At 40.6% G+C, this 41228-nt stretch carries 38 protein-coding genes and 2 pseudogenes; 14 read left to right on the top strand and 26 right to left on the bottom strand.

What is annotated here, in order from left to right; translation table 11 throughout:
- Positions 1–43: 43 nt before the first annotated feature.
- Positions 44–2425 (bottom strand): NACHT domain-containing NTPase, encoded by a 2382-nt coding sequence (locus RM368_RS30115; protein ID WP_322697449.1) that lies wholly within the window; start codon positions 2423–2425, stop codon positions 44–46.
- A gap of 162 nt (positions 2426–2587) precedes the next feature.
- On the opposite strand from RM368_RS30115, the gene RM368_RS30110 reads away from it, so the two are divergent.
- Both RM368_RS30110 and RM368_RS30105 read left to right on the top strand, forming a co-directional pair.
- Entirely contained in the window at positions 2588–2782 is a 195-nt protein-coding gene (locus tag RM368_RS30110) for a hypothetical protein (RefSeq protein WP_094350888.1), read from the top strand.
- A gap of 380 nt (positions 2783–3162) precedes the next feature.
- Positions 3163–6189, top strand: a complete 3027-nt coding sequence (locus RM368_RS30105; RefSeq protein WP_322697448.1) for an SMC family ATPase — start codon at positions 3163–3165, stop codon at positions 6187–6189.
- A 129-nt stretch (positions 6190–6318) separates the two neighbouring features.
- On the opposite strand, the gene RM368_RS30100 is transcribed toward RM368_RS30105, so the two are convergent.
- The 11 genes from RM368_RS30100 to RM368_RS30050 all read right to left on the bottom strand — a co-directional run bounded on the left by RM368_RS30100 (position 6319) and on the right by RM368_RS30050 (position 15612).
- Positions 6319–7740, bottom strand: coding sequence for a peptidoglycan-binding protein (locus tag RM368_RS30100; protein ID WP_322697447.1), 1422 nt, complete (start codon positions 7738–7740; stop codon positions 6319–6321).
- A 233-nt stretch (positions 7741–7973) separates the two neighbouring features.
- Positions 7974–8483 carry an SH3 domain-containing protein gene (locus RM368_RS30095; RefSeq protein WP_322697446.1) on the bottom strand — a complete coding sequence of 170 codons (510 nt, stop codon included), beginning with the start codon at positions 8481–8483 and terminating at the stop codon, positions 7974–7976.
- 441 nt (positions 8484–8924) lie between these two features.
- Positions 8925–10436 (bottom strand): AAA family ATPase, encoded by a 1512-nt coding sequence (locus RM368_RS30090; RefSeq protein ID WP_322697445.1) that lies wholly within the window; start codon positions 10434–10436, stop codon positions 8925–8927.
- Positions 10437–10713: 277 nt separating this feature from the next.
- On the bottom strand, positions 10714–11400 hold the full coding sequence (locus tag RM368_RS30085; RefSeq protein ID WP_322697444.1) for a hypothetical protein: 687 nt from the start codon (positions 11398–11400) through the stop codon (positions 10714–10716).
- Between the two features lie 83 nt (positions 11401–11483).
- Positions 11484–12011: a DUF177 domain-containing protein gene (locus RM368_RS30080; RefSeq protein WP_322697443.1), complete on the bottom strand. Its 528-nt coding sequence runs from the start codon at positions 12009–12011 to the stop codon at positions 11484–11486.
- A gap of 172 nt (positions 12012–12183) precedes the next feature.
- Complete coding sequence (locus RM368_RS30075; RefSeq protein WP_289798073.1) at positions 12184–12711, bottom strand: protein jag; 528 nt, start codon at positions 12709–12711, stop codon at positions 12184–12186.
- Positions 12708–13859: a membrane protein insertase YidC gene (yidC, locus tag RM368_RS30070; RefSeq protein WP_322697442.1), complete on the bottom strand. Its 1152-nt coding sequence runs from the start codon at positions 13857–13859 to the stop codon at positions 12708–12710. The genes RM368_RS30075 and yidC overlap by 4 nt, the downstream gene beginning before the upstream one ends.
- A gap of 171 nt (positions 13860–14030) precedes the next feature.
- The gene (locus RM368_RS30065; RefSeq protein WP_322688581.1) at positions 14031–14423 is read right to left on the bottom strand and encodes a PH domain-containing protein; all 393 of its coding nucleotides are present in this window, start codon (positions 14421–14423) and stop codon (positions 14031–14033) included.
- Positions 14410–14832, bottom strand: coding sequence for a ribonuclease P protein component (rnpA, locus tag RM368_RS30060; RefSeq protein ID WP_322697441.1), 423 nt, complete (start codon positions 14830–14832; stop codon positions 14410–14412). The genes RM368_RS30065 and rnpA overlap by 14 nt, the downstream gene beginning before the upstream one ends.
- Before the next feature lie 26 nt (positions 14833–14858).
- Positions 14859–14993: a 50S ribosomal protein L34 gene (gene rpmH / locus RM368_RS30055; RefSeq protein ID WP_099102484.1), complete on the bottom strand. Its 135-nt coding sequence runs from the start codon at positions 14991–14993 to the stop codon at positions 14859–14861.
- Positions 14994–15099: 106 nt separating this feature from the next.
- Positions 15100–15612: a DUF2808 domain-containing protein gene (locus tag RM368_RS30050; protein ID WP_322697440.1), complete on the bottom strand. Its 513-nt coding sequence runs from the start codon at positions 15610–15612 to the stop codon at positions 15100–15102.
- Between the two features lie 816 nt (positions 15613–16428).
- On the opposite strand from RM368_RS30050, the gene RM368_RS30045 reads away from it, so the two are divergent.
- The 3 genes from RM368_RS30045 (at position 16429) to RM368_RS30035 (ending at position 19414) form a co-directional block, all read left to right on the top strand.
- Positions 16429–17604 (top strand): Re/Si-specific NAD(P)(+) transhydrogenase subunit alpha, encoded by a 1176-nt coding sequence (locus RM368_RS30045; protein WP_322683004.1) that lies wholly within the window; start codon positions 16429–16431, stop codon positions 17602–17604.
- 113 nt (positions 17605–17717) lie between these two features.
- Positions 17718–18011, top strand: coding sequence for an NAD(P) transhydrogenase subunit alpha (locus tag RM368_RS30040; RefSeq protein ID WP_138499926.1), 294 nt, complete (start codon positions 17718–17720; stop codon positions 18009–18011).
- Positions 18008–19414, top strand: a complete 1407-nt coding sequence (locus tag RM368_RS30035) for an NAD(P)(+) transhydrogenase (Re/Si-specific) subunit beta (RefSeq protein ID WP_322697439.1) — start codon at positions 18008–18010, stop codon at positions 19412–19414. The genes RM368_RS30040 and RM368_RS30035 overlap by 4 nt, the downstream gene beginning before the upstream one ends.
- Before the next feature lie 179 nt (positions 19415–19593).
- Here the strand turns inward: RM368_RS30035 and RM368_RS30030 are convergent.
- A pseudogene (locus RM368_RS30030) lies at positions 19594–19695 on the bottom strand (IS5/IS1182 family transposase); the annotation flags it as partial.
- 89 nt (positions 19696–19784) lie between these two features.
- On the opposite strand from RM368_RS30030, the gene RM368_RS30025 reads away from it, so the two are divergent.
- Entirely contained in the window at positions 19785–20780 is a 996-nt protein-coding gene (locus RM368_RS30025) for a site-specific DNA-methyltransferase (RefSeq protein WP_322697438.1), read from the top strand.
- 36 nt (positions 20781–20816) lie between these two features.
- On the opposite strand, the gene RM368_RS30020 is transcribed toward RM368_RS30025, so the two are convergent.
- From RM368_RS30020 to petN, 7 genes are all read right to left on the bottom strand, one after another.
- Complete coding sequence (locus tag RM368_RS30020) at positions 20817–21626, bottom strand: helix-turn-helix domain-containing protein (RefSeq protein ID WP_322697437.1); 810 nt, start codon at positions 21624–21626, stop codon at positions 20817–20819.
- Between the two features lie 77 nt (positions 21627–21703).
- A complete protein-coding gene (locus RM368_RS30015) occupies positions 21704–21826 on the bottom strand; it encodes a hypothetical protein (RefSeq protein WP_322697436.1) in 123 nt (40 codons plus the stop codon).
- Positions 21811–22260, bottom strand: a complete 450-nt coding sequence (locus RM368_RS30010) for a nucleic acid-binding protein (protein WP_322697435.1) — start codon at positions 22258–22260, stop codon at positions 21811–21813. Before RM368_RS30010 ends, RM368_RS30015 begins: the two co-directional genes overlap by 16 nt.
- Positions 22261–22266: 6 nt before the next feature.
- A complete protein-coding gene (locus RM368_RS30005; RefSeq protein WP_322697434.1) occupies positions 22267–22593 on the bottom strand; it encodes a hypothetical protein in 327 nt (108 codons plus the stop codon).
- Between the two features lie 308 nt (positions 22594–22901).
- Positions 22902–26069: a GAF domain-containing protein gene (locus RM368_RS30000; RefSeq protein WP_322697433.1), complete on the bottom strand. Its 3168-nt coding sequence runs from the start codon at positions 26067–26069 to the stop codon at positions 22902–22904.
- Positions 26070–26221: 152 nt separating this feature from the next.
- Positions 26222–26383 (bottom strand): hypothetical protein, encoded by a 162-nt coding sequence (locus tag RM368_RS29995; protein ID WP_094350864.1) that lies wholly within the window; start codon positions 26381–26383, stop codon positions 26222–26224.
- 7 nt (positions 26384–26390) lie between these two features.
- Positions 26391–26480, bottom strand: a complete 90-nt coding sequence (petN, locus tag RM368_RS29990; RefSeq protein WP_017322509.1) for a cytochrome b6-f complex subunit PetN — start codon at positions 26478–26480, stop codon at positions 26391–26393.
- Between the two features lie 278 nt (positions 26481–26758).
- On the opposite strand from petN, the gene RM368_RS29985 reads away from it, so the two are divergent.
- The 4 genes from RM368_RS29985 to RM368_RS29970 all read left to right on the top strand — a co-directional run bounded on the left by RM368_RS29985 (position 26759) and on the right by RM368_RS29970 (position 31371).
- Positions 26759–28669: an ATP-binding protein gene (locus RM368_RS29985; RefSeq protein ID WP_322697432.1), complete on the top strand. Its 1911-nt coding sequence runs from the start codon at positions 26759–26761 to the stop codon at positions 28667–28669.
- Between the two features lie 133 nt (positions 28670–28802).
- Entirely contained in the window at positions 28803–30065 is a 1263-nt protein-coding gene (locus RM368_RS29980) for a sensor histidine kinase (RefSeq protein ID WP_322697431.1), read from the top strand.
- A 125-nt stretch (positions 30066–30190) separates the two neighbouring features.
- Positions 30191–30625 carry a hypothetical protein gene (locus RM368_RS29975; protein ID WP_322697451.1) on the top strand — a complete coding sequence of 145 codons (435 nt, stop codon included), beginning with the start codon at positions 30191–30193 and terminating at the stop codon, positions 30623–30625.
- 185 nt (positions 30626–30810) lie between these two features.
- Entirely contained in the window at positions 30811–31371 is a 561-nt protein-coding gene (locus tag RM368_RS29970; RefSeq protein ID WP_416212265.1) for an exonuclease domain-containing protein, read from the top strand.
- A 30-nt stretch (positions 31372–31401) separates the two neighbouring features.
- On the opposite strand, the pseudogene RM368_RS29965 reads toward RM368_RS29970, so the two are convergent.
- From RM368_RS29965 to RM368_RS29945, 5 genes and pseudogenes are all read right to left on the bottom strand, one after another.
- Positions 31402–31635, bottom strand: a pseudogene (locus RM368_RS29965) (hypothetical protein); the annotation flags it as partial.
- A gap of 67 nt (positions 31636–31702) precedes the next feature.
- Positions 31703–33079 (bottom strand): hypothetical protein, encoded by a 1377-nt coding sequence (locus RM368_RS29960; protein ID WP_322697430.1) that lies wholly within the window; start codon positions 33077–33079, stop codon positions 31703–31705.
- Positions 33080–33397: 318 nt separating this feature from the next.
- On the bottom strand, positions 33398–34096 hold the full coding sequence (locus tag RM368_RS29955; protein ID WP_322697429.1) for a hypothetical protein: 699 nt from the start codon (positions 34094–34096) through the stop codon (positions 33398–33400).
- 1169 nt (positions 34097–35265) lie between these two features.
- On the bottom strand, positions 35266–35538 hold the full coding sequence (locus RM368_RS29950) for a GlsB/YeaQ/YmgE family stress response membrane protein (protein ID WP_104909288.1): 273 nt from the start codon (positions 35536–35538) through the stop codon (positions 35266–35268).
- A 608-nt stretch (positions 35539–36146) separates the two neighbouring features.
- The gene (locus RM368_RS29945) at positions 36147–36647 is read right to left on the bottom strand and encodes a DUF4174 domain-containing protein (protein WP_322697428.1); all 501 of its coding nucleotides are present in this window, start codon (positions 36645–36647) and stop codon (positions 36147–36149) included.
- A gap of 31 nt (positions 36648–36678) precedes the next feature.
- Here RM368_RS29945 and RM368_RS29940 point away from each other — a divergent pair, with 31 nt between their 5' ends.
- Positions 36679–36876 carry a hypothetical protein gene (locus tag RM368_RS29940; RefSeq protein ID WP_322697427.1) on the top strand — a complete coding sequence of 66 codons (198 nt, stop codon included), beginning with the start codon at positions 36679–36681 and terminating at the stop codon, positions 36874–36876.
- 167 nt (positions 36877–37043) lie between these two features.
- Here the strand turns inward: RM368_RS29940 and RM368_RS29935 are convergent, their stop codons facing one another.
- A complete protein-coding gene (locus tag RM368_RS29935; RefSeq protein WP_322697426.1) occupies positions 37044–38024 on the bottom strand; it encodes an aldo/keto reductase in 981 nt (326 codons plus the stop codon).
- A 527-nt stretch (positions 38025–38551) separates the two neighbouring features.
- Between RM368_RS29935 and RM368_RS29930 the strand changes: the two genes are divergently transcribed.
- The 3 genes from RM368_RS29930 (at position 38552) to RM368_RS29920 (ending at position 40957) form a co-directional block, all read left to right on the top strand.
- Complete coding sequence (locus RM368_RS29930) at positions 38552–38713, top strand: hypothetical protein (protein ID WP_322697425.1); 162 nt, start codon at positions 38552–38554, stop codon at positions 38711–38713.
- A 249-nt stretch (positions 38714–38962) separates the two neighbouring features.
- Complete coding sequence (locus RM368_RS29925; RefSeq protein WP_322697424.1) at positions 38963–39085, top strand: hypothetical protein; 123 nt, start codon at positions 38963–38965, stop codon at positions 39083–39085.
- A gap of 588 nt (positions 39086–39673) precedes the next feature.
- Entirely contained in the window at positions 39674–40957 is a 1284-nt protein-coding gene (locus RM368_RS29920) for an MFS transporter (RefSeq protein ID WP_322697423.1), read from the top strand.
- Positions 40958–41228: the final 271 nt, after the last annotated feature.

Raw genomic sequence — 41228 nt, 5'->3', positions numbered from 1 at the left:
CTTATAACTTTATTTTAGAAGCTCTTTTCTATGCAGCTTCATATTAAATTGGTATGACATAACAATCACTATTTAGGCAATCTACCAGTAATTTATTGGCATCATAATACTGCTGAAGCAATTCTTTTTGCTCGTTACTGAACTGCCAATCATGACCGATATTACGATATTTAATCATTACTTCTCTTAATTCTTCATACCAAGCCTTCCCATTAGCTAACCACCATTGCTGGGATCTTTGCCAATCTTTTTTGTTTGGTAGTTGTTCTTGAAATTTTCTCAATGATTGCGTTAGTTTTGGGTCTAGAGTACGCTTAAGAACGTTTTCAATGTCGAGATCAGGTATTAAACCATCTTGGTATTGGTGGGTACGAAAGATGGCAAAATCAAGAGCGCGTAAGAGGGTCTTGACCAGGGTATGATCAAGGGCAAAGTCAGGGTTAAATTTAAGGGCAAAGTCAGGGTTAAATTTAATGTCAAAGGTAGGATCTAATGCGCGAACAAGGCTAATACCAACAGGATTGTTCATATTCAAGTCGATATAGCTGCGGGTGTAATCAAAGTACCAAGCTCTTACAGTAGATGGTTTACAAGGACAATCCACTGAAATCGATTTCTCTTTTAGCCACACCAAAAACTTCTGCAACTTTTTATCAGTAACAACTAGCCCATCAATATGCTTTTTCATCAATAACAATAGATGATCTGCACTTGGTGACATTCCAAGTGCTAAAAACAAAACTTCTCGCCAACGTTTATCATTAAGATGGATAACTAGATTTTGCAACCTCTCTTCTAACGAGTGTGTCCCAAAAACAATTTCTCTAGCAGCAAAATACTCATGAAATGTCAGATGGGAAAACGAGTAAATGCCTTTAGCTCGTTCTACTAGTAAACCATGTTGGGCTTCAATTGACTTCAACAATCTTTCACTATCCAGTTGCAATGCTTCATCGTCAGTATTAGCATTGGGTAAATTACGGATGTAATCTATAATGTATTGTTCTGCTGTTTTTTGCTTGAAGAAATAGTCACCTCGCTCAAAGGTGATCAGAGCCATTTTACTGAGTAAATCTTCTTTGCGTTGGACTGATAGCTTTTTGTAAATCTGGTCACGTTGAATTCCCCGCTTTGCATCCCATTTTTTCAATAACGCATCCAGCCCTTCTTTATATAACTCAGAACGATTTGCAGGAAAATCTCCTGACTCTTCAAATGCTAAACAAAGTAACGTCAGCAGCAACGGACTTGCAGCAAGTTGTTTGATGCGGTTATTTTCTTCGAGACGTTTGATAAAAGTCTCTGGTTTTACAGCTTTATCCTTAAACCAGTTATTGGCAAAGTTGGAAATTTGGTCATTGTCAAAATCAGCAACTTCTACCTCTATGAACTTCTCAAAAGTATATTCATTTGCTGCAATACGGCAAGTGGTTACAAAATAGTTTGTATAAAACTTTTGAGGAAATTTTTTACATAGCCATTTTAGTAATCCGCCAGCAAACAGATACTTATCTGAATCTTTTTTGAACTCTTGAGAGTATTTTAGAGAGTCTTTTTTAAATTCTTCAGATAGATAAAAATTGTCAGAAGCTTCTCGAATCTGATGTATAACTTCGCTGCTGTCCTCTTCTCTTATTTCATCTAGTCCATCAAGCAAAAGCAAGACTCTACCATGCTTGAATAAATCAGCTACTTGAGTAGTCATTATTTTGCAACTAGAGAAAAGCTGACTGATATATTCTAGTAATCCTGGTTTATTTGCAGCTTCAGCAAAATCTTTGAGTGTGATAAAAATTGGCACACGATTACCCTGAAACTCTCCCTCAATACACTGAATTGCTAAATACTTCAAAAATGTGGTTTTACCTGCCCCTGGTTTTCCTAAAATCATCAGCTTAAAATATTTCTCAACCGCTTCCAGTCCTGGTACTCGTTTTGTAGCGATTGTGTTTAGTCCAAAGCGGTCAAAATCCTCGTTTGTACACTCTTGTAATAATTCATTAATTCCTAACCGCTGCTGTCCAGTGATTTTTTCCAGAATATTGACGCTGGTGTAGATGTCATTTAAGCCAATGGGTTGAGTCATATCCAGCACTCGCATTGTGCCGCAACGTTCTTGAATGAGGGGTTTTATCTTTTCGCGTACTGCTTGCACGATCGCATCAATATCAATGCTGTTATCCTGATTTACCTCTGGTTCACTCGCTGGTTCAGCAACTATTTCTTCCCACTCTAGGTCTAGCCTGTCGCAAATCTGGACAAAGAGATTGCGGTCAACAGGTCTACCTGTAAAGAACTTCCCGATCGGCTGGCGAGTTACTTCTAACTCTTGAGCTAATGCTTTTTGAGTTAAAGAATAACGAATTAAAGCTTTTTTTGCTTTTTGGATACCTTCTGGAGAACAGGAAAGCGATCGCCCAAACATAAGCTAACCATCACACTTTTGCTGATTCTAACTACCAATTTGGCAATTCATCCTGATCGCATACACAAGTCACTCATATCTCAAACCTGTATTTAAGCCTAGAACAAACACTCACCTGTCAAAGTATAGATGTAGTGATTCAAACAATTTAGGAGGGAGTCAATGTTATCCAAGAAATTTCCTTCAAGAGATGAAGTGCTGGCTGTTGTAACGCTGATTATGGTGATTGGTTCTCTCACTCTGGCAGTTATCGATGAGAAGAGTCGCCCTCCATTTCTAGATTTAACCAAATTTGCTGTCGGTACATACATTGGATTGTTGATACCTCGGTCAAGGTCAAGCGATCGCGATGTCTAAGACGGGCTACGCCTACGTAATTAGCCAATGACAAATTCTCTCTTGGCGACTATTACAATCCTAAATAATTCCTCAGAGACAAAATCCCTGACAACTTTTAAGAAGTCAGGGATTTATAACTTTCAATTCTCACAAATCAAATAGAAACGTTTTCTTCTCAGTCAACTGAAAAAAATAACGAAAAGCCTCCAGGAAAGTTTCATTTTTCTCCGAAGACAGCAAAACTTTTTCATGCGATAAGAAAAATTAACTCAGATAATTGTAAATTTTTGTAAAATTGATGTCTTCAAGACTAGAAACCTGATATCTAGATAGCTAAACTAACAAACAGTGCATCTGTACTGTTAATTATTAAAAGTAGATGTGGCGCTATAGCCTGAATGATCCCAGTACAACTTATCCTCAAAAATTTCCTTAGTTACCGTAATGCAACTTTAGATTTTGGCGGTTTGCATACGGCTTGTATTTCGGGTTCCAATGGTGCGGGTAAATCTTCTCTTTTAGAAGCAATCACTTGGGCAATTTGGGGTGAAAGCCGCGCCACTGCCGAAGATGATGTCATCTATTCTGGTGCGAAAGAAGTTCGGGTTGATTTTACTTTCAAAAGTAACCAGCAAAAATATCGGGTGATTCGTACCCGAATTCGGGGAGGTACTAGTGTCCTCGAATTTCAAATAGAAATACCATCGGGGTTTCGCTCACTCACTTGCAAAGGGGTAAGAGCAACCCAAGATTTGATTCTAGAACACATCAAGCTCGATTACGATACATTTATTAATTCTGCTTACTTACGTCAAGGTCGCGCAGATGAATTTATGCTCAAGCGTCCCACAGAACGCAAAGAAATTTTAGCGGAGTTATTGAAACTCAATCAGTATGATGATTTGGAAGAACGGGCAAAGGAATCTTCTCGTCAGTTCAAAGCCCAGGCAGTAGAGTTAGAGCGTTCTTTGGAGTCGATTAAAATTCAGCTGCAACAACGCCAGATTACCCAAGCGCAAAGGGTGGAGTTAGAAGCCGAACTCAACCAACTGCAACAGGTGCAAGCTTTTGATAATATTCAATTACAAAGTTTGCAAGTTGTCCAGCACCAGCGCCAAAATTGGGAACAACAACTTAGCTTTATAAAGCAGCAATACCAAAATCTTACCCAAGATTGCGATCGCCTCCAACAAGAACAATCAGCTATTGGCTCTCAGCTAGCAGATTTAGAAAAAATATTACACCAAGAAGCTGAAATTAAAGCTGGATACGCCCAATATCAAAGTCTCCAATCTCAAGAAGAAGCTTTTGCTGTCAAATTTGAAGAACATACCCGCGCCCAACAAAATCGCCAACAAAAGCAACAACAGCTTACCAAAGAAATTCACGAAATCGAACGGCAACTGCAACAAGCCCAAGCGCAGCTAGAAGCTTTGCAGCAACAAGAGCGAGATATTCAACAAACTTTAACTAAATCGGGTGAAGTAGAAGCCGCTTTATCACAACTAGCCGCAGCTCGTCACCATGTTACTCGTTTAGATGAATTGCAAATGCAAGTGACTCCCTTGTTGCAACAACGAGCAACTTTACAAAGCCAACTCGATCGCACTCATGCTGGTTTAGTAGCGCGACTCGAACAACTGCAAAGTACTGAAAACCAATTACAACGCCAGCACAGTCGTCAACCGCAACTGCAACAAGCGGTGATGGATGTGGCAATTCAGATTGAGGAACTGGAGAAAAAGCGGGTTTATCTGCAACGAGTCCAAGAAAAGGGGCAAGAAAGGCGGCACTTTATCGAACGTCTGCAAGCTCATCAACGGGATTATGAAAAACTGTTGGGAGAATTAGAGCAGAAATTGCAAATGCTGCAAAACCCGGAAGCACTTTGTCCATTATGCGAGCGTCCACTGGATGAACATCACTGGAGTCGAGTAGTTGAAAAAACCCAAAGTGAGTTAGAGGATACTCAAGGACAGTTTTGGGTAGTGCGGGAACAATTGGCTGTGTCTGACAAAGAAATTCAGACACTCCGGCAGGAATATCGCGATATATCCCAACAGTTGACGGGCTATGATGGTTTACGCGAACAGCGGGGACAGTTAGCAGCACAGTTAGAAGCGACAACTGATGTCCAACAACAGTTACAACAAATTGCTGCTGAAAAACAACATTTAGAGCGATCGCTCCAAGCTGGTGATTACGCTCCTGATAAACAAGCTGAACTCCGCCAGCTAGACCAATATCTGCAACAAGTTAATTATAATGAACAAGACCACGCCCTAGCTCGGAGTGAAGTTGAACGGTGGCGATGGGCAGAAATTAAACAAGGGCAAATTAAAGATGCAACTAAGCGACAAGCGCAACTATTAGCCCGAAAACCAGAATTACAATCCCAAATTGCCCAATTACAAGTTAAAATCCAGCAAGATCGGATTGATTCTGAATGTGCTAAACAAATCGCGGCTCTTGAGCGTCACATTACTGAAATTGGCTACAGTTCCGAACAGCACAACAATCTGCGTCTGGCTGCAAAGAAAGCTCAATCTTGGCATTTGCGGTATCAACACCTGCTATCAGCCCAGCAGCAGTATCCGCAACTCCAGACGAGATTGCAAGAGTTAGAGGAGTCTAGAAACGCCAGAGTAACGGAGCGCCAAAAACTCGGTAGCCAAATCGAAAGTATTATCCAGCAACTACAAGCAACAGCTAATCCATCTGCCCAAATTCAAGCTTTAGAGCAGCAGCTAGCAATCCGCAGACGGCAACTCGACGAGCAAATAGCCAAGTTGGGGCGTTTAGAACAGTTGGCGCATCAACTGGAAATGCTGCAAATTCAATATGAAGAACAGCAGCAGCAATTACAATCTTGCAAGCAGGAATATCGTGTTTATCAGGAATTAGCGCAAGCTTTTGGTAAAAATGGTATCCAAGCACTGATGATTGAGAATGTGTTGCCGCAACTGGAAGCCGAGACAAATCAACTACTTTCGCGATTGAGTGGCAATCAGTTTCATGTACAATTTATTACTCAAAAAGCTGGACGCAGTGCTAAATCTACCAAAAAAAATGCCAAGCTAATAGACACCTTAGATATTTTAATCGCCGATTCTAGAGGAACGCGAGCTTATGAAACTTACTCAGGTGGAGAAGCCTTTAGAATTAACTTTGCCATCCGTTTGGCTTTGGCAAAACTATTAGCGCAACGGGCGGGGGCGGCGTTGCAACTGTTGATTGTGGATGAAGGTTTTGGTACACAAGATGCCGAAGGATGCGATCGCTTGATTGCTGCGATTAATGCGATCGCTTCCGATTTTGCCTGCATCCTCACTGTCACCCACATGCCCCACCTCAAAGAAGCCTTCCAAGCTAGGATTGAAGTGAATAAAACTCAAGAAGGTTCGCAGTTGAGTTTGTCAATTTAACAGGAAGAATTCAGGAGTCAGGAGCCAGAATTCAGAATGAATTCTTTGTGACTGGCGGATAAATGGGCTGAATTCCCTCCTAATTGATTCAGAATTCTGAATTCTGAATTCTGAATTCTGTATTCTTCTTCAATTGTATTTTACCCGCGCATCCAGACCTAACGAGCGGAGCTTTTTCGTTAGCGTTTCTGCTTGGGCGCGATCGCTAAATGCTCCAGCATTCACATAATCTCCTAAATTGGATTGCTCCGCGACAGCATTGGGTATATATTGTTGCACTTTACTCAGAGTATCATTACTGGAAATGGGAATTATTACTCTGTAAGGATTATTAGCAACTAATGTGTTGCCATTAGTAACAGGTACTACATAATCATTGGCAGGAGGTAATACATAGCGATTAGTGTCAGCTAATACATAATCATTATTTTGAGTATAACTGCCCCCAGTTGAACCATTTAACCCCAATGCTTCCCAAGTTTGCCAATCTACATTTCCACTCGAATTAATTCGAGAATATTGCTGGAATGCAATCACAGATTGTCTAGTGTAATCGTTGAAAACTCCATTAGGATTAGTATTAGAGAAACCCAACTGTGCCAAACGCTCTTGAACTAATCTGACATTTTCTCCGCGATCGCCTACAGTGAGATAATTTCTACCTGGTTGTTGAATACCACCTGTAGAGACTCTACGCACTGAGTCCAAAACTTGGGCATTAGCAATGCCATCAACAGGTAATCCATTATTTCGTTGGAATGCAATTACAGCTTCTCTAGTCATTGGGCCAACATTCCCAGTGGCATCAGCATTTAAATAACCTAGCTGCCGCAAACGCACTTGGAGTTCTCTGACTTGTTGAGTGGAAAGACTCGATCTTCCTGGAGTCGGAGAGGAACCCATTAGTGCGTTCCAAGTTTGTCGATTCACAATCCCGTTAGCAGTTATGCGATAATTTCGCTGGAATGCAATTACAGCATCTTTAGTAATTCGTCCAAAATTCCCAGTAGGATTAGTATTAAAGTAGCCTAACTGCCGTAGACGCTGTTGTAATCTTGTCACGGCTGCACCAGTTTTGCCTTGAGAAAGAGTAGGATATTGACCAACTGGCGAACGTGATGCGCCACCGATATTTCTATTAGAACTTCTACTTTGACACGCTCGTTGCAAGGCTCGTTGAGTACTAACACCTACAACACCATCAGCCGAGATTCTATTGGCTTGCTGGAATTTGATTACAGCATTTTGAGTCAAGCTAGCAAACTTACCTGTGACTGGGCCGTTAAAATAGCCTAACTTTTTTAAACATCTCTGGCTACTGCTAACTTCAGGCCCATTACTTCCTATTTTCTGAAGTGCTAAAACTTCTCCAGCAATACTCAGAAGCCCCGTAATTAGAGCCACAGACAAAAGACGCATTGCAGCATCAGTGGATAACTTTTTCCAATTTAAAAATTTAAAATTAACTACGATAGGAACAACCTTGATGCTTTCGGATGCCTCGTAGACTGAGGCAAGCTTGGTTAAATGGCTAGCTACCCCTGTTTTCACTTGCTTTTTTTAAGTTAATAAATATAAAAAAGTATACCATTGACTATATGTAAGAATTACTTTTCGTATGATTCTTTACAAGTAAGTGTGCTGAGGATGAGGAAGCAGGGGAGGCAGGGGGAGAAATCAATTCAAAATTCAAAATTCAAAATTCAAACATTTTAGAACTTCTGCCTCCTGCCTCCTGCCTTCTGCCTTCTGCCTACTCTTTCCCAATGCCCCATGCCCCATACCTATTGTTCATCAACTTTTTCAGTATTACCTGCTTTCACCCAACCTTCTTGTTCGCTATCTTCCAAACGGATCTTTTGCCAAGCTTTATCCTCGCTTTCTGACAAAATAATAATTTTTTGATTAAAAGCAACTCCACCAATCTTTTCAGCTTCTTGATTTGGTTGCGATCGCAAACTCAAGCCTTCAGCCCAACTAACACGTCCTCGGTAAGCTCCCGATGGTAATGGTTTGGATGATGGGGTAGCCTTTGGTGATTCTGTAGGAGTAGAGGTTGGGCTTGCAGACGATTGAGTAGATGTTCCAGGTGTAAGAGCGGGCTTACTTCCTCCAGGCTCAGTTTTTTTAGGAGCTTGGGCTTTCACCGAAGGACTATCATTGGAAAAAATGGGTTTGGCAGGGGCTATGCCAGTACGATTCATAAAATAGAGTGCAATTGCAGCACCGCCACCTATTAGCACAGCGATCGCTAAGAAAAACCCCAGTATAAACTTTGTTAAGCCAGACAACATAATTAAAACCTGATTATCAAGAGTCAAGGGTGTAGGTGAGCCAGTTATCTACGTATTTTCCCCCATTGAGGAGAGTGGTGTTTAACTGGCTCTCAAGGGTTACGAGTAGAGAGGCAAATCTGACTTTTCACGGGATCTGGAAAACCCCTCTCCAAACCTCTCCCCTAGAAGGAGAGAGGCTTTGATTTCTCCCCCTTCCCTACAAGGGAAGGGGGGCTGGGGGGTTAGGTTTTCCATTGGCTTTTCCACATAACGTGAAAACTCAGAGGCAAATAACCCATCAGTATAAAAATCAATAGTCCATAATAATTGATCATTATTGACTTTTGACTAACTCATTATTGTAGCGATGCTGAATAGACATCTGGTGAAATTAAATATGCGTTATCCAAAACCTTTGTAGAGACGCAAGAGTGCTTACGTCTCTACATTTTTTTGGGTTCACGTAGTGCGCCGGAGGCGTTCGCTCAAAGGATTGTGTTTAGATGCTAAACGCGCTCTCCCAGCAGCAGCCCATTCTTGGAGTTGCTGAATTTGCTCTACGGCAGTTCGTGCTAAGGGTATGATCTGACTAGCTGCTTCTAAAATGTCATCGGTAGCAAAGTCGCGATTTTGGCTAAATCCAATATGCATCGCTTCAATTAAAGTTTGCTCAATCTCGGCCCCAGAAAAATCGGGGGTTTCATAAGCTAGCCTGTCGATGTCATAACTTTTCAAGTTATGGGGGCGCAGTCGGGATAAATGAACATCATAAATTGCTTTTCTCTCTTCTTGGGTGGGCAAACCCACAAAGAAAATTTCATCAAATCGCCCCTTGCGCAGCATTTCCGGCGGTAATGCTTGGATGTCGTTGGCGGTGGCGACGACAAACACGGGTGAGCTTTTTTCGGCTAGCCAATTAATAAAAGTGCCAAACACACGGCTGGCTGTTCCGGCATCACCTTTGCTACCAAGCCCAGCAAAGGCTTTATCTATTTCATCAATCCATAAAATACAGGGAGCGAGGGCTTCAGCTACTTGGATCATTTGGCGAGTCCGAGATTCTGATTCACCCACCAAACCACCAAATAACCTGCCCACATCCAAACGTAGCAGGGGTAAATGCCAATGATGAGCGATCGCTTTTGCCGTTAACGATTTACCAGTTCCCTGAATACCCACCAACATTAAACCACGGGGGTGCGGTAATCCGTACTGTCGCGCTCGATCTGTAAATGAACCTCCCCGCCGAATCAACCAATCTTTCAAGTTATCCAGTCCGCCAATATCAGAAATTTGCTCAGTGGCGGGGTAGAAGTCCAGGATTTGGGTTTGGCGGATAGTTTGGCGCTTTTCTTCCAAAACCAGCTCCATGTCTTCTGGTCGCAATTCTCCGTGGGTTGCGATCGCTTTTGCCAAAACCCGGCGAATCCGTTCCATCGAAAGTCCTTGACAAGAGCGCACCAAATCATCTAAAACTTTGCCAGAAAGGGAGTTACCAGTACTTTGTAGTAAGCGATCTACCTCAGTTTTAATTTCTGGGGCGGCGGGTAAGGGAAACTCGACGACTGTCAGCACTTCCGTTAAATCGTCAGGGATGGCGATGCGTGGTGACAGTAGGACAATATTTTTTGGTTGCGATTTGAGAAGTCTGGACAGATTGCGGAGTTTGCGAGCGATCGCCACATCTTCTAAAAAGCGATGATAATCTCGTAAAATCAATACCGCAGGTGCGGAAGCTGGTAATTTTTCGATAAATTCTAAAGCTTGCAACGGGTTACGCCGCCCAAACCCAATATCATTGGGGTTTCCCTGATAGCCATCGACAAAATCCCAAGTATACACCGGGCGATTACCCTGGTTGCTTGCTTCTTCCCGGATAGCTGCTTCTACCCGTTCTTCCTCATAGGTGGGAATATAAATCAAAGGATAGCGGGCGCGTAGCAGCAGTTTAAACTCTTCACGGAAGTTCATATATAGTTGTGGTTATTAGTTCTTCTCTCATTGTTCAGGTTTGTATCGCCTCTAACAACTAAAAAACCAACATATAACAGTATATAAAATCTTTCATCATTATCTGCTGGAGACAGAATAAGATTAAGATACCTATGGATACTTCAGCTATTGTATCTGGGGCCAACCTCTACACTTCCGTTGGGCAATATATTTTATTAATGCCTATAAGTAATTGCTGTTAAGGATTTCATCTGCCTTTTCGTCGCAACTTCCTTGCGAGGTCGCCGCTATCAAATTAGAACAATATGCTTTCAAAATATTTCTCGATAGGCTTTGGTAAATCTTGATTTTCTAATTCGCTAATGTCTTGAAAAAAATTAAACATAGGTGGATTTATCAAACCTACAATAGTAGCTCCCTCTTTGCCTTCTTCACTTAGTACATAAAATCTTGCATCACTATCTGATTGAGACAGAATAAGATTAAGCATCAACAGAATTCTTGCGGTAACAACCCGCCATTTTAAATAAGTTTGAGTATATGACGTTCTAAATTCGTAAGGGCAAATTAAAAAATCGCCTACATTGGTAATTAGATGCGAATTGCCTTCAGAATCCTCATATTCATCTACATCCTTGATGATAACGCCACATCTGCTTAAACTATTACATAAGTAAATATCTTCAAATATCATTGGTGGATATTCATACAAATCTTCTTTATCTAGAGGAAAGCAACGGTGTGGTGGTAAGGGTCTGTATAAATACAAAAAGTTATCGTCTTCGTCCGTTTTATTATCCATCAGTTCCTCTGCTTCTGGAAATGATGTTATATCTAATGTATTCAATCTTTTATATTTTCCATCTCTTAACCAAATTGAATTGTTATTTAACTGTAATGCTTGAATTATGGGAACTAAAGCTGAATTTTCATAAGAATAAAAACCCAGTCTTTCCAAATTATTTAATATTTCTTTCATCATTTTTACTAATAAAACAATAAGCCTGTGTAGACAGGCTTAGTTCATATAAGTGCAGACTTCAGTCTGACAAAATTATCAAATTACTATCCTGGAAGTTGCTTTTTCAAAGCTTGTAGAGAAGCCCAACGGTTATCAACTGGAGTTTCACGACTATCAGAAGTATCAGGACTATCAACAGTACTACTTACAGGAATACCTGGACAATTGCGATCGCATAACTGGCGCTGCGGTATTGCCAAACACATCTGCTCATACAGCCATTCGTTGGGATAAAAATAACCATCGGGCGGTAAGCTTTCTAGCAAATCTTCCATAACCACTTCCCTTTCTAAGGGCAAGTCATTTGCCTGATTTGCAGTTTCATCTAACCAGATGATTTCCTTTGTATCAACCCCTAAACGGCGATTGTATTGCTGCAAGCAACGGTTGCAGGTACAAGTAATAATTGTTTCTGCCTGACCTGACACTTCCAGGTAATTGCCATGATGTTGCACGCGCACATGGCCGCGAACTGGTGTTAACGTTTCTAGACCAGGCAGAAATTCCTTAACTTGAACTTCCTCTGTTCGCTCCGATGCTCTAGTTAGCTGCGGAATATAAATTGCGTCCATAGGATTTGTGAGACATCCTCACTAAAATTTATCTAGATTATCAGCAATTATACTGATACTGAATCTTTATTTTATCCCTTAACAAAAAGAGAAATTTTGAAATTATATATGGTTATGAGTTTTCAATTAACTCCAAACTCCTGTACAGACGCGATTAATCGCGTCTCTACTGCTAACTCCTAACTCCTTCCAACGAAGCGGGACAGACAACCAGATGGCGATGTGGCTCTTTACCGCGACTGAAGGTTTCTAAATCTCCAAATTCCTTTAAGAAGGTATGAACTTGACGCCGTTCAGCAGAACTAAGAGATTTGATTTCCACTTCTCTACCAGAAAAGCGTACTTCATCGGCTGCTGCTTCTGCTAATGCCCGAATTTCGGCTTCTCTTTTAACCCGGTAGCCATTTAACTCAATGGTGTAAGAGGCTTGTTCTTCCGGGGGTTGGCTAAGGTTTAGAACCGAATTTGCGAGATACTGAATCGCATCTAACACAGAACCATCAGCACCAATTAACACCTGGATTTGTTCTGATGTCAAATTAGTTTGGTCAATAGTCAACCAGTAGTTATCTGGTTCTGGAGAATCGCCGTCTTGAGATTGGGCAGTTTCTAAATGACCCTGAATCTCAGCAGGTATTCCAGTGAGTTCCAGCAGGGTTTTTAACCACTGCTGACCCCGCTGCATCGGAATGTCGCTCATGATCCCCCTGTTGCCTTTTTCTTAGGACTTTTTGGTTCAAATGGTAATGCTTTTTGTTCTGTGACTGCTGCTTCTTTCTCTTGGGTTTCTACAATTTTTTGTAGTTCCTCCGGTAGAGGTTCCCGGGAGAGAAGATAAGTTTGGGCGGTTTGGAAAATATTACCAATCACCATATACATCAGTACCCCAGCTGGTAGGGGGAAGAACAAGAACATCCCAGAAAAGATGACGGGGGTGATTTTGTTAACTGTATCCTGCTGCGGATTGCCACCGCTGGAATTTTGCCCGGAAAGCATTTGGCTAACATAAAGGCTGATTCCAAAAAAGACGATCATGGCGACGATATCCCAGTGGATTGTGCCATCTGGATCTTGTGCGCCAACCCTACCTAAAGCGTCAATAAATAGAAAGCCTTTTTCTGCTGCTAATCCAGGAATTGTTCCTTGAATAGTAACTTCTCCTGGTTGCAAGGCTTCTACATTGCCTTGGGCATCAATTTTTATTCTATCTTCACCTTTGGTAACTTTCCAATCAGGAACCAGCTTATTTTCTGGGTGTTCTGCTAAGAGTACCTGAAATGGTTTACCTGCAACAGTCTGATACTGTATCTTGGTTTGTTCTCCTACTGCTAGTTTGTTTCCGCTAGGAATAATGGCAGCTACTTTAACGTGTTCCCCATCTGCAATGTAAATATTTTGAGGAGCAGTAGCAAAGGCTTGCGGTTGAATTTGTTCGATTTGTTCTGCGGGAAGAATTTGCAGGTTAACGCTGTAGTTCGCACTTGCAAAAGGCGAACCCCGCAAGGTAGCAAACAGCGCTAACAAAACTGGCATTTGCACTAGTAATGGAAAACAGCCTGCCAAAGGATTGCCAAATTCTTTTTGGACATTAACCATTTCCTCCTGCTGCTTTTGCGGATCGTCCTTATAGCGCTCTTTGATTTCTGCCATCCGCTTCTGCATCAGAGGTTGTACAATTCGCATTTTCCGCATGTTGCGAATTGAGCCAGCACTCAGGGGATAGAGCGCGAAGCGGACTATCAAGGTCAAAGCAACGATCGCTAATCCGTAGCTAGGCACTATACCATAGAAGAAATCTATGATTGGCAGCATCACGTTGTTCGAGAGAAAGCCGATACCAAAATCCATTATTCTGAATTCAACCTGAGGTACTGTAAACTGAATCTAATTTATCTAAATCATGAATTGTAGGCGACTATCTTTCGCTACGGATAGCCGCACATTTAAATGGGGACTGGGGACTGGGGACTGGGGATTGGGCTTTGATACTTCCATCTCCCTAATCTCCCCCTACTCTCATCACTTGTTGGCAGGAGCGCTAAATTCGGGATTTTTCGCAGCAATTCTTTCGTTTATGTAGTCATAGACTTCCCGAAACTTGGGAATTGCACGCAATTCCAGACGACTACCGTTTTTTAGGGTGATTGCCATATCTCCCCAGAAGCCAATGCCACGGGGGACTTTGACGATTTTGACAATTTCTGAGTAAATTACGTCAGTGCGATCGCGTCCCTGCCAACCTCCGGTAACAGTAATTCGGCGATCGGTGATGCGGAAACGCAGCCACAATGCCCTGACAATTGCCCCGACTGCTAATGGTAGCCCGACAATTGTTAGCCCAATCAGCAGGTTGACAATTAAATCCCCAACATGGGGGCCACCTTCATAATAAACATCTTCACGAATTCCCATCGAACACCTCAGCTTGTGCCAACAACTGCTCTAATTCTTGCAGAAATTGTGGGCTTACGCACTTAGATTCTGCTGCTGTGGGTTTGACAATGAATACTAGCCGCCATCCTGGTGATAATTTTGGCAGCAGATTATATAAAGCAGCAGTAATTTGCCGTTTGATTCGGTTGCGAACCACTGCCCTTTTGCTGACTTTTGTGCTAATTGAAATACCAATCCGCGTGCTAGCAAGGAGCTTTAAGTCAGCTGCTTGTGTAATCTGGGTGGCAGTGTCCAAAGAAGGTTTCGTTGAACATAAAGGCTTTAAGGCTCTCAATATTAAATAAGAGCCATGACGCCGAATTCCTTCTCGAAAAACTGCCTGGAAATCCTTGCGGGATTTTAGCCGATTTGTTTTGGGCAAAGCCACAGATGCTCTTTATCGCTCGATCTGTCCTAAACACTCAGACGGTGACGGCCCTTTTTTCTTCTGGCGCTAATTACGTTTCTGCCGTCTGGTGTCCGCATCCTGGCGCGAAAACCAGAGGTTCTTTTTCTCTTACGGCTAGTACCGCCCAGTGTTCTTTTCATACTCTTCTCCTCTTAAGTGATTTTTATAAAAACTCACAATCTCTAATCATATCACTTTGTTAGGGAATTGTGAATCGTCGATTGGTTATATCTCTACTCCTTATTCTTAAGTGATGCTCAAAATCCATGTTCCCATATAGCGCAGTAGTGGTACATCGCCAGGGGAAAGCACTTGACAGTTAAAATAGTAAACTCCGCCGAAGGATGGGTTTTTCACGTTAGATAACACTACCTCGACTGGGCTACCTGCTGGTACTGGATCTTGAGGAAAAATATTAATCAGCTTACCTTCTTTGTCCCATTTCACCTCAGAAAGCGGAACTGCTTTGCCTTTGACTCGGACTTCAATTTTTTTCTGGTCAAAAGTTCCTTTGTAATAATCAGGGTAGGTAATGGCAAATTGACCAACTGCCAATTTCATTCTTTTGGCTGGAATCTTTAGTATGTATCGATCCCAACCATTAGCTTGTCCGCCAAAATCTAATCGGAAGGGTAGCTGATTTTCTTGTTTGACGCCGCTAAACAGCGTAAATCCAGGTAAGCTTTGCGCCAAAGTCAAGGCTGGTAATCCAGTAACCAAAAAGCTAGTCACGGCTAAAGCAGAAAGTAAACGTCGCATAATCGGGCTTCCTCTACAAAAATATAAATCTGCGATCTAAAAATAACTGTGTGTTAGTATTCTTTACTAAACTTTACTACTGGCTTCTCGACAATGGACGTTTAATTTCCAAAAAAAGTGCCATCCTGTCTGATGTTTAGGCAACAGTAAAGTTACTTAGTATTAAAACAAACGTATATTAAATTTACTTCATTACCCTTATGTAGCCATGATTTGATGGCTAAATTGGGTCAAATTGGAACTAGATATAAACACAGTTGGGGGTTGGATTATGTTTCTAAATATGTATAAGTGTATCTAAATTTGAGAATTTTGTTATAAAAATTGAGGTGTGCCATCAGCGATCGCCAGTTAAGTTGGGCTAAATTGATTAAAATAAGTTGGATTGGAATCGAAGTTGTAATCATTAAAATTTGATTGGGAAATTATCAAGCTTTCAAAATTCGGTCAATATTACTCTATAAGAAAGGAATACCAAAATTTCTCAATCCCGAAAACAACCTAAAGATAAAGATGCAAAATTTGGGAATCAATTTAGGATGTGCAATACATAACCCTGTTTGCAAATATCTGAAAATATGACATCTGCGAGCGGCAAAGCAAAAAGTCCGATTGGAGGGAACCTCCGCTCAGAACTTTACAAAAAAATGAGGCTTTGTCTAGAGAGCAAAGAGTGGGAGAGGAAAGATTCAAGGTTCAATCTACAAGTAAAATTCATGGCTGATGTTCCTGCCTAAGTACTATGAGTGCGGGACACCCATCATCTGGACAATCGCTTACTTGGCAGAGATTAGGTATTTATCTTCAGGAGATTTCATGAGAATAGCAGTTGCTAAAGAAATTGAAGTTTGTGAACGTCGTGTGGCATTAATTCCTGACACCGTTGCCCGATTGGTAAAACAAGGTTTGGAAGTGTGGGTAGAAGCGGGTGCAGGAGAACGCTCATTTTTTGGCGATCCAGACTATGAAGCAGCAGGAGCCACAATAATCAGCGATACTGCCAAATTATGGGGTGAAACAGATATTCTGCTGAAAGTAAGTCCACCGCAAGAACGAGAAGATGGACGCTCAGAAGTTGATTTGTTAAAGGAAGGGGCTGTTTTAGTCAGTTTCCTCAATCCTTTGGGAAATCCTGTTGTGGCGCAGCAACTAGCAAATCGGAAAGTCACAGCTTTGAGTATGGAGATGATCCCCCGTACCACCAGGGCGCAAAGTATGGATGCTTTGTCCTCGCAAGCTTCATTAGCAGGTTACAAAGCAGTATTAATTGCCGCCGCAGCCTTACCGAAATACTTTCCGATGTTAACCACAGCCGCAGGCACGATCGCTCCAGCGAAAGTATTTATTATGGGCGCTGGTGTAGCCGGATTGCAAGCGATCGCCACCGCTAGACGTTTGGGAGCAGTGGTAGAAGCCTTCGATATTCGTCCCGCCGTTAAAGAAGAAGTGCAAAGCTTAGGGGCAAAATTCGTTGAAGTCAAATTAGACGAAGAAACCGTCGCTGCTGGCGGTTACGCCAAGGAAATTTCTGAGGCTAGCAAACAACGTACCCAAGAAGTTGTCGCCGAACACATTAAGAATTCTGATGTAGTGATTACTACTGCTCAAGTACCTGGGAGACAAGCACCACGGCTAGTTACAGAAGAAATGGTGGCACAAATGAAACCAGGTTCGGTAATCGTGGATTTGGCTGCTGAACAAGGTGGTAACTGCGCCTGTACCGAACCCGGCAAAGATATTGTGTGGAACGGCGTAACAATTATCGGCCCCATCAATCTCCCATCATCAATGCCAATTCACGCCAGCCAATTGTATGCCAAGAACGTAACATCGTTGATTCAACTGCTAATTAACAAAGAGAAAGCTTTGCAGGTGGACTTTGGCGACGACATCGTTGATGCAGCTTGCGTTACCCATGCAGGTGAAATTCGCAATCAACGAGTGCGGGATGCATTACAAGCATCGAATACTCAGCAACCGGCGGTTAATTAGGGAGATGAGGGAGCAGGGGAGGCAGGGGAGGTAGGGGAAGAAGAATTAACAACCAATGCCCAATGCCCAATGCCCAATTCCCCATTCCCATTTATACAAGGAGTTTTGATTTCATGACAGAGGCATTACTTGCTGCTTTGTTTGTATTTGTATTGGCATCTTTTATCGGCTTTGAAGTTATCAACAAAATACCACCGACTTTACACACGCCCCTAATGTCAGGCTCAAACGCGATTTCTGGCATTTCGGTACTTGGGGCAATAGTAGCTTCAGGTGCTAGAGAAACAACTGTGTCAGTGATTCTCGGTTTAATTGCCGTAGTACTAGCTACAGTCAACGTTGTAGGTGGCTTTCTAGTCACAGATAGAATGCTGCAAATGTTCAAGAAGAAGGAGATTAAGGCGTGAGCGACTTTTTACCAACTGGCATTCAGCTGACATATTTAGTCGCTGCATCCTTATTCATTTTTGGTTTGAAAAAGCTGGGTTCACCAGCTACAGCGCGAAACGGTAATGTGATTGCATCTGTGGGGATGTTGCTGGCAATTGTGGCGACAATGCTGGATCGCCATGTGTTGAACTACGAGATGATATTGTTGGGCTTGGCGATTGGATCGGGAATTGGTGCGATCGTTGCCTACAAAGTCCAAATGACGGAAATGCCCCAAATGGTGGGTTTACTCAACGGTTTAGGTGGTGCGGCTTCTGCATTAGTCGCCGTTGCCGAATTCTGGCGATTATTGGATTCTGGCGCACCCGTACCCCTAGATGTGAACATTTCCATGCTATTGGACGTGTTAATCGGTGGCGTTACCTTCACAGGTAGTTTCTTAGCCTTTGCCAAATTGCAAGGTTTAATTAGCGGTTCCCCGATTACATTTCCTTTCCAGCAACCATTTAACCTCTTACTTCTGGGTGCTTATTTGGTAGGCAGTGCCTATTTAATCATCACACCAGATAGCTTACCCATATTCTTGGGAGTGGTAGCTGTTTCCTTAGTGTTGGGTGTGATGTTCGTCATCCCCATTGGTGGCGGCGATATGCCAGTGGTAATCTCGCTGTTGAACTCCTTGTCAGGTGTAGCGGCGGCGGCGGCTGGTTTCGTGGTGATGAACAATATGTTAATCATCGCTGGGGCTTTGGTAGGAGCATCCGGCTTAATCCTCACCGAAATTATGTGTAAGGCGATGAACCGCTCTCTCTTCAGTGTGTTGTTCAGCGCTTTTGGTACAGGATCTACTTCTGGTGGTGGTGCTGCTGGTGGTGGTGCAACCGATCAAACTGTCCGCAGTATCGATCCCGAAGAAGGGGCGATGATGTTGGGTTATGCCCGTTCTGTGGTAATTGTGCCTGGTTATGGTATGGCAGTTGCCCAAGCGCAACATAGCGTCCGGGAATTATCCGATCAGTTAGAAAAAATGGGTGTTGATGTCAAGTATGCCATTCACCCTGTTGCTGGGAGAATGCCGGGACACATGAATGTGTTGCTAGCAGAGGCAAATGTGGCTTATACCCAGTTGTACGACATGGATGATATTAATCCCCAGTTTGAACAAGCGGATGTGGCTTTGGTAATTGGGGCAAATGATGTGGTAAATCCGGCAGCGCGGAGTGATGCAAGTAGCCCAATTTATGGTATGCCGATTTTGGAAGTAGATCGGGCGAAGCAGACGATTGTGATTAAGCGCGGGATGAGTACGGGTTTTGCCGGTGTAGATAATGAGTTGTTCTACAAGGATAAAACTACGATGCTTTTTGGTAGCGCTAAGGATATGGTGGCGAAGTTGGTTTCGGAAGTGAAGCAACTTTAACCAACCGCAGAGGCGCAGAGAGCGCGGAGTAAAGGATTTAGAGAGTTAGCTTGTCTTGGGGGTGTGATATTCTCAGGGCAAGTTTTTTTAATTCAACAAAAAAGTAGTACACTTTTTTAATAGACCTCTTGCAAAAAAGTTTTGTGGTAGAGTAATGTGTTAAACACATTTTCTAAAACTTAACTTGCATTAAGAAGCTCATAGTTATAAATTCCAGCAATTAAGTGACAGCGCAACACAAAACGTTGTCTGCGATTACGGTAGCGTTGACTTAAAATCCGAATAGTCTCCGTATTTTTTCACGTTTAAATTTAGATTGCCATATTATAATTACAAATAGTTAATAAAAATATATATTAGTTAGCTAAGAATGGTATCTATTGTATTTGGAACACCTTTGTACACTACAGAGTATGGCTATGCATATCTTGGAGATTCACTTGAATTACTAGACAAAGTTGAATCAAATTCTGTTAATCTAGTGATTACTTCTCCTCCCTTTGCACTACAACGTGAAAAAATTTACGGTAATGTTGATCAAGAAGCTTATGTAGATTGGCTTTTTGCTTTCTGTAAAAAAGTTTATCGTGTACTAAAGTCTGATGGAAGTTTTGTAATTGATCTTGGGGGAGCATATCAAACTAAGCGTCCTGTGCGATCACTTCATAATTATCGTATTTTAATTAGACTATGTGATGAACTAAATTTTCGTTTAGCTGAGGAGTTCTTTTGGTATAATCCATCTAAACTCCCTTCACCTATTGAATGGGTGAATAAACGCAAAATTAGGGCGAAAGATTCAGTCAACACTATCTGGTGGTTATCAAAAACTGATAATCCTAAAGCTGACGTGAGTAAAGTTCTTGTTCCTTATTCTGAAAGAATGAAAAAGCTGCAAGCCAATCCTGAAAAATATTACAAACCTAAAACACGTCCTTCAGGACATGATATTGGCTCTACTTTTGCTAATGATAATGGAGGAGCAATTCCTTCCAATTTATTGCAAATTGCTAATACCGAAAGTAATTCTAGGTATATGCAACTTTGTAAAGCAGCGGAAATTTCTCCACATCCAGCACGTTTTCCGCAAAAATTACCTACATTTTTTATTAACTTTCTTACAGAACCAGCAGATATAGTACTTGATATATTTGCTGGCTCTAATACTACTGGTGCAGCGGCGGAAGTATCGCAGAGACATTGGATATCTTTTGAGCAAAACAAGTCTTACTTAGCTGCTTCTGCTTTTAGATTTATGGATGTAAATTTAAGTTTGCATCAATCTTTAGAAATATTTAAAAATCTGATGAATATGGAAGAAAATATCAGAATTGCAAGTTATGGTCAACTTAAGTTAGAAATATAGAATTCTGAATTTAATCTCAATAAGTATGTAATTTTGCTAATGTGTGTTTATTTGTTTAGTGTAAACAATTTCACCTTTTTTAACCAATTTCATTGGGATCTTGGGATTATTTATAGATTCCTGTGTTTGTAGCTTAATCTCCCATTGTTGAAATTTTTCTTCGAGAATAGAAGAAGGGACTTTATAAATTTCGATCAATTCTATACCTTCATACACTGCTATATACCATGCTTTGACGGATCGATACTTACAAAGAATATCTTTATTGAGATGATGGTGTGTAGTTACACCAGCATTTTTATTAAGTGCGCGATTTATTGTTTTTAATTCATATTCATTATCATCTGCATCAATAGCATCGTTTCCTTCTCTACCTGGAGATATACGTAAACCTAATAAAATGAGTACCTGTAGAACTTTTCCACCATTGTCTTGCAAAATATCATTAATGCCATATTCATCTGCTAGTTTTTGCATTTCTCGAATACCATTAAATGCCAATTGTAACCGCTCAATATCAGAACTACGCTTATTTTTTGTGGTAATAGGCTCTTCGACAGGCTTAACTAGAGTAGGAGAAACTGGAGCAACGAGCAGAGTATTTATAGTATCAGTATTATCATTTGTCTGCTCAATATTCATTAGATAAGAAACTGAAATATTGAGTGCATTAGCAGTCTCTAAAATTACTTCAAATGATGGAGAGCGTTCACCTCGCTCCAATAAGCTAACGTGTTCTATAGTTTTCCCTATCAATTCAGCTAAACGTTCTTGTGTAATAGCTTTCTCCTCTCGAAGATGACGCACTCTACTACCAAAGCGTCGTCGAACTGCTTCGTAATCCATTAAGTACTCCACTCTAAAAAACGAACACTTAGTTCGTCTTGCGATCTTATGAGGGAATACACCATAAGTAAACGTACTCACAGTACGTATTGAATGAAAAGCGCTCTCTTCTTCTTTTGAGCCTTTGCGTGAGATAAAAAGAGCGATCGCCAAATCTCCACGGTGCGATCGCACACTTCACATTCTAAATTTCTTGCCATTCTCTAGCATCAATAAAAATAGATAGATGTTTTTTATTGCTTGTGGCAATAATAACCTCATGCCCATAATTAGCAACTAAAATAGATTGAGATGCCAAAATCACATCACCATCTAAAGCTTTATTATCTGCTGTAGATTTTCCTTGATTTCTTACTTGGGCCCATAACTGTGCTGCTTTCAACATCACTTCTGTTGTAATAGGAAGATAGATAATTTCTGACTTTAGTTGATTAAGTTTTCTAATTCCTGATAATTTATTTGCTCTTAATAATTCCCGTCTAATTTCATAATCTATAATTTCTGGTAAAATTACTTCATATCCTCTCTCAAATAGAGTATAAAACCATTCTTGACATTGCACAGCTAGAGGCGTTGCTTTTGGATTAGTAATTAATCCCACAGGTGCAGAATCTAAGATGATAACCTTACTCATCCTATTTTAAATAGAAATACCTTTCATAGATTCAATAATTTCTAAAGTTTGTTGTTGTTCTTCTTGTTCATCTAACTCATTCCATGACTCAAATATTTTTTTGATGTTTGTTTTCCTTTCTTGTTGTTTGACGGCATCACTCTGATTAATTTCATTAAGAGCATCTTCCCAGTTATTTAATGATGTCTGTTTCATCCTCACACTTTGACGAAATAGACGTACAATTTGTAGTAATTCTGGTACATATTCTTCTGGAGTTTGTTGAATTTCTAATAATAGTTCAGCGCGGGGTGTAGTTGATGATTGTGCTGTGAGCGGTTGATTATTGTTCATAAATACCTTGCAAGTAGATAATTTAAAAACACGAGTAGATATTAATCAGTTTTAGCACTGGTAGTTATATTATATTTTAGCGTGAATAGCTATTTTAGTTTACTGAGAACGTCCCGACACTTACATGGTAGTGAACCGATCAAAAATCGGAATTGAGTGTGGCTATTGCGTGAGATAAAAAAGCGTAGGCAAAGCCCGCCGAAGGCATCGCCCTCTGCTTGCTGTGTGTTCTCTACGCCTGGAATAGTTCGTTAAAAAAGGCGTAGCCTCTCGTAGAGAAGGCACCGCCTGATTTCTTTTTTAACTAACTATCGTTTGATCGGGATTTCTATCCAGAACTCACAGCCTTTGCCAGGTTCAGAAACACATTTGATAGTACCGCAGTGTTTTTCTACAATAATTTGGTAACTAATAGATAACCCTAAGCCAGTACCTTGTCCAGGTTGTTTGGTGGTAAAGAAAGGTTCAAAAATACGCGATCGCACAATTTCTGGAATGCCACAACCATTGTCAGCAATCCAAATCAGAACAGTATGCTCTTCTATAACTTCTGTACGTATCCAAATTTGAGGATTGTCAATTCTTTTTCCACTAATTGCTGAGTTTTCCAGTGCATCAATCGCGTTGTTGAGAATATTCATAAACACCTGATTCATCTGGGCTGCATAGCAGACTACCGGGGGTAATTCACCATATTGTTTAACTACCTCAATCGCAAAAGAATTAGTTTCTGGTTGCAGTCGATGTTGTAAAATTAGCAAAGTACTATCGATACCTTCATGAAGGTCAACGGGCTTCATTCCTGCTTCGTCAAGTCGAGAAAAACTTCGTAACGACAAGACTAATTGAGAAATCCGCTCTGCACCCATCTTCATTGAAGCCAGAATTTTGGGCAAGTCATCATTAATGAAATCTAAATCTAGTGCTGCTACTTGCTTTTGAATTTCTCCTGTTGCTTTAGAATACTGTTTCTGATAAAGGCGCAGCAATTTAAATAAATTTTCGGTATGTTCAGTAACATAAGTGATATTTCCATAAATGAAACTAATCGGGTTATTAATTTCATGTGCTACACCAGCAACTAACTGCCCTAAACCTGCCATTTTTTCACTTTGAATTAACTGACTCTGAGTGTCCTGTAATTCTTTCAGAGTCTGGGTCAACTCTTCTTTTTGACATTGAGTTTGTTCTAGTAATTCCGCTTGCTGAAGTCCTACGCCTAACTGAGTACCAATTTGCATCAACAAATCTACTTCATCTTCTTGCCAATCACGGGGTTTGATATTTTGATAAGCTGCTAGCAATCCCCAAAGTTTCTCACCCTGAAAAATCGGCACAATCATATATGCCCTAGCCTCCATGAGTTCAATCAGGGCAATATAAGGAATAGAAGAATCATCGGTGCTGTAAACATCCTTAATAACAAGAGTTTTACCATTAGCAAAATCCCCGCCTTGGGTTTCTTGCAAGTAATTACTTGCATAGGCGTAGCCCGCACTTCGACTTGGCTCAGTGACCGTCGTAGACATTGCAGGTACAATTTCCTTTACTGATGTCCAACCTTCGGCTAAAGACTCAGCAACAAATTTCCCACTCCAATCAGTCCCGAATCGATAGATTGTCACTCGGTCAACTTCCAATAACCGTCGGACTTCTTCTGTACTGGTCGCAAAAATGGTGTCAATATCAAGAGAGTGGCGGATTTTCTCCACTGTTGCAGCTAAGGCCTTCTGTCTTTCGGCTGCTTTCCGTTCTCGTTCGGCGGCTTGAGCCAGTTTTTGGGCTTGCACCTGCATCTGTGTCAAGGATTCAGCTTGCTGTAATGCTACCCCCAATTGAACGCCAACTTGGGCTAGCAAGTTGATTTCTTCATCTTGCCAATAACGGGGCTGGGAGTTTTGATAAGCTACTAGCAATCCCCACAGCTTTTCACCCTGAGAAATTGGTACAAAAACTTCATTACGTGCATATTTACCCGCTTGTTTTCCTTGCACAAGAACGCCTTCTGTCACAGGCTGCGGCTTAACCATTGGTGTCCAGCCATCAACGATGGAATCAGCCACAAATTCTCCACTCCAATCAGGATAGAAGCGATAAATTGCGACTCGTTCCACTTCTAATAACCGACGAACTTCTTGAGTAGTGGTTTTAAATATGGCTTCAATTTCAAGAGACTGACGAATTTTTTCTACTGTGTGCGCTAACGCTCTTTGCCTTTCAGCAGCTTTGCTGATATCTGCTGCTTGAATCTGCATTTGTTGGATAAATTCCGCTTGCTGCAAAGCCACACCTAGTTGGGTGCCAACTTGGGTAAGCAAGTAAACCTCATCTTTTTGCCAATCACGGGTTTCAGCATTTTGGTATGCTGCTAGCAAGCCCCAGAGCTTTTGACCGTGGTAAATAGCAACGATCGCATAAGCTTTTGCTTGATATATCTCTAAAATTTTAATGTAGCAGTCACTAAAGCCTGAATTGTAAATATCATTACAAATTCGGTACACTTCACACTGAGTGAAGTTCCCACCCTCTGTATCTTGTAAATAGGTATCAGCGACTGGAGGTTTAGCTAAATCTTTGGCACTACATACGCTGACATTCTCTTTCAATTCCGGGCGTTGCGACTGTTGATCTATGAGGGAAACCCAACCCTCTGCCACTGATTCAAACACAAATTCACCACTCCAATCGGGATTGAACCGATAGATAGCTACGCGATCGACATTTAGCAGCTGCCTAAGTTCTGCGGTGGTTGTATGGAAAATGCTTTCCAAGTCTAAGGACTGGCGAATTTTTTCAATGGTGATCGCTATAGTTTTCTGCCATTGGGCCGCTTTTTCTCTGGCTTTTGCTTGTGCTAGCTCTGCTGATTGTAGTTTGACTTGTTCGAGGAAATCTGCTTGCTGTAAAGCAACTCCTAAATGTTCGGCAATTAATTGCACAAACTCAATTTCTGATGCTTCCCATTGTCGAGGATTACTACACTGATGAATACACAACAATCCCCATAAATCTTTACCTTTGATCAAGGGGGCAATTATACTAGCACGTACTTGGAATTTTTCCAGAATCTGGATGTAGCAATCACTAGCATTTACTTGATAAATATCAGTTATTGCTCTAATTCGACCTTGCTGATAAAGTTCTGCGAACTCCTCACTAAAGCAGTGGTCGCGCAGTTTGGCTGCTAATGCCGAATTCCATTCGGCTGCCACATCTTCATAAATAAATTCTCCTTCCCATGCCAAATCAGGATAAAAACGAAACACGCCAACCCGATCGCTTTTCAGAAGTTGGCGGACTTCAGTGACTGTAATTTTGAAGATAGTTTCTATGTCTAGAGACTCCCGAATACGGGCAATAACTCCAGATAAGGCTTTTTGTTGCTCATTCTGATGCAAGGAACATGTTACATCTAAATGAGATTCTTGCCGTTTTGAATTTGGTTGTATGGATTGAGTAGTAGAGGAGTTTTCCATTCCCAGTGGGACTTTAAATATTGAAAGTCTTCTATTTAATGATTCCCGTTGCGATCGCAAAGTTAACAATTATTCCCTGGGAATGTCATAAAAACAATGTAGGGACGCGATACAATCGCGTCCCTACAAAAAGATTTTCAATTACCAGAAAACTATCGCCGCTTAGGAGTGGCGCTGCGGGTGGTGCGTTTTTCTTCATCTCGACGACGGCGATCGCGCCAATCCGCCAGGGTTAAATAACCAATACCACCAGTGACTACTACGAGCAGCACTACAGCAAATAAAGCCAAAATACTCAAGAATGGACTTTCCACAATGCCTCTATAGTCCGTTACGTCCCCACACTACCATTGCAATTGACCAAGTAAACACAACTAACAACGCTACCCAACCTAGTGTCAAAATCTCCATAGTCCCACTTTTCAAATAATTACAAAAGGTTTCTAATACTTATCATACAGGGATTGGGCAGGCTGAGATTTTTTTATCAATCAGATTGTAACTTTTGCATGTGATGTTTACGACAAGGTACGTTTACACAAAAAGACACCAACTTTTCTTGATACGTTAGTACTTAAAGCAACGATAAACACGAATGTAAAAAAGTAGCGATCGCGCTTTCTGACTTGATACTTTTGGGAATACTAGGGCTATGGGTATATATTTCCAATCCAGCAACCCCTAATATCATGCCGACATTTTTCAACTATCCTTTCCAATCCAACGGTTTTATACCTCATGGACATTGTTATCTTTGGCAAACTGGATTAGTCTGGCTGCACATTATTTCTGATGCCACGATCGCTCTAGCCTATTATTCCATTCCCTTCCTACTGATTTCTTTTATTTACAAGCGTAAAGACGTTCCTTTTAATGGCGTCTTTTTGTTATTTGGTGCTTTTATCATTGCTTGCGGTACTGGGCACTTAATGGATATTTGGACGCTTTGGCATCCAAATTATTGGGTTGCAGGTAGTTTAAAAGCTCTAACTGCCATTATTTCAATATATACGGCATTTGCGTTATTTTATCTCATGCCTCAAGCTCTGACATTACCCAGCCCAACCCAGTTAGAAGTTATTAATCGAGCGCTTTCAACTGAAATTGTCGAGCGCAAGCGCATCGAAAAAGAATTACGCCTTGCAGAAGAAGTTGCTCAAAACTCCAGCCAAGCCAAGAGTGAATTTCTCGCCAATATGAGTCATGAACTACGCACACCTCTTAACGGTATTTTAGGCTATACACAAATTCTTCAACGCACAGAATCTTTGAGTGAAAAAGGACGTAAAGGAGTCAGCATCATTTATCAATGTGGTTCTCATCTTTTAACCCTAATTAATGATGTTCTGGATCTCTCCAAAATAGAAGCCCGGAAACTAGAATTGTATTCTGTTGATTTCTACTTACCTGCTTTTATAGATAGCGTGACTGAAATTTCTCGCATCCGAGCAGAACAAAAGGTGATCGCATTTCACGTCCAACTCGATCCTGATTTACCAACGGGCATTCATACTGATGAAAAACGCTTGCGGCAAGTACTGATTAACTTGCTTAGTAATGCGATTAAATTTACTAATGAAGGTAGTGTCACCTTCAAAGTTAAGGTCATTAATCAACAATTAAATACTAATGGACAAACTAACTACAAAATTCGTTTTGAGGTAATAGATACTGGTGCCGGGATAATCCCTGAACAAGCACAGAAAATTTTTCAGCCTTTTGAACAAGTAGGAAATCAAAAACGACAATCTGAAGGTACAGGCTTGGGATTAGCAATCAGCCAAAACATTGTTTTGTTGATGGGTGGTCAAATTCAAGTACAAAGTGAATTTGGCAAAGGAAGTACTTTCTGGTTTGAGGCAGAATTTTCAGAATCTAAAGACTGGGCAAAAGTTTCTAGAGTGGTTGAACAAGGAACTATTATTGGTTATCAAGGACAAAACCGCACCATTTTGATTGCCGATGACAAATGGGAAAATCGATCGGTAATTATAAATTTACTAGAGCCAGTTGGGTTTACTGTTGTAGAAGCTAGTCAGGGTCAGGAAGCATGGGAAAAGGCTTTAGTCCACAAACCAGACTTGATTATTACTGACTTAGTGATGCCTATATTGAATGGATTTGAGTTGATCGATCGTTTGCGTCAGTCTGAGCAATTCAAAGAGATTGCTGTTATCGCTTCCTCAGCTAGCGTGTTTGCAGCCGATCAGTACAAGAGTATTGATGTAGGTGCAAATGCATTTCTACCAAAGCCTGTAGAAGCTGAAACGCTGCTGGAAATGTTACGACAGTTTTTGCAACTGGAATGGATTTTTGACATTAAGGTAGATGAAATCAAAAAAAGCAATATAGATGCTTTGGAGCGACCAAATGAGATGATTTATCCTGCCAGAGAGGTTTTGCAAGATTTACTCGAACTAACGCAAGACGGTGATATTCAAAAAGTTTTGGAACTGACCGAGGAACTTTCTAAATCTAATCAGCATTTAAGCATTTTTGTCCAGCAAATTATCCAGCTTGCTAGTAATTTCCAACTCAAACGTTTGGAAAATTTTATTGTAAGTATTCAGGAGTCAGAACTCAGCAGTCAAAAGAAATGAGACGACCTGTAAAAGCATTTCAAGACTAGTTACTAATTAGCTATGCTAATTGCATTTTTAATTCTGGCTCATGAATTTTTTTATTCAACAATACATCAATTAATTTGAGTTAAATTTCAATTGTTAATTCATTATGCCCAAGACCTCAGATACCGGATTTATTTTGATTGTGGATGATAATCCCACAAATTTATCTCTCCTGTGTGAAGCGCTTAATAGTGAGGGTTTTCGTTTTCGGGTTGCAGTTGATGGAGAAAGTGCGATCGCCCAAGCCGAACGCAATCAACCAGAGTTGATTTTACTGGATGTACAAATGCCAGGTATTGACGGATTTGAAACTTGTCGCCGCCTCAAAGCCAATCCTGTTACCCAAAACATTCCGATTATTTTCACTACTGCCTTAGCGGATACAGAAAGCAAAACGAAGGGATTTTCCCTTGGCGCAGTTGACTATATCCCGAAACCATTTGCCCAAGAAGAAGTGATTGCAAGAGTACGCGTACATTTACAACTCAAACAATTGACTGAATCTTTGGAACAACAAGTTAGCGATCGCACCAGGGCTTTGCAAAAAGCCCAAGTCCAATTAGTACAGCAAGAGAAACTATCAACACTCGGAGAGTTAATCGCTGGTATTGGCCATGAAATCAATAACCCGATCAACTTTATTTCCAGCAATATTCCACCCTTGCAAGAATATATTACAGCAGTAACCGAGTTGCTTCTACTATATGAACAAGAGTATCCAAATCCAACAGCCAAAATTACCAAAACTATTGAGAACTTGGATCTAAACTTTGTTCTCGAAGATATGGGAAAAATCTTGAACTCACTCCACATAGGAAGCGAACGAATTCGGAACCTTTCTAGTTCACTCCGCAGTTTCTGTCGTTCGGATAGCGATGCCAAAATATCTGCTGATTTACATCAGGGAATAGATAGTACGCTCATGATTTTACAACACCGTCTCCATGCTAATAGCGATCGTCCCCGCATTGAAGTAATTAAAAATTATGGAGAATTACCACAGGTTAAATGTTATCTAGGGCAGATGAATCAAGTGTTTATGAACATTCTCGCAAATGCAATTGATGCCCTTGATGAAGCTATAATGGAAGGCAAAATCAGCAATATAATTCCTCAGATTAAAATTACCACAGAAATAGATTCTGAACAATTGGTTATAATTCGGATTGCTGACAATGGGATTGGTATTCCTGAACGGCTGAAAAAACGCTTGTTTGAGCCGTTGTTTACAACAAAAACTGTTGGCAAAGGTACTGGACTTGGCTTGTCGATCGCATATCAAATTATTGTAGAAAAACACAAAGGTATATTAGACGTGAATTCTCAACCTGGTATGGGAACCGAATTTATCATCAAAATTCCTACTTGAGAGCAGTATTTAATTAATGACAAAGCTGCTCAAGCATTTATCATACTGGAGAGTAAGGAAAAATTTCCCTAATACCCAATCCTTAACTTCTATATAGAGTGAACCCAACTTTAGATCCTCAATTAATGGCAGAACGCATAGAATCCCTCAAGGCTGGAATAATTGGGGGATTCTCTGTGTGTTTGGCTTTTGCGATCGCTAGTCTGTTGAATACTTTCGTACTGGCAAAGTATTTTCAGACACTTGTATGTCTGCAAAGTGATGTTAACTGGCGCTTATTGGTGAGTGGTGCAGTTGCAATTTTTACTGGTTTTTTATTTGGTGTCACCTACCGCTATATCATCCGCTGCGATCGAAATCCTCAACTCAAAGCTGGCGGCGTGTTAGCTTTTGGCTTGGTGCGCGGATTAACTCAGATAGAACTTGGATGGAATTCCCACAGCACAATTTGGCCTTTTTTGGTGTTGGCGGCAGAAAGTTTGTTATGGTTTGCGCTGGCTGCGATCGCTCTTGATTTCGCTATCCAATTAAGTTGGGTTAAACCTTTTTCATCAATCTAAATTCCTGTAATCTTACAGCTACCTGTAAGCCTCTACAGAAGGTTGTGGTTCAAATAAATCAAAAAAGCTGTAAGTGTTATCTTTATGTAGTACAATAATTACAATAAACTTACAATTTGATGTAGCTTTAAAAAATATGTATAAATAATTACTAATTTAAATTCCCTTTACTCTGTTTACATAATATGAATACTAAAATACCTCACTATTATCTCATTGTTGATTTGGAAGCTACATGCTGTAACAGTAAAACTATTCCCCGTCACCAAATGGAAATTATCGAAATCGGTGCAGTGATGCTCAATCGAACAACGTGGGAAATTGATGCAGAGTTTCAGCAATTCATCCAACCTGTGAGACATCCGCAACTGACAACTTTTTGCACCGAATTGACTAGTATTCGCCAGCAAGATGTTGACGAAGCGCCAAAATTTTTAGAAGCAATTTCTCGCTTTAAAGAATGGATTAATTTATTTCCTAACTATATTTTTTGTTCTTGGGGTAATTACGACAAAAACCAATTTATTCAAGATTGCGCGTTTCATAATTTTCCTTATCCTTTTACTTCAGAACACATAAATATCAAAGAGGAATTTTCTAAATATCTTGGCGTATCTAAAAAATTTGGCATGGCACAAGCTCTCAATGAGTTGGGGATAGAATTAAAAGGTACACATCATCGTGGCATTGATGATGCCCGCAATATTGCAGCTATTTACAGACAGATCAAAAACAAAAAAAACTAAGCTAAAATAGTTTGGTTTTATTATGCCAACCTACTTAGTTAATAACTTCTTTGTTACTTCTTCAGCTAAACCATCTTTAACATGAACGATCCGATTAGTTTGCTTGGCGACATCCGGTTCATGGGTAATAATGACAATCGTGATGCCTTGACTATTTAACTCAGTCAACAAATCCATCACTTCCTGAGAGGTTTCACTGTCTAACGCTCCAGTGGGTTCGTCTGCTAGAACAAGTGCAGAGCGATTAACCAGGGCGCGGGCGATGCCTGCGGCGGGCTACGCCTACGCTACTCGCTGTTGCTGTTTTGCTCTAACTCTTTGCTAAATCCCTTTATGTAAAATAGTTACGAATTTTTAAAGTTCGGTGTTTGTTACCGACTATCCATAGTAGAACAATTAGCAATACAAGCGCTTTGATCGTTGATGGCTCCACTACCTTCTTCACTTCCGTGGGGGTTTGAGGAGTAACATTACACGGAATCTCAACGATTTGTGTGTGATTAGAACCATTACCACTGGGAGTCAGATCGCATTCGCCTTTATTGGTGAGAGACAAAGGTGCATTTTCTGGAGGAACAGGTGTAGGTGGTTGAGCTGAAGAAACAGGTATAGGTGCTTGAGATGAAGAAACAGGTGATTGAGCTGAAGAACTATCGCCACTCAGTAGTAGAAGCAGAATTAAACCAAGACCCCCAACGCCGATTATTGGCCAAAGTGGAAAGGAATTAGAACTGTCTGGTACTAAGACATCTCCCGTAGAGCCAGGGAAAGCATCAAAAGCTATTGTTTCTCCATCCAAGGCTAGTGGATTGTTACTTAGCAAAGTATCTCCTGCGATATCTTCTCCTAAAAGCTGATTAAATTCCGCTGGAATCGCATTGTTGGGGCGTCCTAGTTCCCCACCTTCTTCGGAGTATGGAAAGGATAGTACTTCAAAAATCTTCTGTTGGAGTTGGTTCTGATCTCCAGAATTCAACGCATCCAAGCCTGTAGAGATTCTATTTAAATAAAAATTTGTCATCTCTGGCGAAAGACCTAGAGACTGAATCTGCTCTTGAATATTAGAAATTTTTGAGGCCTCTTCAAAAAGCAGTCGTCCGTATGACAATTTCAGGTCTAGTAATCCATTACGCAGGCTAACCGAGTCATTGACTCCTGAGTATGGTGCCCAGTAGAACTGCTTGGTTACAAGTCCGAGTCCTTCTACTGGATTGCGACCAAAAGATTGTCCAAGAAGGTATTGAGATCCATCCATGATTGCGGGAGATGCATTTCTCCAAAATGAGGCGTAAGGCACCGCAGAGAGATTAGGATTATTGCCGTAGAAGCTAGCGAAATTCTGGAAGTTTTTCTCCCCACCGGCTGCTCGGATCAGAAGGTTTTGATAACTAGTCCCATTGTTTAACTCCACTAATCGTTGGATTACCGATCCAGTTTTATTGCAGGTCAGACCAAATCCCACATCACATCCAGGAATGACTCGCATTTGGCTCAAATTCTGGTTATTAAGTTGGTACTGGAGATACTCAGACTCCAATCCTTGTTGGATGCCATAGCGTCCAACATTTAGCTGTGCAAAACCAGACTGACACGTCGTAGTGAGTACTACTGCAACAGATGAAAATGCGATCGCTGTAAAGCGAACTACCTTCTCTACGAGACGCTCCGCGAACGGCATCGCAATTCTTTGAACAATTGATCTAGACAAGATGCACCTCCACTAAACAACAGCAATTTAATTGGGGATTGGGCATGGGAAAGAGGACTTGGGAACAAGGGGGAATGGCACGCTTGTTAAGATACAGCCCTTGCTCTGACTGGTTAAGAACCTAGAGGCTCTTAACCCATTCTGGGAGGCTCCGCCTCCGATCTTCTTGACAAGAGGCAGAAGCCCACTTTCAAATACATTCCCAGCCTCTAAGCTGGGAACAAGACAACAAAAGCCTTTGGGCTTTACAAGCTTGCTATTCCACCTTGTCCCCTTGTCTCCCTTTCCCTTGCCCCTCTGCTCCCCTACTTCCTCAATTCAACTCTTAGGTAAATAAATGTTGATCGTGATTCCCGTACCTTTAAGATTTCCTGATGAGAGTGTGTGATATAAGACCATCGCCTGATTTGGTTGGTCAAAAAGATACCCACGACGTGTAGGTTTGATCTTCCCTTCCTTAACCAAGGAAACGAAGGCTTGTAGATATCTACGTATACCTTGACGGTTCTCTTTAGTAGTATTCGTATGATGCTCAATCAGCATCATAAAGAAGTCCAAGCTACGATTTTCCTGACCTTGAATTAGACTACCTTCATCTAGAAAAGAACTTGCTATTAGCCTGCTATTAACTTGTTTGACCTTAAATAAAGTAAAGTAACGTCCTTCTTTTTTAGGATCGTTGGCATAACAGACCCAGGAACCCTCTTTATTTTGTGTAAAACCCTGTTCAGCAAGGTAAGAAAGCAAAGAATTACTTGTCTTAGTTTGTGGTGGAGGTAATAAATCTTCAATGGGATCTAAAGAGCAAATCCTCTGTGTTGTTTTCTGTGGATAAACAGCAGGAGTCTGTTGGGTATTGACGCGAAAGGGCTGTGTTGTTTTCTGTGGATAAACAGCAGGAGTCTGTTGGGTATTGACGCGAAAGGGCTTGTCATCAGACATTGCCATGCTAGACATTGCAGCCAACGCAGACACTTGGAGAACGATCGCTCCAAACAAACGAACTATGATATTCATGTTTTTCCTGTTACTCTTAGTGACTTTGTGAATAATTGAATTTTTACTAGATCGAGATCGAGCTAGCAGTCCTAAATTATTTGTTAAATTTAAGTGTTTGCCTGATTTGATTGAGGTAGCTTAAGTTTTCACTAATCAAATAGGACTTTTATATCTAGGTAACTAAGCACAAAGAGAATCAATATCTAAATAAAACACACAATGTTAATATCTTATTGGCAAGATAAATTAGGCTTTTTGATATTTTTACATATACAAAAAACTATTGACATTGCGTCAAAACTTTTCTATTTACTCTTGTCTAATTTTTTGCCATCTTAAGAAGGTTTTATGCCTTTCTCGCTGGCTATGATGATTCCTAAAAAAGAGCTTTATTTAGCTCTTTAGTACCTTATATAAGCAGAGTTTAAAAAGCTCTGTGCTTTGCACGTTAGGGCTTTTGTTGATTTCCTGGGTAGGTTGAATAATTTTTTGTTTTTTGAATGTAGCGCACCTAACTAGCTCTTTCAGCATGGTTACAAATTGATGTATAAATAATATCTCCCTGACAGTAAAATAATATTACCATGAGCTTGAGACATGCAACAGTATTGTGGACAGTTGTCAAAGTTGTACACTATGAATCGCAACTACCTCTTCATTAAATCTCATAGCAAATAGGTAAAAGGCACGCTTAATCTATACTACACACTACTAGTATGAAATTATTAAATAATCGCAGTGTGTAAACTGATATCGTTATGTATTAGTTATAACCTTAATTTAGATAAGTACGTATAAAAAATAGATTGCGATCGCTAACCCAAGTGTTTACTTACCTTACTAGGCGATGTTTATGATGGTCTACGTCTATGCACCAAACAAAGTTAAGTTAGATTATAAGTATAAAATTTGCGATTTAGCACGCTATTGCTGTTGTTGCCACAGACCTTATAAGCCTGTAAGGCAGATATTTACGACTTCTCTAATACCAATTAAAAAAATATTTGCGACAAATAGGGCATCTAAAATAAAATCATAGCCTCAACATTATCAATCTAAATAATGTTGAGGCTATCAGCATAACAAGCGACAAATTCTATCAATAATTGTTGATAAATAGAACTTACGCATTGACAGTTAAGACAAAAAGTACGTAAGTTCTAAATTAGTTAATTCAATTTAATTTATTACAAAGCACTGCGGCTAGTTAACGCATTCCACAAGAAGACTGCAACAATAGCACCCAGAACTGCTACTGCAATACCGGGAATACTCAAAGAGGGAGCCGCTAGAGCAAAGCTTCCTGTACTGAAGAATACACCCAAACTACCACCAATAAAAGCACCAACGATTCCTAATAAAATTGTTGCTAAAATTCCGCCGCCTTGATGACCGGGGTAGATAGCCTTTGCGATCGCACCAGCAATTAGACCTAAAACAATCCAAGCAAGAATATTCATTGTTTTTATTTGATAAACGTTTTTTAGTGACAAATACACAATAGCAATCCAAATATTGACATTCAATCTATCAACAGAAGCAATGATCGATAGCCTTGAGGATGAACGCTATTACTTCTCGTGATGAACTCTCTTAATTGAAATGGATAATAAAAAAGTTCCTAGTAGGTATAAAACCAGGAACTAATAAATTTATTGCTTGATAATTGCAGTATATGCATTTTTAATAATTTTTCTCATCTACTTGAAGAATTAAGTTCAAGTTTGAGGGCAGCTACTTTTGTAGGAACTTGTAGAATTCTAGCGCTTAAAAGGTTTGTGCTTAGAAATTGGCGTATAAAGACCAATTACCTGTACTTGCATGAATGTAAATTGAAGAAGAATCCAGAAATCAGAATTCAGCAATCTTTCTGTCGGGGATTCAGACCCGTGACTGATTGAAGACCACCAAATTTTCAATTTGGTGGGGGTGCAAAAACGCCGATTATTCAGACACTCGAGTACTCGCTAACGCTACGCTATTCGCTTTTTCGTACAGAATACCCAACTGAATTCTGATTCCTGACTCCTGAATTCTGTTTGATAAGAAAATCAACTGCTTTACCAATTTATCGTTCTTGCATTTCTTGCTGACGCATCGGCATAGCGTCAATTTGCTCAAAAATTGCTGTCGCTTGCACTGGTGTAGTTTCTTGGCGCTTAACACCACCATCTTTGCCGATCAAAATGACGCGAAAATTTTCTTTATTAACCCCAAAGCGATTTCGCAAATTGGCAGCAGAAGACTCATCTATTAACTGTCCGTTGGCATAGCTTTTATCTGTTGCCAAAACTTGAACGAGAACTAAATCTCGATCTTTAAAATCGTTTTGTTGCTGGTTAAATAACTGCATCTGTTGCTGATAGTTATGGTTATCAACAGATGGTGCAAAGAGTAGCAGCACTCGATTTTGCCATTTTTGGGAACTGAGGTTAAATGAAGACATTTTGATCGTATGGGTTGAACCTTGGACAGTACCAGCAATACTAACAGGCGATAGGGCTATAGATGCGGCGATCGCCAGAGCAATTAATACTGAGTTATTCACTTCGGGGCTTGTTAGGCTCATAATGACAATGACACGAACGAGGTTTGATGAAATGTCAAAAGCTTTTCCAGACTCTTCTCAACTACAACAGTGGCATCAAGGTATTGAAATGGCTAACCGCAATAACATTTTCTGTCATTGTCGTAGTTGTAGCGATGAATGGGTGGACTCTGTGATGGATGCAGTTTGTAGTAAATGCGGTAGCAAAGATATTGAACATATTTCGTGCTGGCAGTTTCCAGATGATTGAATTAGTAGCTAAGTATGTAGCTGATATAACGATGTCTACGACGGGCTGCGCCTACGCTACTTTTGACATTTCCTTAGAAAATTCTGGGTGATTACTTTGTTAAGCTGCGATAATATCTGCTTGTGCATCGAAAGCGGAATTTGAAAAAATACTCCATTTCAGATAGATCAACGGTTAACAGTACTCATGTCAGGATAGCGATCGCCAGCTGCCACATTTTTTGGTGCAACTGTTTCCAGTCGATGCAACTCTTGTTCAGTCAGGGTAATTTCGGTAGCTGCAATATTCTCCTCCAAGTAAGTACGGCGTTTTGTACCAGGGATTGGGACAATATCTTCTCCTTGAGTGAGTAGCCATGCTAAAGCAAGCTGACTAGAAGTTACTCCTTTTTCGCTGGCGATCGCTTTGACTTGCTCTACTAATTGCAGGTTTTTATAAAAATTCTCACCTTGAAAGCGAGGAGAATTTCTGCGATAGTCATCAGGTGCAAGATCGTCAGGACTAGCGATCGCACCTGATAAAAATCCTCTTCCTAATGGGCTATAGGGAACAAACCCAATTCCTAATTCTCGCACGGTAGGTAAAATTTCATCCTCTGGCTCTCGACTCCAAAGAGAGTATTCTGTTTGCAATGCAGTAATCGGGTGAACTGCTACAGCCCGTCGAATCGTCGCCGGGGCAGCTTCCGAAAGCCCTAAATAACGAACTTTTCCCAGCTTGACTAACTCTGCCATTGCCCCGATAGTATCTTCAATGGGGACAGTTGGATCTACTCGATGTTGATAATAGAGGTCAATTACTTCCACTCCCAGACGTTTTAACGAGGCATCGCAAGCTTGATGGACATATTCTGGTCTGCCATTAACCCCTTTAAAACCACCATCTTCAGTACGGACATTGCCAAATTTAGTTGCTAAAACTACTCGATCTCGGCGATCTTTAATTGCTCTGCCTACTAATTGTTCGTTGGTAAACGGCCCATACATATCAGCAGTATCAAGAAAATTAACTCCAAGTTCTAACGCCCGGTGAATTGTCGCGATCGCCTCAATTTCATCACGACCGCTATAGAACTCAGACATTCCCATACAACCAAGTCCGATAGTTGAAACTTCTAACCCAAGTTTCCCTAGCTTTCTGGTTCTCATAAAAGAATTTCCTACTCAGTAATTGGTCTTAGAATATTACCCTTTTCAGCATTATCCCTTTCCCTTCCACCAAGTCATCTATTATTAGAAGTATTTACTGATAAAAGTAAGTTGATTTGCAGATAATTGACATTCGATTTTACCAGCCCTGTTAAGAGAGCTTTCTAGTTTACGCATATTTATTATGTATTTTCTAGTCAATTACTAGCCAGTTGTAGAGAAGCGATGACCAAACGCTGTAAATTGTCTGTTGAGTTCTTTTACAGCTTTGGGTCAACAACTGGCGATTTGTGGTTGTTCTGTTCTGTTGATATCTCATTCAAACTGCAAAATACACAGTTGTCATGCCAAATTGCCAGAACCTTTGAATATAGTATCGTGACTTCAACTTGTTCACTTTTAGCAAAAGTTCGTTAAGCACGCACAATAATGGTCGGTTGTTACATACACCAGTCTGATTGTGATTAGTCACAATATAGTAGTGCGAGATATTGCACTCTTACAAAAGTTAAATTCAGAGGTAAACTATGTTTCCTTTTTGGGGTAATCCATGTTATGGAAGCGAACCCATTTCGCACAAAGCTAGCTTAGAGCGGAAATTAAAATTCTTGATTTGGCTACGAGATGATTTAGAGTCTAAACTGGCTGGTCTTAATGCTTCTATTGATACCGTTCGTCAGCAAATATAACGTTCAAACTCATCTACTTAGAACTTAGCTAATACAGCAATTCATCTCATCGCCTATCTAATAAGCGGGTGATGAGATGAATTGCAAGTGAATTGACGACTAATAACCTAGTTAATTAATCAGTCCGTTGTAACTAATAATTGATTGCTGACCGAATTTTTTGGTTAAAGCAGCTATTAGTTATAACGGACTGATTGCTGTGAAGCACCTGCTTCATCCAGGGAGTTTCAAATTTTAGAAATAGCAAAAATGCTTGAAATAGTAGGCATTCCCATCTCTGACAGAAAAGTGCGTAACTCAATGGCTGTAGGGGCTGCCCCTACTCCTCCAAAGCTACCAGCCCAGCAACAGTCTTGTCGGTCAACAAACTAATAGACACACTTCCAGTTTTCCTTCGACCCAACCCAAAGAATCCAGCTTCCAATCAAACTTTATCAATAACTTTAGGCGATGTCTACAACGATCTACGCCTATGCTTTAACTATTAGACTTCTTGGCATTTGTAGGGAAAAGGGTAAGGGGGAAAGGGAAAAGGCATAAAAAAACCTTTCCCCAATAAAGATGAGTTCCTTTTCCCGCAAGAGTGCAAAAGTAGTTTTTCCTTTCCGGTTGGAGAAAGGTTAAAGGTTACTGGGTTTGGGAAAATTCCATACCTTTACCCTTTAACCCTTCCCCTTTTCCCAGTCCAAACATAGCAATTTTGGGTTGCAGACTACTAGACCTGCCACTGACCCAGGACTGTGTTGCAGTCAGGCTCACCATCAAAAATTGGAATATTTTACAAAAATATTTTTCAACGGTGATTTAAGTACAACATTTGGGAACAATTTATGGAACTCAGATTTTTGTAGGTACTTAGGTAATTTCTAAGTATCTACAAAAAGCAGATAAATCTGTTCAAAATGCAGTCTGAGTTTCCCCAAAAGGGAATAAATCACTAAACTGGCAATATCTATAAAAATGCTTAATTCGGAAATTCAAAAAGACCTTCGCCATAACTTTACTGTCAATGTTATTGAAAGTGGATTTTTTGGTTTTGGGAGTGGTTTTGCTTCATTTTTCACGATTATTCCACTATTTGTTAGTACTCTTACCGATTCTGCATTGCTTATCGGTCTGATTCCAGCTATTCCACGCTTAGGCTGGCAATTACCTCAGTTATTAACAGTTAGTAAAGTAGCTCGTCTACAGTGTTACAAACCAACTGTAATGTCGTTGACAATTCATCATAAGCTTCCTTTTTTGGGATTAGCACTGGTGGCTTTATTACAACTAGAACTCAATCACCAAACTATCTTACTGTTGACATTTGCCATACTCATTTGGCAAGGGCTAGGCGGTGGGTTTAGCGCCACTGCTTGGCAAAGCATGATTGCTAAAATTGTTCCCTCTAGAAAGCTTGGTATTTTTTACGGTACTTTAGCAGCATCTGGTAATTTTATGAGTATTTGTGGTGCTGCGATCGCTGGTTTACTACTGAAGGAAATTGCTCAACCATTTAACTTTGCTCTGTGTTTTTTGTGTGCCAGTTTGGCAATGGCTCTATCTTGGTTTTTTATGTCTAGGACGCGAGAGCCAGTAAGTACCACATCATCAGCCTTTGAAACTAGACGTGAATTTTGGGACACTCTGGGTGTAATTCTCCGGTGCGATGAGAATTTCCGTTGCTTTGCGATCGCACGTATGATCTCACAGCTAGCACTGATGCCACTTCCCTTCTATACACTCTATGCCATACATCAATATGGGATGGGAGAAGTTTCTGTTGGGTTAATTACGACTCTATTGATGGTTACACAAACTATTGCTGGATTGGTTTTGGGTTGGTTAGGCGATCGCACCGGTTGCAAGTTAATTTTACAAATTGGTTGTGTCGCTTGTGCATTCAGTTCGATTTTTGCTTGTTTAGCACCCAATGCAAACTGGTTTTACTTGGTATTTATAGGAGAAGGAATAGGTATGATGGCTCTGCAAAATATTGCTGCGGTAATGACCTTAGAGTTTGGCAACCAACATCAACGACCAGCCTATATTGGTCTTGGTAATACCCTTATTGCTCCTGCCACTATCCTTGCTCCCCTACTAGGTGGATGGATAGTAGAGAATATTGATTATAGAACTACCTTCTTGGTAGCAGCTACCGGTGCATTAGCTACAGCACTGCTTTTGCACGTAGGAGTAAGCGATCCACACTATCTTGAAGAAAATTTTAGTAACGATTCAGTTAATGTTTTGCCTGAGTAGTTGGTATAAGCTGTGTGACTACGCCTATATAAATCACTCTTGGGAGTGAAAGTTGGATGATTCTAACTGTGGTATGAACCTAAAAGCAGTTAACAAAACATTGCAAGGTTTAGGCTTATGATATTCATGCCTCATAATTTTCTACTTGTATGGCTGTTTCAACTGCTGTCCGTTGGGGTGCTTGGCGGAGGAATCTACATTTTATATGAGTGGTATGAATCCCCACGCGAGACTACACTTGTCTTATAAGGAGTGACAGCCGTGCTGGGAG

The organism is Nostoc sp. DedSLP03 (assembly GCF_034530815.1).
In the GTDB taxonomy this organism is placed as follows: domain Bacteria; phylum Cyanobacteriota; class Cyanobacteriia; order Cyanobacteriales; family Nostocaceae; genus Nostoc.
The sequence above is the reverse complement of the archived record's forward strand: the minus strand, read 5'-3'. Positions and strand labels throughout refer to the sequence as shown.

Coding starts and splice junctions, on each gene's coding strand:
- RM368_RS30115 (WP_322697449.1), bottom strand. CDS start 2,425: ATGTTTGGGCGATCGCTTTCCTGTTCTCCAGAAGGTATCCAAAAAGCA.
- RM368_RS30110 (WP_094350888.1), top strand. CDS start 2,588: ATGTTATCCAAGAAATTTCCTTCAAGAGATGAAGTGCTGGCTGTTGTA.
- RM368_RS30105 (WP_322697448.1), top strand. CDS start 3,163: ATGATCCCAGTACAACTTATCCTCAAAAATTTCCTTAGTTACCGTAAT.
- RM368_RS30095 (WP_322697446.1), bottom strand. CDS start 8,483: ATGTTGTCTGGCTTAACAAAGTTTATACTGGGGTTTTTCTTAGCGATC.
- RM368_RS30090 (WP_322697445.1), bottom strand. CDS start 10,436: ATGAACTTCCGTGAAGAGTTTAAACTGCTGCTACGCGCCCGCTATCCT.
- RM368_RS30085 (WP_322697444.1), bottom strand. CDS start 11,400: ATGATGAAAGAAATATTAAATAATTTGGAAAGACTGGGTTTTTATTCT.
- RM368_RS30080 (WP_322697443.1), bottom strand. CDS start 12,011: ATGGACGCAATTTATATTCCGCAGCTAACTAGAGCATCGGAGCGAACA.
- RM368_RS30075 (WP_289798073.1), bottom strand. CDS start 12,711: ATGAGCGACATTCCGATGCAGCGGGGTCAGCAGTGGTTAAAAACCCTG.
- yidC (WP_322697442.1), bottom strand. CDS start 13,859: ATGGATTTTGGTATCGGCTTTCTCTCGAACAACGTGATGCTGCCAATC.
- RM368_RS30065 (WP_322688581.1), bottom strand. CDS start 14,423: ATGGGAATTCGTGAAGATGTTTATTATGAAGGTGGCCCCCATGTTGGG.
- rpmH (WP_099102484.1), bottom strand. CDS start 14,993: ATGAAAAGAACACTGGGCGGTACTAGCCGTAAGAGAAAAAGAACCTCT.
- RM368_RS30050 (WP_322697440.1), bottom strand. CDS start 15,612: ATGCGACGTTTACTTTCTGCTTTAGCCGTGACTAGCTTTTTGGTTACT.
- RM368_RS30045 (WP_322683004.1), top strand. CDS start 16,429: ATGAGAATAGCAGTTGCTAAAGAAATTGAAGTTTGTGAACGTCGTGTG.
- RM368_RS30040 (WP_138499926.1), top strand. CDS start 17,718: ATGACAGAGGCATTACTTGCTGCTTTGTTTGTATTTGTATTGGCATCT.
- RM368_RS30025 (WP_322697438.1), top strand. CDS start 19,785: ATGGTATCTATTGTATTTGGAACACCTTTGTACACTACAGAGTATGGC.
- RM368_RS30020 (WP_322697437.1), bottom strand. CDS start 21,626: ATGGATTACGAAGCAGTTCGACGACGCTTTGGTAGTAGAGTGCGTCAT.
- RM368_RS30015 (WP_322697436.1), bottom strand. CDS start 21,826: ATGGCAAGAAATTTAGAATGTGAAGTGTGCGATCGCACCGTGGAGATT.
- RM368_RS30010 (WP_322697435.1), bottom strand. CDS start 22,260: ATGAGTAAGGTTATCATCTTAGATTCTGCACCTGTGGGATTAATTACT.
- RM368_RS30005 (WP_322697434.1), bottom strand. CDS start 22,593: ATGAACAATAATCAACCGCTCACAGCACAATCATCAACTACACCCCGC.
- RM368_RS30000 (WP_322697433.1), bottom strand. CDS start 26,069: ATGGAAAACTCCTCTACTACTCAATCCATACAACCAAATTCAAAACGG.
- petN (WP_017322509.1), bottom strand. CDS start 26,480: ATGGAGATTTTGACACTAGGTTGGGTAGCGTTGTTAGTTGTGTTTACT.
- RM368_RS29985 (WP_322697432.1), top strand. CDS start 26,759: ATGCCGACATTTTTCAACTATCCTTTCCAATCCAACGGTTTTATACCT.
- RM368_RS29980 (WP_322697431.1), top strand. CDS start 28,803: ATGCCCAAGACCTCAGATACCGGATTTATTTTGATTGTGGATGATAAT.
- RM368_RS29975 (WP_322697451.1), top strand. CDS start 30,191: ATGGCAGAACGCATAGAATCCCTCAAGGCTGGAATAATTGGGGGATTC.
- RM368_RS29970 (WP_416212265.1), top strand. CDS start 30,811: ATGAATACTAAAATACCTCACTATTATCTCATTGTTGATTTGGAAGCT.
- RM368_RS29955 (WP_322697429.1), bottom strand. CDS start 34,096: ATGAATATCATAGTTCGTTTGTTTGGAGCGATCGTTCTCCAAGTGTCT.
- RM368_RS29950 (WP_104909288.1), bottom strand. CDS start 35,538: ATGAATATTCTTGCTTGGATTGTTTTAGGTCTAATTGCTGGTGCGATC.
- RM368_RS29945 (WP_322697428.1), bottom strand. CDS start 36,647: ATGAGCCTAACAAGCCCCGAAGTGAATAACTCAGTATTAATTGCTCTG.
- RM368_RS29940 (WP_322697427.1), top strand. CDS start 36,679: ATGTCAAAAGCTTTTCCAGACTCTTCTCAACTACAACAGTGGCATCAA.
- RM368_RS29935 (WP_322697426.1), bottom strand. CDS start 38,024: ATGAGAACCAGAAAGCTAGGGAAACTTGGGTTAGAAGTTTCAACTATC.
- RM368_RS29930 (WP_322697425.1), top strand. CDS start 38,552: ATGTTTCCTTTTTGGGGTAATCCATGTTATGGAAGCGAACCCATTTCG.
- RM368_RS29925 (WP_322697424.1), top strand. CDS start 38,963: ATGCTTGAAATAGTAGGCATTCCCATCTCTGACAGAAAAGTGCGTAAC.
- RM368_RS29920 (WP_322697423.1), top strand. CDS start 39,674: ATGCTTAATTCGGAAATTCAAAAAGACCTTCGCCATAACTTTACTGTC.